The sequence below is a fragment of the Tautonia marina genome, from assembly GCF_009177065.1.
Classification (GTDB): Bacteria; Planctomycetota; Planctomycetia; order Isosphaerales; family Isosphaeraceae; genus Tautonia; species Tautonia marina.
Genome location: NZ_WEZF01000008.1, coordinates 172,874 through 230,544, shown reverse-complemented (window position 1 = coordinate 230,544; position 57,671 = coordinate 172,874). Strand labels below are relative to the sequence as shown.

At 64.7% G+C, this 57,671-nt stretch carries 38 protein-coding genes and 2 pseudogenes (2 of these 40 running past the window's edge); 20 read left to right on the top strand and 20 right to left on the bottom strand.

Going from position 1 to position 57,671, the window contains the following annotated elements; genetic code table 11:
* The 8 genes from GA615_RS12030 to GA615_RS11995 form a co-directional block, all read left to right on the top strand.
* A protein-coding gene (locus tag GA615_RS12030; RefSeq protein ID WP_152051539.1) for an amidohydrolase family protein crosses the window boundary here: on the top strand, positions 1-1,843 show its 3' portion. Its footprint begins 842 nt before the window's first position; the window shows 1,843 of its 2,685 coding nt (coding positions 843-2,685); its start codon lies off the left edge, out of view; its stop codon occupies positions 1,841-1,843.
* Positions 1,844-1,953: 110 nt separating this feature from the next.
* Positions 1,954-3,192: an amidohydrolase family protein gene (locus tag GA615_RS12025; RefSeq protein WP_161602300.1), complete on the top strand. Its 1,239-nt coding sequence runs from the start codon at positions 1,954-1,956 to the stop codon at positions 3,190-3,192.
* Positions 3,193-3,199: 7 nt separating this feature from the next.
* Positions 3,200-4,600: an amidohydrolase family protein gene (locus tag GA615_RS12020; protein WP_152051537.1), complete on the top strand. Its 1,401-nt coding sequence runs from the start codon at positions 3,200-3,202 to the stop codon at positions 4,598-4,600.
* A gap of 107 nt (positions 4,601-4,707) precedes the next feature.
* Entirely contained in the window at positions 4,708-7,446 is a 2,739-nt protein-coding gene (locus GA615_RS12015; protein WP_152051536.1) for an amidohydrolase family protein, read from the top strand.
* Complete coding sequence (locus GA615_RS12010; protein WP_161602299.1) at positions 7,446-8,690, top strand: amidohydrolase family protein; 1,245 nt, start codon at positions 7,446-7,448, stop codon at positions 8,688-8,690. Before GA615_RS12015 ends, GA615_RS12010 begins: the two co-directional genes overlap by 1 nt.
* Positions 8,691-8,749: 59 nt before the next feature.
* Entirely contained in the window at positions 8,750-10,006 is a 1,257-nt protein-coding gene (locus GA615_RS12005; RefSeq protein ID WP_152051534.1) for an amidohydrolase family protein, read from the top strand.
* On the top strand, positions 9,993-11,642 hold the full coding sequence (locus tag GA615_RS12000; RefSeq protein ID WP_152051533.1) for an amidohydrolase family protein: 1,650 nt from the start codon (positions 9,993-9,995) through the stop codon (positions 11,640-11,642). The genes GA615_RS12005 and GA615_RS12000 overlap by 14 nt, the downstream gene beginning before the upstream one ends.
* A gap of 102 nt (positions 11,643-11,744) precedes the next feature.
* Positions 11,745-13,586, top strand: coding sequence for an exo-alpha-sialidase (locus tag GA615_RS11995; protein ID WP_235905367.1), 1,842 nt, complete (start codon positions 11,745-11,747; stop codon positions 13,584-13,586).
* A gap of 115 nt (positions 13,587-13,701) precedes the next feature.
* Here the strand turns inward: GA615_RS11995 and GA615_RS11990 are convergent, their stop codons facing one another.
* The 3 genes from GA615_RS11990 to GA615_RS11980 form a co-directional block, all read right to left on the bottom strand.
* Positions 13,702-15,000, bottom strand: coding sequence for a hypothetical protein (locus tag GA615_RS11990; RefSeq protein WP_235905365.1), 1,299 nt, complete (start codon positions 14,998-15,000; stop codon positions 13,702-13,704).
* Between the two features lie 145 nt (positions 15,001-15,145).
* Complete coding sequence (gene sppA, locus GA615_RS11985; protein WP_152051531.1) at positions 15,146-16,144, bottom strand: signal peptide peptidase SppA; 999 nt, start codon at positions 16,142-16,144, stop codon at positions 15,146-15,148.
* 122 nt (positions 16,145-16,266) lie between these two features.
* On the bottom strand, positions 16,267-18,801 hold the full coding sequence (locus GA615_RS11980) for a LemA family protein (protein WP_152051530.1): 2,535 nt from the start codon (positions 18,799-18,801) through the stop codon (positions 16,267-16,269).
* Positions 18,802-19,030: 229 nt separating this feature from the next.
* Between GA615_RS11980 and ispD the strand changes: the two genes are divergently transcribed.
* Entirely contained in the window at positions 19,031-19,738 is a 708-nt protein-coding gene (gene ispD, locus GA615_RS27430) for a 2-C-methyl-D-erythritol 4-phosphate cytidylyltransferase (protein WP_161602301.1), read from the top strand.
* Positions 19,739-19,798: 60 nt separating this feature from the next.
* On the opposite strand, the pseudogene GA615_RS28155 reads toward ispD, so the two are convergent.
* Together GA615_RS28155 and GA615_RS11970 are read right to left on the bottom strand one after the other, a co-directional pair.
* Positions 19,799-20,365 (bottom strand): annotated as a pseudogene (locus GA615_RS28155) (GDSL-type esterase/lipase family protein); the annotation flags it as partial.
* A 223-nt stretch (positions 20,366-20,588) separates the two neighbouring features.
* Entirely contained in the window at positions 20,589-21,269 is a 681-nt protein-coding gene (locus GA615_RS11970) for a nitroreductase family protein (RefSeq protein WP_152051528.1), read from the bottom strand.
* Between the two features lie 203 nt (positions 21,270-21,472).
* Here GA615_RS11970 and GA615_RS11965 point away from each other — a divergent pair, with 203 nt between their 5' ends.
* Both GA615_RS11965 and GA615_RS11960 read left to right on the top strand, forming a co-directional pair.
* Positions 21,473-22,108, top strand: a complete 636-nt coding sequence (locus GA615_RS11965) for a 3-keto-disaccharide hydrolase (protein WP_152051527.1) — start codon at positions 21,473-21,475, stop codon at positions 22,106-22,108.
* A gap of 220 nt (positions 22,109-22,328) precedes the next feature.
* Entirely contained in the window at positions 22,329-24,080 is a 1,752-nt protein-coding gene (locus GA615_RS11960; RefSeq protein WP_152051526.1) for an alanine/glycine:cation symporter family protein, read from the top strand.
* A 94-nt stretch (positions 24,081-24,174) separates the two neighbouring features.
* Here the strand turns inward: GA615_RS11960 and GA615_RS11955 are convergent, their stop codons facing one another.
* Together GA615_RS11955 and GA615_RS11950 are read right to left on the bottom strand one after the other, a co-directional pair.
* A complete protein-coding gene (locus GA615_RS11955; protein ID WP_152051525.1) occupies positions 24,175-24,354 on the bottom strand; it encodes a hypothetical protein in 180 nt (59 codons plus the stop codon).
* Positions 24,351-26,021: a sodium-dependent transporter gene (locus GA615_RS11950; protein ID WP_152051524.1), complete on the bottom strand. Its 1,671-nt coding sequence runs from the start codon at positions 26,019-26,021 to the stop codon at positions 24,351-24,353. Before GA615_RS11950 ends, GA615_RS11955 begins: the two co-directional genes overlap by 4 nt.
* A 273-nt stretch (positions 26,022-26,294) precedes the next feature.
* On the opposite strand from GA615_RS11950, the gene GA615_RS11945 reads away from it, so the two are divergent.
* Positions 26,295-27,095 carry an ion transporter gene (locus GA615_RS11945; protein ID WP_152051523.1) on the top strand — a complete coding sequence of 267 codons (801 nt, stop codon included), beginning with the start codon at positions 26,295-26,297 and terminating at the stop codon, positions 27,093-27,095.
* Positions 27,096-27,250: 155 nt separating this feature from the next.
* On the opposite strand, the gene GA615_RS11940 is transcribed toward GA615_RS11945, so the two are convergent.
* The gene (locus GA615_RS11940; protein ID WP_152051522.1) at positions 27,251-29,272 is read right to left on the bottom strand and encodes a carbon starvation CstA family protein; all 2,022 of its coding nucleotides are present in this window, start codon (positions 29,270-29,272) and stop codon (positions 27,251-27,253) included.
* A 243-nt stretch (positions 29,273-29,515) separates the two neighbouring features.
* Between GA615_RS11940 and GA615_RS11935 the strand changes: the two genes are divergently transcribed.
* From GA615_RS11935 to GA615_RS11920, 4 genes are all read left to right on the top strand, one after another.
* Positions 29,516-30,631 carry a Gfo/Idh/MocA family protein gene (locus GA615_RS11935; protein ID WP_152051521.1) on the top strand — a complete coding sequence of 372 codons (1,116 nt, stop codon included), beginning with the start codon at positions 29,516-29,518 and terminating at the stop codon, positions 30,629-30,631.
* Between the two features lie 288 nt (positions 30,632-30,919).
* Positions 30,920-31,921, top strand: a complete 1,002-nt coding sequence (locus tag GA615_RS11930) for a LysR family transcriptional regulator (protein WP_152051520.1) — start codon at positions 30,920-30,922, stop codon at positions 31,919-31,921.
* A gap of 128 nt (positions 31,922-32,049) precedes the next feature.
* Positions 32,050-36,903: a glutamate synthase large subunit gene (gene gltB, locus GA615_RS11925; RefSeq protein ID WP_152051519.1), complete on the top strand. Its 4,854-nt coding sequence runs from the start codon at positions 32,050-32,052 to the stop codon at positions 36,901-36,903.
* On the top strand, positions 36,896-38,374 hold the full coding sequence (locus tag GA615_RS11920; RefSeq protein WP_152051518.1) for a glutamate synthase subunit beta: 1,479 nt from the start codon (positions 36,896-36,898) through the stop codon (positions 38,372-38,374). Before gltB ends, GA615_RS11920 begins: the two co-directional genes overlap by 8 nt.
* A gap of 122 nt (positions 38,375-38,496) precedes the next feature.
* Here GA615_RS11920 and GA615_RS11915 read toward each other — a convergent pair whose 3' ends face one another.
* The gene (locus tag GA615_RS11915) at positions 38,497-39,546 is read right to left on the bottom strand and encodes a 3'-5' exoribonuclease YhaM family protein (RefSeq protein WP_152051517.1); all 1,050 of its coding nucleotides are present in this window, start codon (positions 39,544-39,546) and stop codon (positions 38,497-38,499) included.
* Positions 39,547-40,019: 473 nt separating this feature from the next.
* On the opposite strand from GA615_RS11915, the gene GA615_RS11910 reads away from it, so the two are divergent.
* Positions 40,020-41,525, top strand: coding sequence for a cellulase family glycosylhydrolase (locus tag GA615_RS11910; protein WP_152051516.1), 1,506 nt, complete (start codon positions 40,020-40,022; stop codon positions 41,523-41,525).
* Positions 41,526-41,615: 90 nt separating this feature from the next.
* On the opposite strand, the gene GA615_RS11905 is transcribed toward GA615_RS11910, so the two are convergent.
* The 4 genes and pseudogenes from GA615_RS11905 to csrA form a co-directional block, all read right to left on the bottom strand.
* Positions 41,616-42,548 (bottom strand): UDP-glucuronic acid decarboxylase family protein, encoded by a 933-nt coding sequence (locus tag GA615_RS11905; protein ID WP_152051515.1) that lies wholly within the window; start codon positions 42,546-42,548, stop codon positions 41,616-41,618.
* Between the two features lie 105 nt (positions 42,549-42,653).
* On the bottom strand, positions 42,654-43,463 hold the full coding sequence (gene dapB / locus GA615_RS11900) for a 4-hydroxy-tetrahydrodipicolinate reductase (RefSeq protein WP_152051514.1): 810 nt from the start codon (positions 43,461-43,463) through the stop codon (positions 42,654-42,656).
* A gap of 36 nt (positions 43,464-43,499) precedes the next feature.
* The gene (thrC, locus tag GA615_RS11895; RefSeq protein ID WP_152051513.1) at positions 43,500-44,948 is read right to left on the bottom strand and encodes a threonine synthase; all 1,449 of its coding nucleotides are present in this window, start codon (positions 44,946-44,948) and stop codon (positions 43,500-43,502) included.
* Between the two features lie 225 nt (positions 44,949-45,173).
* A pseudogene (csrA, locus tag GA615_RS11890) lies at positions 45,174-45,377 on the bottom strand (carbon storage regulator CsrA); the annotation flags it as partial.
* A 391-nt stretch (positions 45,378-45,768) separates the two neighbouring features.
* Between csrA and GA615_RS11885 the strand changes: the two are divergent.
* Positions 45,769-46,152 carry an ArsR/SmtB family transcription factor gene (locus GA615_RS11885; RefSeq protein ID WP_152051511.1) on the top strand — a complete coding sequence of 128 codons (384 nt, stop codon included), beginning with the start codon at positions 45,769-45,771 and terminating at the stop codon, positions 46,150-46,152.
* Between the two features lie 251 nt (positions 46,153-46,403).
* Here the strand turns inward: GA615_RS11885 and GA615_RS11880 are convergent, their stop codons facing one another.
* The 7 genes from GA615_RS11880 to GA615_RS11850 form a co-directional block, all read right to left on the bottom strand.
* A complete protein-coding gene (locus tag GA615_RS11880) occupies positions 46,404-46,886 on the bottom strand; it encodes a BON domain-containing protein (RefSeq protein WP_152051510.1) in 483 nt (160 codons plus the stop codon).
* A gap of 237 nt (positions 46,887-47,123) precedes the next feature.
* Complete coding sequence (locus GA615_RS11875; RefSeq protein WP_235905363.1) at positions 47,124-47,978, bottom strand: sugar phosphate isomerase/epimerase family protein; 855 nt, start codon at positions 47,976-47,978, stop codon at positions 47,124-47,126.
* 686 nt (positions 47,979-48,664) lie between these two features.
* Positions 48,665-49,885, bottom strand: a complete 1,221-nt coding sequence (locus GA615_RS11870) for a hypothetical protein (protein ID WP_152051508.1) — start codon at positions 49,883-49,885, stop codon at positions 48,665-48,667.
* A 523-nt stretch (positions 49,886-50,408) separates the two neighbouring features.
* Positions 50,409-50,627, bottom strand: a complete 219-nt coding sequence (locus GA615_RS11865; RefSeq protein ID WP_152051507.1) for a hypothetical protein — start codon at positions 50,625-50,627, stop codon at positions 50,409-50,411.
* Entirely contained in the window at positions 50,612-51,082 is a 471-nt protein-coding gene (locus GA615_RS11860; RefSeq protein WP_152051506.1) for a hypothetical protein, read from the bottom strand. Before GA615_RS11860 ends, GA615_RS11865 begins: the two co-directional genes overlap by 16 nt.
* A 182-nt stretch (positions 51,083-51,264) precedes the next feature.
* Complete coding sequence (locus GA615_RS11855; protein WP_161602298.1) at positions 51,265-52,977, bottom strand: porin; 1,713 nt, start codon at positions 52,975-52,977, stop codon at positions 51,265-51,267.
* A gap of 146 nt (positions 52,978-53,123) precedes the next feature.
* Positions 53,124-53,768 carry a metallophosphoesterase family protein gene (locus GA615_RS11850; protein WP_152051504.1) on the bottom strand — a complete coding sequence of 215 codons (645 nt, stop codon included), beginning with the start codon at positions 53,766-53,768 and terminating at the stop codon, positions 53,124-53,126.
* Between the two features lie 146 nt (positions 53,769-53,914).
* Between GA615_RS11850 and GA615_RS11845 the strand changes: the two genes are divergently transcribed.
* On the top strand, positions 53,915-56,209 hold the full coding sequence (locus GA615_RS11845) for a [protein-PII] uridylyltransferase family protein (RefSeq protein WP_161602297.1): 2,295 nt from the start codon (positions 53,915-53,917) through the stop codon (positions 56,207-56,209).
* Between the two features lie 319 nt (positions 56,210-56,528).
* Positions 56,529-57,671: the 5' portion of a type I glutamate--ammonia ligase gene (gene glnA / locus GA615_RS11840; protein ID WP_152051579.1), read on the top strand. The gene runs 273 nt beyond the window's last position; the window shows 1,143 of its 1,416 coding nt (coding positions 1-1,143); its start codon is at positions 56,529-56,531; the stop codon falls past the right edge of the window.

Below are 57,671 nucleotides of genomic sequence, written 5' to 3'. Positions count from 1 at the left end.
GGAGGGGGACGACGACGGCAAGGAGGAGGGCGAGACACCTGCCGACTCGAAGGACACGTCTGAGAAAGACGATGATTCGGACACCAAGAAGGACGAGCCTCCGAAGGAACCGGAGCGGGATGAAACCAAGGAGTTTCTGGTCGGCCTGCTCAAGGGAGAGGTGCCGCTTCGGATCGAAGTGCATCGCGAAGACGACCTGATCAACGCGCTGGCGCTGGCGGAGGAGTTTGACCTGAAACTGATCGTCGAGGGGCTGAGTGATCCGCAATCAACGCGAGCGGAACTGGTTGCGAAGCGCACGCCGATGGTGCTCGGGCCGATTCTCGAATTGGGGAGCCCACCGCCGTATCGACGCAACCGAGATCGATCGTGGCCGTCCGGAATTCCGGCCGAGGATAGTCGATGGGCGATCGGCACCTACAGCGATCGGCCGAGCGATTCCGCCCTGCTCCGCGCCCATGCCGCCTCGGCCGTCGCCCGAGGCGTGCCGCGTGATCGGGTCTTGCGGGCCCTGACCGCTGGAGCGGCCGAGGTGCTCGGCCTGGCCGACGACCTGGGGACGATCGCCGAAGGGAAACGAGCGGATCTCGTCGCCTTCGCGGGGGATCCGATCGACCCGGCCACGGCCGTCGCTCTGGTCCTCTCCGGGGGGGACGTCGTTTATCGGAATGACCAGGTGGCGCCGACCGAGGACGACCTGGCCACGGTGGTTGATCTCGACCTGCCCGATCGCTTGCCGAGTCGGTTCGTGCTGCGGTCGAGACGGTTTGTGCATGATGACGGGACGACGAAGCCGGGGGCCTTGCTCGTCGTTGACGGGACCATCGCGGCCAGTGGCGAAACGGTCGAGGCCGAGGATGACGTGCCAGTCTTTGACGTGGGAGACGCGATCGTTTCTCCCGGATTGCTGACCGCGCACAGCACGCTTGGCCAGGGGCGGGCGGTCGCCGAATCGGCCGGGGCCGATGCCGGGTTCCTGCAAGCCGTCGATGCCTTCGATCCGAACGGCCGAACCGTTCGGGAGATGGTGCGGGGCGGGGTCTTGCGGGCCGGGTTTGCGCCGGCTTCGGCGAATGTGATCGGCGGGGCCGTGGGAGCGGTGCGTCTCGGATCGGATGAGCCGGTGGTGAATCCGGTGATCGGGATGAATCTGGTGCTCTCGTCCGCGTCGAGGAACCTGGATCGGTTCCCGGTGAGCTTGCCGGGCCAGGTGTCCTTGATCCGACAGTTCCTGGGCGAGCAGGGAGAAGCCGACCCCGATGTCCGACGCTCGCTCGACTATTACCTGAGCGGTCCGGCCATCGACCGCCTCGACGCCGTTCGACGCGAGCGCGCTGCCCTGCTTCGAGACGGCCAGTGCGGGGCGTTCATCGAGGTGGACGAGGAAACCGAAGTGGCCCTGGCGCTCGACTTGGCGGAGGAGTTGGGAAGCTGTGTGGCGCTGGTCGGCCCCGGAGCGATCGAAACCCAGCTTGATCGGATCGCCCGCCTTGCGAGTGAAGGGCCGGACCTTGTGCTGGTGGCGCGGCCAATGCCTTCCGGGCCGGAGCAGGTGCGACGGTGGGCGAGCATTCGCCAGGCGGTCGAGGCCGGCGCCGGGCTCGTGTTTGCGGCCGATGATCCGGAGGAGCTTCGCCTGCTGGCCGCTTCGGCCGTGGCCGCCGGCCTGCCGAGAGCAACGGCATTGCAAGCCCTCGCCGTCATGGATCCCATCGCGCTCGACGAACCCGGCTCGTGCTGGGAATCGGGCCGCCCGGCCGATTTCGTGATCTGGGACGACACGCCGATCGACCTGTCGAGCCGTCCGTTGACGGTGGTGGTCGATGGGCGTATCGTTCCCTGACGTCATGATGCAAATCTATGTGTGAGTATCTCCATCACTGTCGGGCAGACCAATGTCTGCCCCGTCGGCCGGCAGGCCGGAGCTTGCCCTACCCCGAGTCGAGCCGCACCATGAGCCGATCGCTTCGTGTGAGAATTCGAACCTGGGTTTTCGCGATCTTGCCGCTGATGCTGTTCCCGGTTGGCTCAGGGGCCGCGGTCGGGGCGGAAGGGGACATTCTCATCCGGGCCGGAACGGTGGAGACGGTTGAGGGTGACACCTTTGCTCCGGGGGCGGTCCTCGTTTCGGAGGGGAAGATTGCCGCGGTGGGGGCGTCGGTTGAGGCTCCCGAGGGAGCCGAAGTGATCGACCTGGGAGAGGGCTCGACCCTGCTTCCCGGCTTTGTGGATGTGGACTTGCCAGGGGGAGTGATCGGGCCTTCGGTCGAGATCACTCGGGAAATCACGCCGAGGTTCAACCCCTTGCCGGCGATTGACTGGTCGTCGCGGTCGTTCGTCGAGGCGCTGGCCGGCGGTACGACGGCGGGAGCCTTGATCCCCCTGAGCGAGAATGTCGTGCCCGGAATGGCCCCGGTGGTCAAGACGGCCGGATCAGGTCGGGTGGTGGAGGCCGAGGCGGCGCTGGTGGTGACGATCGCGTCTGATCCGGCCTCACGCAACCGATCGCGGACCCGGCCCGACTCGATCTACGTCCGCCAGCCGACGAACCGGATGGGAGTAGTTGCGATGCTCCGCGATGCCATGAACCGGGCCTCTCGTGGAGCCGATCCCGACCTGGACACGACCTTGCCGATCGAGGCCGACCCGTACGAACCGCTGCGCGACGTGATTCGCGGTCGGCGGTCGGTCTTGACCGTCAGTCGTACCGATTATGATATCTTGACGTCGCTTCGGCTAGCCGGTGAGTTCGGTTATGTGCCGACGATTCTGGGCGGGCACGAAGCCTACAAGGTGGCGGAGCCGCTGGCGGCCGTGGGCTCGGCGGTGGTCCTTGGCCCGTTACGAATCAATGGGGCGTATGGCCCCGAGCGGACCGAACTGGCCTGGAATACGGCTGGTGTCTTGCACGAGGCCGGTGTGGCGGTCGCCCTGTCCGGGGGTGATTTGCTGGAGCAGGCCCGGTTCGCGGCGCGGTTCGGCTTGCCGAAGGATGAGGCCCTGAAGGCGATCACGATTGAGCCGGCAAAGGTGCTCGGCGTGAACGATCGCCTCGGGTCGATTGCGGTAGGAAAAGCGGCCGATCTTGTCGCCCTGCAAGGCGATCCTCTGGAATTCACGACCCCCGTGCGCTGGGTGATGGTCGACGGCGTCGTCCAATTCCCCCGCCCCGAGCCCTCGCAGGAGGACTGAACCTGTCATGGCGACGACGCAACGATCCGGTGTGTGGAACAGTGGTCTGGCTCTGATTCTGACGTTCACGATCGCCGTGTTGCCGACGGTGGGAGCCGACGCTCAGGAGCAGCTGGCGATCAAGGGCGGACGCATCGTGCCGATCGTCGGCGAACCGATCGACGACGGCGTGATCCTGATTCGGGACGGGACGATTCAGGAGGTGGGCAAGGACCTGGAGATCCCGATTGAGGCCAGGGTGATCGACGCGACGGGTAAGACGGTGTTGCCCGGCTTTGTCGAGCCGCATAGCCCCGAACCGCTGGTACAGCCGAACGAGGTGAACCCGAACGTGCCGTTTGTGACGGTCGTCGACGCGGTGGATCCGAATGCGATCTACTTCGAAGAAGCACGCCGCAACGGCGTGACCGCCGTCCATGCGATTCCCGGCAACAGCACGATGTTCGGCGGCAAGTCGGCCGTGGTGAAGACTTCGGGCACCTTTGCCGAAGACATGGTGTTAAAACGAGACGCCGGCCTGAAGCTGTCGCTTCGCCCTGCGGGTAGCTCGAGCCGAATGAGTCACCTGGCCCGGCTGCGCCGCGAGCTGGACGAAACGAAGCGGTACATGGCCTCGCTCGAGGAGAAGGCGCAGGAATCGGAGGACGAGGCGAAGGACGACGACACGGCCGATGAGGAATCCTCCGACGATCCGAAGGCTCCGCAAGACGAGGACGAGGCGAAGGACGACGACGATTCGAACTCGGCATCAAACCCCGAGGATGCCGCTCCTGACGCTCAGCGCGAGGCGATGGTCCGCCTGCTCAAGGGGGAGCTGCCCGCGTTCCTCTACTGTGAGCTGGCGATGGACGTGCCCCACGCCCTGCGGCTCATCGACGATTACAAGATGAAGGCAACCCTGATCCTGGGCCGAGATTGCTACAAGGCCGTCGATCTGCTGGCAGGTCGAGACGAGCCGGTCATCCTCGACCCGGAACTGGTCTTCTGGGAAACCGACCCGAGGACCGATCGGGACGATCAGATTGTTCTGCCCCGGCTTTACCGCGAGGCGGGGGTGCCGATCACTTTTCAGACCTCTGGCTCGTCCTTGTTCTCGGCGACGACCCTGGGACCGAGCCTGCTCTGGTATCAGGCGGCCATGGCCGTGAAATACGGGATGCCCGAGGAGGAGGCGCTCGAAGCCCTCACCCTGCGCCCGGCCCGGTTGATCGGCGTCGATTCGTTTGTCGGTTCCATCGAACCAGGTAAGGATGCCGATTTGGTGATTCTGACCGGCGATCCCCTGAAGCTCGGCACCTGGGTCGATACCACCATCATCGACGGCAAGATCGTCTACCGTCGCGAGGACGATTCCCGGATGCGAGCGTTGCTCTTTCCCAACGCCGAGGAGTCACCCGATCAGGAGTAAGGGCCTGGTCCGATCATGATGGCCGGCCGTTCTGCCCGAACGCTTCTGATGGATTTCGGTTGATGTGCTCGAATCACGACCTGCCACCGCTTCCGAGCCACCGCATCATGCGCGCACGCCTCCTGTTTCTGGCCCCGTTGCTGCTTCTGCCCGGCTTTTCGGCCTCGGCCACGGCTTCGATCTCGACTTCGACTGCCGAGGTGGTCGCGTACCGGGCGGCGAAGCTCTGGACCGGGGATGGCCCACCGATCGACGACGCGGTGCTTCTGGTCGCCGACGGCCGAATCGTCGCGGTGGGTCAGGTCGCCGACGTGGAGGTGCCGGAGACGGCCCGGCAGGTGGATCTCGGGCCGTCGTCGGTGGTCATTCCGGGCCTGGTCGCGGCCGAGTCGGGCCTGGGGGTGGTGTCGGCCGACGACGAACGAGCTCTGACTCCCGGCGTGCGAGCGATCGACGGGTTTGATCCCTTCGATGATTTCACCGGTCCGCTCTCGGGAGGGGTGACGACCGTCCATCTCAGCCCCGGCCGCAATCGACTGATGCCCGGGCGAGGGGCGGTGGTCAAGCTGGCCGGGATGGACCCTGAGGACCGAACGCTGGAGGCCGAGGGGGATCTTCGGGTTCTGCTGACATCCGACGCATTGAATCCACCTCGCATTTATGAACCTCCTCCCCGACTGGTCGCGCGGGACCGGCCCATTGATCCAACGCAGCCGCAACTTGCTTCGAGCCTGGCCGGAGCGGTCGCGGGCTTGCGATCGTTGATTGAGGCTGCTCGGGCCGATCGCCCCGATCCGGGGACCGATCCCCTGCTCGACCCGCTGGTCGAGGCCCTGGACAGGACGGCTCGATTGCGGGTTTCCGCCCCCGGAGCGGCCGAAATCCGGGCGGCGCTTAGTCTGGCCGGGACGTTTGATCTGAAGCTCGTCCTCGTGGGGCCGACCGATCTGCGCCCCTGGCTCGACCGCCTCGACTCCTGGGCCGAGGTGGTTGATGGGGTCGTGCTCGACCCCCGCTCTCGGCCGGGTCGGATTGCAGACCTTCCCTTGCCCGACCCGGACCAGCCCGCCCCCCAAGACCCCTGGGACGACGCCGCGGCCTTGATCGAGGCCGGGGTGTCGGTCGCCGTGGTTCCGTCAACCGATGCCGACCTGAACGAGCTACTCTTTCTGGCCTCGCAGTTTGCCGCCGGGGGGTTCAGCGATGAACAGGTTTTGAGGATGATCACGGCCGCCCCAGCGGAACTCCTCGGCGTGGCCGACCGGGTCGGAACGCTTTCGTCGGGCAAGGACGCCGATTTCGCCGTTCTTTCCGCTGATCCGTTCGATCTCCATGCTCAGGTCCGTGAGGTGTACGTTTCCGGTCGCCGCGCCTGGTCGGTGGATGCCGAATCGAAGGCGATCGTCATTCGAGCCTCGTCGGTGCAGATCGGTGATGGATCGGAGCTAAGCAATGCGTCGATCGTGGTGCAGGACGGCACCATCCGGGGGGTCGGCCCCGATGTCTCCGCACCGATTGATGCCGAGATCATCACGTTTGATGAGGCGGTAGTCACTCCCGGCCTGATCGATCTGGCGACCGATTTGGGATTGGGAGGACCGCTGTCCTCGTCGTCCCGATCTTCATCGAGTGATTCAGGAAGCGATCAGGGGGGACCTTCCCGAACGAGTGTGGGCCTGGACACCAAGCTCGGCGATCGCCTGATCTCGGGCGATCCGGCCGTGGACGTGGCGCGTCGAGGAGGGATCACGACGGCCCTGACCGGCCCCCGCGATATCTCGCCGGCGCCGGTCGTGGCGTTCAAGCTGGGGGATGATCCGAAGGTCCTGCGCGATCCCGTCGCCCTCCGCTTCCGTCTCTCCGGCAACGCGACCGCCTCGGCAAACAGCCTGCGATCGGCCCTTCGACGGGCCAAGACGTATGCCGATTCCTGGGAGAAATACGCGGCTGACCTTGCCGAATACGAGTCGAAGAAGAAAGACTATGAGGAGGCCAAGGCTCGACTCGACGAAAAGAAACGTGCCGAGGAGGCCCGCAAAAAGGCCGAGGAGGCTCGTAAAAAGGAGAAGCAGGACGGGGACGAATCCAGCGACTCCAAGCAATCCGACGACGACTCAAAGAAGGAATCGGAAGACTCACCCGAGGGCAAGGACGACGACGAAGGAGAGGACGAGTCGAAGGAGAATCCCGACGCGAAGGACGAACCCGAGGCCAAGGACGACGAAAAACCCACCACCGACTCGGCCGAGGAGGAAATGCCCGAGGAGCCGAAAGCCCCCAAGAAACCGAATACCGTGGCCTCGCTCGAACCGTATCGCCCTCTGTTCGCCGGAGCGATTCCGGCCCTGGTCGAGGTGGGTTCGCTGGATACGATTCGAGCAGCGCTGAAACTGTTTCGCGAGGAGTATTCGCTCGACACCGTCTTGCTCGGGGCCGACGATGCATTCCGCGACGCAACCTTACTTGCCGACGCAGAAGTGCCCGCCGTGGTGGGGCCAGACCTGATCCGTCAGGTGGATCGTGCGACGGTGAACCTGGCCCAGGTGCTCGCAACCGAGGGGATTTCCTTCGGATTTCAGTCACAGGCCGGGAGCGGGTCGGCAACCCTGCCGAGAGCTGTTCGCTACGCGGTTCGGCTCGGCCTGGGCACGGGAGACGCGCTCGCGGGTCTTTCCTCGTCACCGGCGGCGTTTCTGGGCCTGGACGATCGGATCGGTACACTTGCCCCCGGACGAGATGCCGATCTGGTGGTCTGGAGCGGACCGCCGTTTGCTCCTGCCAGTCGAGTGCTTGCCGTGATGATCGACGGCTCATGGGTCTATCTTTCTCGGGAGGACGAACGTTGATGCTTCGCCTTGCGCCATTCGCCCCGATCATCGCCGCGGTGCTGATAGCGTCCGGTCCTGCCTTCGCCGAGGAATCGGAGGGCCGACCCCTGGCGCTCCATGCCGGGAAGATTATCACTTGCGCGGTTGATCCGATCGTCGATGGAACGGTACTGGTCCGCGACGGCACGATTGAAGCGGTTGGTCCTCGCAGCGAGATCGAGGTGCCCGAGGGCTACGAGGTGATCGACTGCGGGGACAAGTTTGTCATGCCCGGCCTGGTCGAGGTTCACTGCCACATTGGCGGTTCGGGCGACCTGAACGAGATGGTCTATCAAACGAACCCCGACCTTCGGACGCTCGATCAGATCATTCCGCACAACGATTCGCTGAAAGTCGGGATTGCGGGTGGCGTGACCACGGTCTGCTACATTCCCGGCAGCGGCACGAACATGGGAGGCTTCGGCGCGATCCTCAAAACTGGGCCAGGATCGCTTGACGATGTGCTGGTTCGCTTTCCCGGCGTTTTGAAGATCGCTCAGTGGGGCAATCCGGAGCGTCGAGACGGAACCCTCGGCTCGGGCCGCATGGGCATGAACTGGATCATCCGCGACCAGCTTGAAGAAGGCCGCCGATACGTTCAGGCCTGGGACGAGTACGACGCCGGCCGGCGCGCCGAACCGCCCGAGATCAACCTTCGGCTCGAAAACTTCAAGCCACTCTTTCGACGCGAAATTCCCGTGCTTGTTCATACGCAAGGGTATCAAGGTATCCAGGCCACCCTCGAAATGCTCCATGATGCGATGGAACTGAAGGTTGTGATCGGTCACGGGACGTTCGAGGGATACTTGATTTCCGAGGAGATTCAGAAGCGTGAGATTCCCGTGATGGCTGGACCTCGGGGCTTTCGGTTCGATCCGGATGACGGCCAGATCCACGGTATCGTTGCCGAGTACAGCGAGCGCGGGATCGGCTTTCTGGGCGTGAATACCGATTCTCCGGTGATTCCTCAGGAGGACCTCGCCTATCAGGCCGCGATGGCTGTGCGCTACGGCTGGAACGAGGAGGACGCCATTCGGGGAATCACCATCGAACCGGCTCGGGCCCTGATGATTGACGACCGTGTCGGCTCCATCGAACCGGGCAAGGATGCCGATCTTGTGATCTGCACCGGATCGATTCTTGACCCGCGCAATTATGTGACCCAGGTGATGATCGAGGGTCGAGTGATCTACGATATCACCAAGGACCGCCGCCGCTACTGATCGCACTCGGCGATCGCGGCGTGACGTGTTTGAGTTCAACGCAATCGGAGCCCCGAGCCGTGAGATTCAACCGCCTTGCCCCGCTGCTCGGGGCGGCTCTTGTGCTGGTCGCCCTTCCCCTGCCGACCCAGGGCCAGGACCGTCCGCTGGCGCTGAAAGGTGCGACCATCGAGACGGTTGGTGAAGCCGGTCGAATCGAATCGGGGGTGATCGTCCTGCACAAGGGGACGATCGAGGCGGTCGGGCCGCTGGACGAGATCACGATTCCCGAAGCGGCACAGGTGATCGACGCATCCGGCCGCACGATCATGCCTGGTCTTGTCGAGCCGGCCCTCTCGGCGCGAGGGTCGCTAAGTGGAAGTTCGGGTACGGTGGTGATTGGAAATCAAGTTGTGATCATGAGTGGTTCCAGTTCGAGCCGGACCCCCTCGTTCTTGCGAGCAGCCGACCTGTTCGACCCCTACCGGACAAACTTTGATCCCTTGCTCCGATCGGGCCTGACGTATCTCGACCTGCTTCCGCCGGACTACGGCCAGACCGCCGTGGTTCGAAACGTGCCGGACGATCCCACCGCTGCCATCCTGGAGCGGGAGGGACGCTTGATGCTTTCCCTCTCCAACAGTACCCCCACGCTGGAACTCCTTCGTAAGAGTCTTCAGGAGGCGAGTCGGTCGGAATCGTCGGAGCGAGGAGGCTCGGGACGTGGCGGTTCCGACTCAGGCGATGCTGGTTCGCAAGGTTCGGGGGCCTCGAACTCATCCCGAGACCTCTGGCGATCCGTGGTCGAAGGGAAGGCACCGCTCATCGTCGATGCCGGGAACGCGGCCTCCATCCTGTATCTTTTGGACGCGGTCAAGCCGCATGAGAAGGTGCAGATCGCGTTGATCGCTTCGGGTCGAGACGTCATGTTGACACTCGATCAGCTGGCGGACCGACCGTCGATCACCCTTGTCTTGCGCCCGACCGTGGACACGATGCCGCAGAATCGTGATCGAATCAATGTGCCTCGAATCGTGAATGAACGGGGCATCAAGTTTGCCTTCACCCAGGGATTCAGCCGGGCTGCACTGCAATCGGGCCAGGATACGCCATTGTTCGATATTGGCTACCTGATCGCCACCGGACTTCCCCGAGATGAAGCCCTCAAAGCACTCACCAGCCGCCCGGCCGAATTGATTGGCATGGGAGACTCGCTCGGTCGGATCGAGGAGGGCAAGTCCGCGTCGCTCCTGATGTTCGACGGCGATCCGTTCGACCCGTACAGCCGCCTTCGTACCGTCATTCTCGAAGGGAAGACCGTCTATGAAACCGATTGAATGGCTTCGCAACCTGATCCCCCTTGTCCTGGTCCTGCTGTCCACGGGGTTCGTGTTTGCCCAGTCCGAGTCGGCGACCGAGTCGGACGACGCAGGCGAGTCCCAAACGTCCGGTCCGGTGCTGGCGATCGTGGGGGGCGACATCGAGACGGTGACACAAGGGACGATTCGGCGTGGGACCATCCTGATCCAGGACGGAAAAATCCAGGAGGTCGGCCAGGAAATTGAGGTGCCTGACAACGCCGAGGTGATCGACGCGGCGGGCAAAGTCATCACGCCCGGATTTATTGCGCTGGAAATGAGTGGCGTGGGGTTGGGGCCGGCGGTGCGCACGAGGTCCATCGGCAGTAGCAACAAGGTGGCCGATGCGCTGGATCCGTTCGATCGAACCATGAAGTTCTGTCTCGGCTCAGGGATCACGGCCGGGGCTGTTCAGGTGGGAAGCTCGTCGGGATTTCGCTTCCGCTTCGAGAGTGGTCCCGGTTCCGAACATCCCGGTCTGGTTGAGCTGACCCTTGAAGATTTGATTGCACTCGTCCGAGAGGGGCAGATCGGTCAAGACGTGCTCGATCATCTGGTCGCTCATGCGTCTGAGCATGGGGATGGTCAGGACGAGTCGCACGACGAATCGCTGGGTCTGTTCGCGGGAGGAGATGGTCCCGGAATGGTTTCACCGTTCGATGATCGATTTTTCAGTGAAATCGACCGATCCGGCGCATGTGCCCATTGCTCGGCCACGGTCATCGAAACGCTTCCTGAACCACTCGCTCCGCCTTCGCCGGTTCGTCCGCGACCGAACAACCACGCCGTTATCAAGCTGGCCTACGGCGAGCTTTCCGGAATGCTCCTGGCCGAAGACCCGTTCTACAGTTTGCCGGCGTCATCGCTGGTCGGCCCGTTTAATCTGTATAGCTGGCGTGAAAACGTCAAGAAAGCTCGCTCGTATCTTGAAGACCTTGCGCAATACGAGGCCGATAAAGAGGCCGGAAAGAAAGACATCAAGGAGCCTCGGAAGCCGGTGGATGACGGTCTGATTCGGCTCGTCAAGAAGGAAATTCCGTTGAGAATCTCTGCGGATTCCGCCGATGGCATCCGAAGCATGGTGGCGCTTGCCCGCGAGTTGGACTATCGCCTCGTCATCGATGGGGGTGCCGAATCGTGGGTGGTTGCCGAGGATCTGGGGAAGGCCGGCGTGCCGGTCGTTCTGACCCCTCGATCACGACGGAGTCCGCAACCGGGGCGGGAGGATTCGACCGGCACGTCCATCGAGACACCAGGCATTCTCCAGAGCGCATCGGTTTCCTTCGCCATCACGCCCCTGTCGAGCGGGGTCAGCCTGAACGGCCTGGCTGGTCGAGACCTGACCAGCCTTCCTTTGGAAGCGGCCTTTGCCGTTCGAGGCGGGGCTTCCGAATCGACCGCCCTGGCCGCGCTAACCATCGTTCCGGCCCGCATCCTGGGGCTTGACGATCGGATCGGCAGCATCGAAACAGGCAAGGATGCGGATCTGCTCGTCCTTGACGGGGCTCCGCTCGATTATCGCACGTATGTCGAAACAGCGATCGTCAATGGCAAGGTTCGGTACAAGCGGGCCGAAGATCGCGTTTATCCGGTCTTCGATCGGAACAGCCGTTGAGTGATGACGACCAGGGTCGCGGAGTCTGTTGCTTGCGACCCTGGTCGAGGTTGGATACCCTCGGAATCGATGTGGCCTTCCACCGATGTTCGAGGTCTTGCCATGCTGTTCCGAGTGCTTGTTTCGTGCTGTGTTGGTCTGCCGGCGTTGCTGGTGGTGCCAGATCCCGCTTCTGCGCAGGAGGATCCGAGGCGGATTCGCAACGGCTGGACCATCCCCGACGAGGGCTATTGCGATCAGCCTTACGTGGTCGTGACCGATCAGGGGCACTGGCTCTGTACGATGACCACCGGTGAGGGTAAGGAGGGGGCGGTCGGTCAGCACATCGTCGCCACCATCAGCCACGACCGAGGCCGGACGTGGTCGGACCTGATTCCGATTGAACCGAGCGACGGGCCGGAAGCCTCGTGGGTCATGCCCTTGAAGGTGCCCAGCGGACGAATCTACGCATTTTACACCTATAACTCGAAGAACCTTCGAGAGGTGCCCTCGAATAGCCCGAACGTGGGACGTCGCGTCGATACCCTGGGGGCCTACGCCTTCAAGTGGAGCGACGATGGCGGCCTGACCTGGTCGGACGATCGCCTGGAGATCCCGATGCGATCCATGCGGATCGATCGAGGGAACACCACCGGTGGCGAGACCCTGTTTTTCTGGGGCGTTGGGAAGCCGATCACCACCGGCGACGCGGCCTATTTCGGGTTCGCCAAGGTGGGCAAGTGGGGTGTTCCCGGAGGTATGGTCGAATCGCAAGGCGTGTTCATGCGAAGCGACAACATCTTGACCGAGCCCGACCCGACCCGCATCCGCTGGGAGCTGCTCCCGGAGGGAGATGAAGGATTGCGGGCTCCGAAAGGTCCCGTGTCCGATGAGGCCAACCTGGTCGCGCTCTCCGACGGTTCGCTGTTCGCCACGTATCGGACCATCGACGGCTACCCATGCCATGCGTATAGCAGAGACGGGGGGCGAACCTGGACCCCGTCCGCCTACATGACGTATGGTCCCGAGGGTCGCCGGGTGAAGCATCCCCGAGCCGCCAATTTTGTGAAGAAGTTTTCGAACGGAAAATATCTCTACTGGTTTCACAATCACGGCGGTGAGCAGGTTCACCGAGACGACTGGAACCCCTATCAGGGGCGGAACCCGGCATGGGTCCTTGGCGGGATCGAGCGTGATGGGTTCATTCACTGGTCCGAGCCTGAAATCTTGCTCTACGACGATGATCCGAATGTTCGCATCAGCTATCCAGATTTCATCGAAGATGGCGGTGACCTTTATGTGACCGAGACGCAAAAAGAAATTGCCCGCGTTCACCGGGTCGATCCGAGTTTGCTCGATGACCTTTGGGGTCAGTTGGACCGCCGCGAGGTCGAGCGCTCGGGTCTAGTTCTCGGCCTGGCCGCCGATCCGATCGCGCCTGGAACCGAGGTGGCCATGCCTCTCCTGCCCGACCTTGGCGATCGAGGCGGGTTCTCCATTGGCCTCTGGGTCCGATTCCGAGAACTGACCGAGGGGCAATCGCTGCTCTACACGCGAGATGATTCCGGCCGCGGGTTGCACCTGTTTACCACTGGGCGATCGACGCTTGGCATCACCCTGAGCGACGGTGAGCACGAGGCCGCCTGGGATAGCGACCCCGGCACCGCGTTCGGCACCTTGAAGGTCGGCGACTGGCAGCACATCGTGGTCACGGTCGATGCCGGACCCCGCATCATCAGCGTGGTTGTGGATGGGATTTTGAATGACGGAGGCGCGATCCGTCAGTACGGCTGGGGACGCTTCCCGCCCGAGCTGGGCAATCTCAACGCTCTCGATCGGGCCACGCTAGCGTCGCGACTCTACGGCGAACTCCGATCGGTCCGGGTCTACGATCGTCCCTTGCGGACCTCCGAGGCCGTCGGGAACTTCCGCGCTGGCGTGCCCGAACCGGCCAATGCCGAGTGATTCTCGGGCGTTCGTATCGGAATCGCCTTGGGGTCGAACCTTGACCGGTCTGATGCCGGGCCGCCTTCGGGAAGGGCTCGCCCGGTATCAGACCGGTGTGAGGGTTGATCGAGGGTCAGGACTTGCGAATCAGTTCCTCGATCTTGGACTTGTACATCGGTTCGCTCATGGTACTGACCCAGGAGACGGAGGGTTCGTATCCTCCTTCGGCGTAGGAGCGTTCGAGCGGGATGTACCAGGGGCCGCCGTCGCCATAGGCGGCCACGGCGAGGGGGACGCCGCCGGCGAGGGATTTCGCGTAGAGCTGGTACTCGACGAACGTCTCGGCGGGCAGATGCAAGACGCTGTTGGCGTTCGTGTCGAGCCGGCCGAGGAGGATCGGCCGCTTCGTTGCCAGACGCATCAGCCAACCGCAGGTCATGGCGTTGCGGTTGCGGTCGACGGTCGAGGCGTTCGGGTCGGCAACGATGGCCTTCAGGCGGTCGAGGTCCAGGTCCTCTCGCGGATTGAACTCGATGGGAACGGTGGTCCAGGAGAGGTGGTCGAGCGGGTGATCCTCGGCCGCGGCGTCGGCGCTCGCCATCGCCTGATAGATGCGTGACGCAAGGATCGGGCGATTCTCAGGTGAACCGTCGTTGTATTTTCCGGCCGTGACGTTTCCGGCCGCGCCGGTGAAGTAGAGGTGAAGCGTTCCTTCCTCATCAGCCGATCGGTTGGCCCGAGCGATCCCGACGAAGTCCGCCGAGACACGACCATCGCCGTAGTAGCTCATCGGGTGGGTCGTGTAATAGTAGAGGCGGGCGACCGGGAACCCCTCGCGATAGAACGAGAGGGATTGCAGCATGGGGTCGATGGTGCCATCGGGGGCGGCGCGGGCGGCAGGATCGCGGGTGGAACTGGTCCGGGTGTAGAGAATTTTCCCGTCGGGGCCAATGACCCGCCGATTGCAGGCGACCTGAGTGACCTCGGCAGAGCCGACCCCGATCCGGTCGACCGGCACGGCCGAGCGCACGGCCTCGGCGACGGCTTCCGCCGATTGCGCCATCAAGTCCGCGACGAACGGTTCATCAAAGAGGAGGCGGTCGGCCCCAGCCTCCCGGAGCAGGCGGTTCCCCTCGTGGTCGATAAAGGGGGCATTGTGCTGATGGACACAGTGCAAGGCGACGCGGTCGGGGGTGGTGCCGGCCGCCTCGGCCAGTTGCTCGGTCCAGAGACGGTGCGACTCGTTCATCACGCCGGTCCAGTCGAGCGAGGCGATGACAATCGGGTCGTCCGCGCCGAGGATGACGATCCCTCGGAGGCGAAGCGGGTCGTCCTGGCCCACGACCGGGGTGATCCACCCTCCGCAGAGGGAGTGGTTCATCGGGGGAGAGGCGTCGATGTCGAAGGTGCCGAGGCGAAGATCGGTTTGCACGGGGGGGCTCCCGGGGCTGAGGATTTCATCGGACGATGGCAAATGGTGGATTCGGAATTGCCAGGCGTCCAGAGGTTCGTGACGATCGCCATTTCGTGATCCGCCCCGCCCGCCTGAGAGGGGACGATCCCGATGCCGATGGTTGCTATCGCAAAATCATCATCATGCGAGGCGTTCGCCATTCCATGATGGTTTGCTCGTCGAACAACGGGTTCGATCGGGCTGAGGCGGAAAGACCGAACAGGCTTCCCAGGCTGATCGGTTTGCTGTATCGAATGACCCGAGGCGCGTCGAGCTTGGCGCGGGAGGTCGCCTCGGTGATGGCGTCTTCCTGGTAGCCGAGGCGGTCAATCAGGCCGATCGCCAGGGCCTCGTCGGCCGAGTAAATTTTGCCGTCGGCCACCGCTCGGGCTTCGTCCATCGAGAGGTCTCGGCCCTGAGCAACGATGCGCAGGAAGCGGGTGTAGGTGTCGTCCACCAGTTCTTGAAAGCGGGCGAGGTCACGTTCTTCGAGCGGTTGAAAGGGTGAACCCATGTTCTTCCACTCGCCCGCGGTGATCGACTGGAACTGCACGCCCACCTTGTCGAGCAGGTCGGAGGCGTTCGGCAGCTCGATCAGCACGCCGATCGAGCCGGTGGTGGTAGTCGGTTCGGCGATGATCTCGTCGGCCGCCGCCGAGACGTAATAGCCTCCCGAGGCCGCCAGCCCTCCCATCGAGACGATCACTGGCTTGCCCGTCTTCTTGAGCAAGGCCACCTCACGCCAGATCTGGTCGGAGCCGGTCACGGTTCCCCCGGGGGAATCGACCCGAAGGACGACGGCCTTCACGCGCTGGTCGTTGCGGGCCTGGCGGACCTGTTCGACCGCAAAATCGACGGTATTGAGCGCAATCGGCCCTTCCACCCGCACGACGGCAATCTTGTCGGCGGTCGGACTGAGCGACCCGCCGACGTACTGTTCCTCCAGTGGATCGGGCCGAAGCCCCGCCGTGCGTTGCGACAGGAGCGTGAAGTTGATCAGGACCGAGATGATCAGGACCGGCCAGAACAGGCGACGGAACCAGCCGTTGCGCTCGCGACGTTCCAGGACGATCGTCTGGCCAGGAGGGGGAGGAGGAGGGGCATTGGACGAATGATAGCTCATCTCGTGATTCTCGAATGGGATGAGAACGGGCTTCCTGGAGATCTCCTGTCGGAAGAACCCCAGTGTACCCCGATCCCCTGGCGAGTCGGAAGGGATCGGGGCATGGCGGGTAGTCGAGCGGTTCAGGCAGAGCCGGGGCTAAAATCGAGTTGAGGGGCATCGTGAACATCAACCGGTGCATGGAAGTACGATGCCTCGGTGAACCGGAACAGCGAGGCGAGCAGAACTTCCGGAATGTGGGCGATCCGCGTGTTATAGCGTTCCACGGCGTCGTTGTACCCCTGGCGCATCAGGGCGATCTCGTTTTCGAGCAGGGTCAAGCGGCGCATCAGGTCGCCGGTAAGCTGATCCCCTTTGAGGTTCGGAGCGGCCTCTCGGAGGCCGATGATCCGGTCGAGCAGCGATCGCTCGGCGGTGAGCATCTCGGTCGCGTGGGTCAGGTCGAGCATGGCCCCGCCGCCGTAGGCTTGCCGCATCAGGGCGAGGTCTTCCTGGGCTCCACGTTCATGAGACAGATAGCCCTGAACGACCTGTTGAAGGTTCGGCACCAGATCGGCCCGCTTCTTGAGCGAAACCTCGATGTTGTGCCAGGCGCGGCGGACTCGGTTGCGGAGAAACACCAGATCGTTGAACAGCAAGATCGTCACGGCAAGCACAAAGTAGCCAATCGCGACGAGCGTGGCCGCGAGGAAGTCGGTTGCCTGAAACGAGCCGAGCAGGCCAAACAGCAGGAGGGTCGGCAAGATCAAGGCATCAACGGCCGCCGTGATCCAGAACTGCCCGACCCTGGCCTTGCGGTGCATCAAGGTCGACTCGGAATAGTTACTCAGCACGTAAGGCAGCGAGCGGTCGTCGCCGCGTTCGAGGCGCAAGGAAGCCATTTCCTCGGGCTCAATCGTCGCCGTGCCCAGGGCGTAAAGCGGGTCGCCAATTTCGAGCCGTGTTTCGCTGTAGCGCAGCTTGCCCGATCGGCGGGAATCATGGTGACGGGTCAGAATCTCGGCCCCTTCCGGAAGAACGAGCAGGCAGCCGTGGTCATCCTGGCAGAGAAAAGCTATCTGTTCCTTCCGTTCCTCGATCGTCACCCATTTGGCATTTTTCCCGCTGCCGCGACGCTCCTGAACCGTGTAATGAAACTGGGCGCACGGACGCTCTGAGAGCGGCCCTGAAAGCGTCTTGCCTTCTTCGGTTGGGACGATGGTGCCCATGATTTCGGTGAAGCCGACGGCCACCCCGGAGGTCGGGCAGGTCGGAACGTTTTCAATGTATCGCTTTTCTTTGATTTTTTTCAGGCCGAACCAGGAGCCGACCAGAGCGATCACCAGGGCGACCGGCCCGGCGATCCCGGCCAGGCCGGGGCTGAGGCGGGCGACCTCGAACTCGCGGTCCAGCTGTGCGAGAGTCGCCTGATCGGGTTCCGGCAGGGGGATGAGCGGCTCGCGGTGAACTCCCCAGAAGGGAGCGAGCACGCGTTCCGGGAAGCGTTCGCGGATGGCATTGGTTCGCAAGACGGTGCGGGCCAGGTCGATCCGGAGCCGGGTCAGGCGTCGTCGTTCGCGATCATCGAGCGAGGCGAACGCCGACGAATCATCGAAGCGGCCCAGGCTCGACCAGTCACCATCCCAGGGAATTCTGTGGCGCTGGAGCAGATCGCCCACCGCCTCCCGAGCCGAGGTGCGGACCCGATGCAGCCGGTTTCGTGCCCCGCTCAGGTCGTCGTGCATCATCCGAAGGCCGCAGTAGGTCAGGCCGCAGATCATGAGCATGGCGATCAGGGCCAGGTAAATCGGCGTTTGGTGAAGCCGGACCAACCAGCACGCGAAGAAGACCGAGAAGGACAGTGACGACAGGGCCATCCAGGACAGGAAGACCGCGCCGACGGCCATCGAGCGGCGTTCGGCCACCTCGTCGCTCTCGGAGATCATCGGCGTGTAGTGTCCCGGCTCGGTAAAGCCGACCGAGCCGCGACCTTCGGCATCGACCTGGGCGAATCCGAACAGAAACACGCGCTGGCCGGGCTCGATTCGCCATTCCCGGTAGCGGAGGTCGCCCACGGTTTCCGTAAAATCGCGGTTGCTGGTGTGGAAGTGGTCGGCCTCAGCCGGTCGAATGGTCATTGACCCCGAATCGTCCACGAGTTGAAAGGTGGGGGCCCATTCGTCTCGGGTTTCGATGGTGCTCCACTTGGTGTTTCCGTCGGAATCCTTGGTTTTCTTCTCGACGGTGTAGTGGAAGTAAAGGCAAGGCGTATTGGTTCGCGGGGCGATGACCACTCCCGCGGCCGGGTCCACTTCCGCCCGGCCGACCAGATTGATCTCGCCTGTCAGGGCCGCGGTGACTTCGGTGCGGGGAACGCGCTCCAGGTCGCGTTGACGACGGATCTGGTCGATCCCGAACGAACTGAAGATGCCGGCCCCGATCGTCAGGCCGATCACCGCGGCGCCGAGCAAGAGCCGGCTCAGCCAGCTCCCGTCTGAATCGCTTCCGGATTTGGGTTCGGCATTCGAGCCGAGCAATCTGCCGCCGAATCGCCAGATCAAGACCCCGACCATCACACTCACCACGAGGATCGGCAGCAGCCTTTCGAGCATCGTATCCATGATTGGTTCCGGCTCCGGAAGGAAGATCCCCTGGAATCGAGGGAAACCGTTCGGCATGACGCGGCATCGCGGACCACGCCCTTCGTCTCAGGGCATTCGATTCGAGGGATCAAACATTGGTTCGTTCCTTTTCGTTGTGCGTCGTCCGCTGAGAGAACCCTCCCAATCCGAGGGGAACGCCGGATCGGGATGAGGGTTGCGGAGCGTTGACGAGGCCCGGTCGTCGATCGCAAGATGAACGCCCCTGGCCGTCGAACTGCCTCGATTCCTCGAAGGAGGGCCGCGCATGGGTCCGTTCGCCGTTCTTTTTCCGGCCGCTGGGCAGTCCCGGCGCTTCGGAGATGCGACCCGGAAAAAAGTGGACCACGAGATCGACGGCCGGCCTGTCTGGCGCTGGGCGGTCGAGCCGTTCGCTCGTCGCGACGACGTGGCACAGCGTATCCTGGCCGTCGCTCCCGAGGACCGCGAGCGGTTCGAAAACCGCTACCGGGCCGACCTGGCGGAACTGGGCATCACCCTGGTCGAAGGCGGGGCCGAGCGGTTTGATACGGTGGCGCTGTGTCTGGATCGGATCGACCCTGCCTGCGAATTCGTCGCCGTGCATGACGCGGCCCGACCGTTCCCGACCCGAGCGGTCATCGACCGTGTCTTCGAGGCGGCCCGAACGTACGGCGCGGCCTTGCCCGGTCTTCCGGTTTCCGACACCTTGAAGCGGGCCGGAGACGACGGGGTGATCACGGAAACCGTCTCCCGAGACGGCCTTTTTGCCGTGCAAACGCCGCAGGCCTTCCGGCTCGACCTGCTCCGCCAGGCCCACGCCAACCGAACCAACCTTTCGGTGCCCGTGACCGACGACGCCCAGCTTGTCGAGGCGATCGGCCATGCGTGCCGGATCGTCCCCGGATCGCCCTGGAATCTCAAGATCACCAGGAGAGAGGATCTGCCGTTGGCCGAGGCCATTTTCCGAGGGTTGCTCCGGGACTCCGAGGGGTGAGCCTTCTGCTTCGGAAACCGCCCCCAGCACGATCTGGAGGAACGGCTCGATCGCCTCGGCCCAGGCCAGATAGGCCGATCGGCTGAGGTGCAGGTAATCCGGAAACTGGGCGCTGGGCACCAGGCCGTTCTCGCCGAGCAGGGCCGACCCGAAGTCGATGAACCCGACTCGGGGCAACCGGGCGAGTGGCGCGATCAGGCGGTTGACCTCGGCCACGTCCGGATGGGCTCGGTCGTGCGTCGGCGGCGAGGAAAGCGTCGGCGAGAGCCCTCGGGGCGTCAGCGCCATCAGCAGAATCACCGATCGGGGCAGGCGGCGGCGGATTTCCGAGACGACCGTGGCGATGCCGTCGGCGATCACCTCCGGAGGGTCGAGTCCGATGTTGTTCGTGCCGATCATCAGGACGACGACGCTCGGATCGAGCTGGCCTGAAAGCTCGCCGTGCCGGATGCGCCAGAGCAGGTGCTCAATCCGATCGCTGCCGATACCGAAGTTGGCCGCGCGTCGGGGGGCGAATCGTGCTTGCCAGAGATCCAGCCCGTCTCCTTCGAACGGGTTTCGGCCCTGGCCGAGCCACCCTCGGGTGATCGAGTCTCCCAGAAAAAGCAGGTCGATTTGCCCTCTCATCGCCTGATCGACCATCAGCGAGTGCTGGTCGAGCCATCCCGGTAGCTCGGGCCGAGGGATGGGCCGCGTCGGAGATCGCCGCGCCGGTTCCCGACCGGCCAGAGCGGCGAAGTGAGCGACGAGCATTCCGGCAATGACGCTCGGAACCGCGAGAAGGATCAAGAGGCGTCGGATGGCTCGAAAACGGGTCATCGCGTGATCGTAGAACGAGATCGGGAAGGCGTCAATCGGACGAAGACCGCCCCTCGGGAGGAGCGGGATCGTCTCCTTCCCCCAGCGTCCAGGGCTGGCCGAAGTGCTCCTGAAAGCAAAGCTCGGCCAGCGGAAGGCACGGCGGCGTGGGAGGATCGTCGATCGGATAGCCCAGGGCGATGACGGCGCAGAGGGTGTGATCGTTGGGAATCCCGAACGTTTGGCCGATCAACGTAGCGTCGAAGCGGTCGATCGGCGCGGTGGCGAGGCCGAGTTCCGGCGCGGCGATCATCAGGGTGGTCGCGGCGGCCTGGGCGTGCCGACAGGCCCAGACGCCGAGATCGGGCTCGGCGGCGAGGTCGCGGCGGACCTCAGCGTTCATCCGGCCAAGATCCTCGGCGGAGAGCGGCGCAGCCGCGGCCAACTGCTCTCGGATTGCCTCCCAGTGGCTTTGGTGCGGGTGGTGGTAGCCGAGGACGAGAATCGCCACCGGAGCCTCAAACAACCGGGGATGATGAAACGCGGCGCGGTGGAGCCGATTGCGGTTGTTCCGATCGCGGAGGACGAGGAACCGCCAGGGCTGGAGATGGTGCGGTGAGTGGGCCCGGCTTGCCAGGTGGAGCAAGCGTGCCAGCACCGTGTCGGGCACGAGGCGATCGGGGTCGAACCGGACGAAGGATTGGCGGCGTTGGATGGCCTCGGCAGCGGTCATGAGCGGTGGTCCTCAGCGGCGAGGGGGAGCGGGTCGATCTCAGGGGGCTCTGCACGGCGGGCGGTGCTGGCGTCGGGCCTTCGGGTGACGTAAGATCCGGCATTCTTGCCGGAGTGGTCCTCAGCCGGATCGAATCGGATCGGACCAAGGCCGGCCAAGGCTCGTGTTCTCTCCCCTCTTTGGACGCTGACAATCGAGGTACGATGACCATGCTTCGCACCTGCTGCGCGGCGGCAACGCTCGCCCTGCTTGTTCCCCTGGTGGCCTGCGCGGCCGAGCCGAAGGCCGAGGAGTGGACCTCGCTGTTCGATGGAGAAACCCTCAGCGGTTGGGAGATGATCAAGCTTCGTCCCGACGGCGATTGCAGCTGGACGGTCGAGGATGGCCTTCTCGTCGGCCGGGGCGATCCGTCGATGCTCTTTAGCCCCAAGGGGGATTACACCAACTTCCGCTTCCGCGCCGAGATCAAGATTAACGACGGCGGCAACTCGGGCATGTACTTCCGATCGGAAAAAGGCCCGACCTTCTCCGGCGGCTACGAAGCCCAGATTAACAGCACCCACGGCGACCCGATCAAGACCGGATCGATCTACACTCGTGTTCACGTCTACGAGGAACTCGTGCCGCCCGACACCTGGTTCACCCAGGAAGTCGAGGTGGTCGACAAGGAATACCGCGGCAAGGTCGTGACGTCGATCACCGTGAAGGTCAACGATAAGGTCCTGTACGAACTGCTCGACTACGACCGTCAGTACACACAAGGGCACTTCGCCTTCCAGGGGCACGACCCCGGCAGCGTCGTCTCGCTGCGCAAGATTGAGGTCATGGAACTGCCCTGATTCCACCTGGCGACGATTGCCAGAACCCCGGCGCGCTGCTCCCAATCCATAAGGGTGGAGCATCGCGCCGGGATCGTCCTTCCCATCCTCAAGACGTTGCTGCCCCTCTCCCGGCATTCTCCTTTCCTTCCTGTCCTCGGGCCGGATTGCCCCGGTCTGATCACTCGCACGTCGAACGCCCGCATCTTCGACCGGGCCACTCCGAGAGGTGGAATTCACGATGGAACCCCTGCTGGACACGTTGAATGCCCTGAATGATGTTATTTGGCATGAATACGTCCTGTTCTTTTTGCTCGCGGTGGGAGTGCTGTTTACGATCTGGAGCGGAGTGTCGCAGGTCCGCGCGTTGACGCACGGCACCCCGGTGATTCTTGGTAAGTACGACGACAAGGGTGATCCCGGGGCAATTAATCACTTTCAGGCACTTTCGGCCGCGCTTTCGGCGACGGTCGGTCTGGGGAACATTGCCGGGGTCGCCCTGGCCATCGCGCTCGGGGGGCCGGGGGCGGTCTTCTGGATGTGGATGGTCGGCCTGGTTGGCATGGCCCTGAAGACGACCGAAGTGACCCTGTCGATGCTCTACCGCAATACCGACGACCCCGAGAACCCGCATGGCGGGCCGATGTGGGTGGTCAAGCAGGGGTTCTCGGCGATGGGTCCGAAGCTGGCCCCGGTCGGATCGGTCATCGGTGGGATTTTCTGCATCACCTTGCTCATCTCGACCATCACCGGCGGCAACATGTTCCAGGCCTGGAATGTCGGCATCGTGACCGAGAAGGATTTCGGCGTCCCGCAAATTCTCAGCGGAATCGTCATGGCCCTGATCGTCGGCGTGGTCATTATCGGCGGCATCAAGCGGATTGGCGCGGTCGCCGGCCGATTGGTCCCCTTCATGTGCGGTATCTATCTGCTGGCGGCCTTTTATGTGATCGCGGTGAACATCACCGAGGTCCCCGCAATGCTCGCCCTGATCGTCCGCACGGCCTTCAACCCCCTGGAGGCGCAGGGGGCGTTTGTGGGAGGGACGTTCGGCTATGCCCTGGTCTGGGGGATGAAGCGGGCCTTGTTCTCTAGCGAGGCCGGCCAGGGGTCCTCTCCCATCGCCCACTCGGCCGCCAAGACCGACGAGCCGGTCCGCGAAGGGGTGGTCGCGGGGCTCGAACCGTTTATCGACACGATTGTCGTCTGCACCCTCACCGCCCTGGTCCTTCTGCTCACCGGCGCCTGGAATCGTGAGCCGAACGCGACCTTTGACGAGGCCCCCCGCATCGTCCAGGGCGAGCAACTGGATCAGTGGCGCGTCGAGACCGGGCCGTTGCCCGAATCAAGCCGAGACGGCTGGCAGACCGGCACCGACATGGTCTTCCTCGTCGTCCAGGCCGACGAGAACCGCCTGACCGGCGGTACCTCGCGCCGGGTGATGGGGAACGTCACGTTCGATGCCGAGCAGAACCGCCACGTCGTCTCCTGGTCCGACATCGTCAGCCTGGTCGAACCCCGGATTGAACCGCTGTCCGAAGGGGGCTTTGGCGTCTACCGCGACTACCCCGGCGCGGCTCTGACGAGCCACGCCTTTAACCGGGTCCAACCGGGGCTGGGCAAGTGGCTGGTGACGATCGCTTCGTGGCTCTTCGCCATCTCGACGATGATCTCGTGGAGCTACTACGGCGAGCAAGGAATGATCTACCTGCTTGGCTCCCGCAGCGTCCTGCCGTACAAGTTTGTCTACTGCCTGTTGATCGTCGCCGCCTGCGTGCCCGGCTTCATCACAACCGACGTGGCCCTCGACACCATTTCCAGCTTCGGCACCGGCGTGATGCTCTGGGCGAACATCCCGATCATGCTCATCTTCGGCCGCCAGGCCATGAACGCCTATCACGACTACTTCCGCCGCTTCAAGGCCGGCGAGATGGACCCTCCCCACGCCGCGCCCTCGATCACCGACGTGGTCGAAGGCCGAGACGTGCAGTAAGCTCGTCGTTCTTCAACGAACACGGCCCCGATCACCGATTCGCCGGTGATCGGGGCCGATTGCGTTTGATTCCCTGCGATCCGATCCCTCCGGATCAGCCGTCGTTCTCCTCCTCGGGCTTGAACGTCGGCGTGTGGTCGGGGTCGTGGTCGGGCTCGGTGAACTGCTTCGAGGTCAACAGCTTGGCGAAGCAGTAGGCGGTCATGCCCAGGACGACCGTCCAGACGATCCCCATGAAGATCCAGGCCGATGGGGTCATGCCGGTGGTGTTCATGACGGGGTTCCCCCTTTGCCCTTGCGACGCCAGGCGATCGCCACCAGGATCGAGAATAAGGCGAAGATGGCCAGCAGGCCGATCCGGTCGTACGTGCGAACCGTCCGCAGGTTCTCGTAGTAGGTGACGACCTCGGGCGAGGCGTCCTCGGGAGTGACCAGATCCTTGTGCAGGATCTTGCCGATCACACTGTCACCGGCCCATTCCCAGGTCGGCACCCCCTGGCCCGAGCCGATCGACCCGAAGAAGCCGTCCCAGCCGACGCTCGGCTTGAAGATCGCCGCCAGCAGGATGACGATGATGAACGTCGGCGTCACATATTTCATGATGTAGAAGAAGGCCCGCGGCACCTTCAGCTCGGCCCCTCGGGTCAGCTCCTCCCACCCTTTGTCGATGCCGAAGGCCCAGGCGAAGAGGATCACCTCCATCAGGGCGAAGACGACCAGGGCGAACGTGCCGACCCAGAAGTCGAAGTCGCTGAAGACCCCCTGCTCGTGGATCATCGCCACCGGCACGGCCAGGAAGAGCAGCATCCCCATCAAGGCCCACGACGCCTTGACCCGGCTCAGCTTGAACTCGTCTTCCAGGAAGGCCATCACCGGCTGTCCCATCGCCAGCGAACTGGTAATCGCCGCCAGGAACAGCAGCCCGAACCAGAGGAACCCGGCCAGCGGCGCGAATTGCGGTCCCCAGTTGTTGAACAAGGTCGGCAAGGTGAAGAAGGCCAGGCCGAAGCCCGAGCCCCCGGCCACGCTATCCTTGACCCCCTGCAGACCGAGGTAGCTGACGGCGATCGGCAGGAGCAAAGCGCTTCCGATCACCACCTCGCACATCTGGTTTGTCCAGGCGGTTGTTGCGCCGGTCAGGGCCACGTCGTCCTTCTTGCGCAGGTACGACGCATAGCAATGGATCGATCCCATGCCGATCGACAGGGTGAAGAAGATCTGCCCCGCCGCCGCCAGCCAGACCGCCGGGTTGGCGATCTGCGTGAAGTCGGGCACGCTCCAGATGTAGTTCAGGCCGACCCAGGGGCTCTCCTTTACGGCCTCGTCGGCCAGCGGGTCGCTCATCAACCCTCGTACGGCCAGCACGACGCCAAACAGGAGCAAGAGGGGCATCGCCACCTTGGCCACCACCTCGATCCCGCCCGACACCCCTCGCGAGAGGATGAAGATATTGATGCCGATGCAAATGGCGAACATCACCAGGCCAGGGATGCTGAACGCAAAAAGCTGGTTGTCGCTCTGCCCGGTGATCCGGCCGAAGAAGCTCGCCGGCTCATCGGCCCCGAAGCCTCCCAGCAACGAGTAGATCGCGTACGAGAGGCACCACGACTCGATATACAGGTAATACGACGCGATCCCGAGGCACGTCAGCAGGCCGAGCACCCCCAGGTACTTCCAGGCCCGGCTCTTGCCCATCGACTGAAAGATGCCCGGCGTCGAGTGGTGGCCGAGGCTCCCGCCGTACCGGCCCATCGTCCACTCAATCCACATCAACGGAATCCCCATGACGAGCAGGGCCACGAGGTACGGAATCATGAACGCCCCGCCGCCGTTCTGGGCGGCCTGGGCCGGAAATCGCAAGAAGTTTCCGAGCCCCACGGCGTTGCCGGCCATCGCCAGCACCAGGCCGATCCGAGAGGCCCAACGCTCATGTTTTCCCATGCATCCCCCTTCGGCCAACCCGTGCCTGCTCCATGCAATCCCTGACCAGATCGGACTCTATAGCAGATCCCTCCCCAACCTGCCAGGGGCTGACGAGCCCGCCCGCCTTCCCTCCCGATCGCCTTCGGACGATGCCGATTCGCAACCGTCGAGAATCTCCGGCCTCGATCCGGTTACAATGGCCCTTCCCGCAATCCGCCGAGACGCAACGCCGCGCCCCGGTTTCGCTTTGGTTCCCCCTCGTCATCCCCGGCGATTCGTCCTCTTGATCTGATGAGTCACCCCATTCGAGATCGTCTCTGGGCCATCCTTGACGTCGCCAGGCCGGGCGATCGCCTCAGTCGTGGCTTCGACATTGGTTTGCTGGCCCTGATCGTCCTGAACATCCTGGCCGTGATCGTGGATTCGGTCGCCTCCATCAATCGCCGGATCGGGCCCGCCCTCAACGCCTTCGAGTGGTTCTCGGTGGCGGTTTTCTCGGCCGAGTACCTGCTGCGCGTCTGGTCGGCCCCGGCCGACCCGCGCTTCGCCCGGCCGATCTGGGGCCGACTGCGGTTCATGGTCACGCCGATGGCCCTGATCGACCTGATGGCCGTGCTGCCGGCATATCTGCCCATGCTGGGCTTCGACCTGCGATTCGTCCGGGCCTTGCGACTCTTGCGGATCTTCCGCGCCGCCAAGCTCGCCCGCTACATCTCCGCCCTTCGGCTTTTTGGCGACGTGATTCGGGCGAAGCGCGAGGAGCTGGTTCTCACGACCTGTGTGTTCGCCTTGATGCTCCTGATCACCTCCTGCCTCATGTATTTTGCCGAACACGAGGCCCAGCCCGAGGCCTTCTCCAGCATCCCGGCCGCGATGTGGTGGTCTGTCGTCACCCTGACGACCGTCGGCTACGGAGACGTCCATCCGGTGACCTCGCTCGGTCGCCTGCTCGCCTCCTTGTCCGCGATCCTTGGCATCGGCTTCTTCGCCCTGCCGACCGCCATCCTCGGTTCCGGCTTCATCGAGGAAGTCGAAAAACGCAAGGAACTCCGCGGCCGCACATGCCCGCACTGCGGACGCGAACTCTCCTGATCCGGCCTGAGCGGTCCGCAGGGAGATCTGAGCCACGGATGAAACACAGATCAAGACAGAAGACAGAGGACAGAAAGCAGATCAGGAGAGGTCCCGCCGTCACGCGGACGTGAACCATCTCCCTGATCCGTGTTTCATCCGTGGCTCATTCTCCCTCACGATCCCACGGCCGATCCCATCCGCGCAGCCGCGTTCGACCGCGACAGGGAGATCGGCTCGGGCGCGATCAGTTGCTCCATCACCCCTCGAATCCGGGGCCAGAGCAGGGCCGCCTCGACCACGAGCCACCCTTCCAGCACGATCGTCACCAGCCCGATTCCGAGCAAGATCCACTGGCGATCCGCCAGCCAGCTCCCTCCGGGGCCGGGGGCATCGATGAAGATCTGCCAAAGCATCGCCCAGGCCGGCAAGATCAGCATGAAGACGAGCGGGGCGATCAGGAACCAGTTCGGCAAGCCTCGCCGCCGCAGGTAGAAGGCGATCACCAGGAACGACAATCCCCCGAGCAACTGGTTCGTCGCCCCGAACAGGGGCCAGAGGATCAAACCCCCCTGCCCGGCCGATTGCCAGCTCCAGGCGTCTCCCGACTTCGGAAACGCCGCCAACGCCCCGGCCAGCACCACGGCAAAGATCGTCGCGCCGTGCTTGTTCGCCAGCCAGGTCAACGGATTGCCCGAAAGCCCGATCGGCTTCCGCTGGAACAGACCGTCCCCCGCCCTGGCTTCCTCATCGTCTCGCCGCCCGAGGCTCAACAAGGCCGCGGCCAGCTCTTGCACCACATATCGCTGAAGGCGGCAGGCTGTATCGAGCGTCGTCCCCGCGAACGAGGCGACCAGCACTCCCATCAAGGCCACCGACACCCCGGTCGGCAATCCCATCGCCCTCAGGAAGTTGGCCGAACCATCGACAAACGCCGCGACGGTCGAGGCCAACCCTTGCGACGCATTCCAAGACCCGTACCGCGCCTGGAAGGCCTCTCGGCCGAGCAAGGTCGCCCCTCCTTCACCCGCCACCCCCAGCCCAAGCCCGGCCACGCAGGCCAGAATCACGAGGGTGGCCAGAAATCCTTCGGTCAGCATCCCGCCGTAGCCGACGAACCTCGCGTCGGGCTCGCGGTTGATCTGCTTGCTCGATGTCCCGCTACTGACCAGGCAGTGAAACCCGCTGATCGCGCCGCAGGCGATCGTCACGAACAGAAACGGGATCATCAACGGCGCATCGGTCGGGTTGAAGTCGATCGCAGGAGCGGCAATGGCCAACTCGGGTCGTCCCAGATCGCCGACCGGTGCTCCGCCCGCCACCGCGGCGACGGCCAGGCCGACGACGATCAACCCCAACGCGCTAATCAGTTGCAAGGAATTGATGTAATCCCTCGGCTGCAACAGGATCCAGACCGGCAAGACCGACGCCACATACGAGTAAATCAGCAACACTGCCACCCAGACGATGATTGGCCAGGCCGCCAGCGAGGTGTTGAAACGGTGCAGGGTCTCCTCGATCCAGCCAATTCCCCCTGCCAGCCACTCGGGCAACCCGGCCATTGCCGCGACCGGCGTGTTCTGGTCGCCGAAGATCACCGCCAGGTACATCAATCCCAGCGCCACCAGCGACGGCACCGCCAGCTTTGCCCCCCTGCGGTGCAGCCAGACGCCGATTCCCACGGCAATTGGAATCTGCACGAGGCATGGGAAGATCGAGGCCGGGAACTGCCGGAAGACCGCGGCGATCACCAGGCCGAAGATCGCCAGCACGATCGTCAAGGCCATGAACAGGATGAGCAAGAACAGGATCCGGGCCCGGCGGTTGATCAGGCGGCCGGCAATGTCTCCCACCGTCTGCCCATTGTTCCGGATCGAGACGACCAGCGCCCCGAAGTCGTGCACCGCCCCGATGAAGATCGAGCCGAGCAAGACCCAGATCAAGGCCGGCACCCACCCCCACATCACCGCGATTGCCGGGCCGACGATCGGCCCCGTGCCGGCGATCGACGTGAAGTGGTGGCCGAAAACCACCGGCTTCGAGGTCGGCACGTAGTCGGCGTCGTCTCTCAAACGGTGCGACGGGCAGACGTAATCGGCCGAGAGCCTGAAGATCTTGCTGCCAAGCCAGCGGCCATAGGTGAAATACGCCACCAGAAAGGCCACGCCCGCACCCAGGGCGATCAAGAGCGTCTGCATGCGTTGGTTCCATTCAAGAGCACAGTCGACCCCGGATCGCCCTCCCGGCGGTGAGCCTTCCGGCGATGATCGTTCAAGTCTACGGTGTCGTCTTGGCCTCATCAACCCGCGTCAAATTCACGGAAGCACTCCCGAACCCTGGGACTGCGAGCGGCTTGCGTCGGATCGACCCTCGGGTCATGCTGACAGGCGTCGTGCGGACCGAATCCCTCCACCCGTTGAACACCTGATCGAGCCATCGCCATGTTCCAGGCCCCGTATCGCGCCGCCGTCATCGGTCGAACCGGCCGAGGGAATTACGGCCATAACCTCGACCTCGCCTTCGCCGCTGAACCGAAGCTTCAGCTCCTCGCCGTGGCCGACGAGGACGAAGGCGGCCGCGCCCAGGCCACCGCCCGGCTTGGGGTCGAGCGTTCCTACGCCGACTACCGCGAGATGCTCGACCGCGAGCGCCCCGAGTTCGTCGCCGTCTGCCCTCGATGGCTCGACGGTCACCGCGACATGGTCATCGCCTGTGCCGAGGCCGGCGTGCGCGGCATCTTCCTCGAAAAACCGATGGCCCCCTCCCCGGCCGATTGCGACGCCATGCTCAATGCCTGCGATGCTGCGCACACCAAGATTGCCATTGCCTTTCAAACGCGTGTCAGTCCGATTTTCGCACAAATTCAGACATTGATCGCCGACGGCGCGATCGGCCCGATCCTCGAACTCCGGGGCCGCGGCAAGGAAGACCGTCGCGGCGGAGGCGAAGATCTCATGGTCCTCGGTTCTCACACGATGGACCTCTTTCGCGCCCTGCTTGGCGATGCCTCCTGGTGCTTCGCCCGCGTCCTTGATTCCGGCCAGCCGATCGGCCCCGAACAGGTTCGCGACGGCGCCGAAGGAATCGGCCCCCTCGCGGGCGACCGCATTGATGCCATGTATGGCTTCGAAAACACGCCTGTCGTGGCTCACTTTGCCACCAGTCGCCCCGAAAAGCCGGGCGATCGCTTCGATCTCCGAATTTTTGGCGAATCGGGAGCGATTTTCATGGGATTTGGTTGGCTTCCCGAGGCTTACCTTGTCCGCGATCCCCGCTGGTCCGCGGTCCCCGATCGTTCCTCCTGGGAGCGAATTACCAGCGCTGGTGTCGGCCAACCCGAACCGCTCAAAGACGGCGGGTTAAACGCCGGCAATCGCCAGATCGTCGCCGACCTGATCGCCGCGGTCGAAGCCGATCGTCCTCCGCTCGTCTCCGGCGCCGATGGCCGCGCATCCATCGAAATGATTCTCGCGACCTATGCGTCTCAACGGGCCGGCGCCCCGGTTTCCCTCCCGTTGGCCACTCGGACCCACCCACTCGACGGGTTCGGGTCCTAGCACGCACTCACGTGCTCCATTCTCGAAAAAATCCTCCCGCGGCGCGTTAGGCTATTGACGAAGCCGCTGATGTCCGAGTGTAGTATTGGAATCTCGAATACCGTGTCCCCCCGATGGCGTGCGAGGCGATTGGGGTGAGATGGCCTCAACTCTGGGGGCCGGACGCGGGCATTCGCAGACAGCGGTGGCAGCCTCGGTTGGGCTGCCCCGACGGTTTGAACAGCTGGCCGCGGTCCTGTCTGCCTGGCATCGACAGGGCCGCCACTCGATCGAGGTTCCCCCACGGCGATGCAGTTCGAGGCGCTCAAAATCTTCTGTGATGTCGTGCGCCGGGCGAGTTTCTCGCGCGGTGCCGCCGAGAACGGCATCTCGCAGTCGACGGCGAGCCAGGCCGTGCATAACCTTGAAGAGCGCCTTGGTGTCAAGTTGATTGACCGTTCCAAGCGCCCCTTGATCCCGACGCCCTACGGCCAGATGTATTATGAAGGGTGTCGCGAGCTGGTGGAACGCTATCAGGATGTTGAGCGTCGCGTTCGGGCGTTGGGCCGTGCCGATCAGATTGAAGGCATGGTCCGGATCGTGGCGATCTACTCGGTCGGCCTCGGTCAGCTCACCCGCCACATCACCGAATTCCGAAACCGGCACCCCCTGGCCGACTGCCGCCTGGAGTGCATGCACCCCAGCGAGGTCGTCGATCGGGTTCGCACCGGTCGTGCCGACCTCGGCATTGTCTCATTCCCGAAAAAATGGCCGGGGATCGACGTCGTCGCCTGGCGAGACGAGGACATGGTCGTGGCCGTTCCTCCGGGGCACCCCCTGGCCGATTCCGAGGGGATCAGCCTGGAACGCCTCGACGGCGCCCGCTTCGTCCACTACGATTCCGAACTGCCGATTCGCCGCGCGATTGATCGTCACCTGAAGCGTCGCGGCGTTCAGGTTGAGCCAAGCCTGGCCTTTGACAGCATCGAGAATATCAAGCGAGCTGTCGAGGTGGGCGCCGGGGTGGCGATACTGCCCCGGACGACGCTGGAGCGCGAGGTCGCTTCAGGCAGTCTCGTCGCGGTCCCGATTACCGATCATCCCCTGAGCCGGCCCCTGGCGATCGTCCACCGGGGCGAAGCCACCCTGGGCCTGGCCGGGAGTCGGTTCCTCGAAACCTTGCGAGACGGCTCCACGGCCGAGGAAGGGGCGACCACGGCGTCGTCCTCCGCCCCCTCGGCCTCCGAGCCGAAACCGAACGGCCGGGGCGCCTCCCGAAGTGGCCGGACCCCTGCCGTCAAGAAAACTTGATTGAGATGCTGGTGCATCGGCCCGAGGTTCGGGGCCGGGCACCGGCCCCCGGAGTCCGCACGTCGCGGACCGATCGGCGGGCCGGCGCTTCCCGAACCGGAGCCGTCTGTCTGGAGGGAGCAAACCTGATGAGCACGAGTTTCCCGCCCCCCGTGGGCCTGTACGACCCGGCTAATGAGCACGACGCTTGCGGTGTCGGTTTCGTCGTGGATCTCCAGGGCCGACGGTCGCACAAACTCGTGCGCGACGGATTGCGCGCCCTGTGCAACCTCGACCACCGAGGCGCCCGAGGGGCCGAGCCCAACACCGGAGACGGCGCCGGCATCCTCATCCAGATCCCTCACGAATTCCTCGCCGAACGCTGCAAACCCCTTGGCATCACCCTGCCCGAGCCCGGCCAGTACGGCGTCGGCGCCATGTTCGCCTCGCCGGTCAAGGAACGCCGCGAAGCCGGACAGGCCATCTTTGAACAGATTCTCAAGGATGAACGGCTCCCCCTCCTCGGCTGGCGAGAACTCAAGACCGACAACTCCACCCTCGGCGCCACCGCCCAGGCCGTTGAGCCGAGCGTCTGGCACGCCTTCGTCGGTTCCCGCTTCGGCGAGGATACCGACGCCTTCGAACGCAAGCTGTTCGTCGTCCGAAAGCGGTTCGAGCAGGCCGTCGAGGCCGCCGGGCTCGACGACGGGGCCTTCTTCTACTTCTCCAGCCTTTCCTGTCGAACGATCGTCTATAAAGGCATGCTCACCCCCGAGCAGGTCATCGACTATTACGCCGACGACCTGGGCGACGATCGCCTCGTCTCGGCCCTCTGCATGTTCCACTCGCGGTTCAGCACCAACACCTTCCCGAGCTGGGAGCTGGCCCACCCCTACCGGATGATCGCCCACAACGGCGAGATCAACACCCTTCGCGGCAACATCAACTGGATGCGAGCCCGAGAGGCCCTCTTTGCCTCGAACCTGTTCGAGCCGGGCGACCTCGACCACCTGCGCCCGGTCATCCGCGAGGGGCTTTCCGATACCGCCGCGCTCGACGCCGCCATCGAGCTGCTCGTCAAGGCCGGCTACAGCCTCCCGCACGCCATGATGATGCTCGTGCCCGAGGCCTGGGAAAACCATGAAACCATGTCGCAGGAGAAGAAGGATTTCTACGCCTATCACTCCTGCCTGATGGAGCCCTGGGACGGCCCCGCCTCGATCGCCTGCACCGACGGCCGCGTCATCGGCGCGACCCTCGACCGCAACGGTCTCCGCCCCAGCCGCTACACCGTCACCAAGGACGGCCTGGTCGTCATGGGCTCCGAGACCGGCATGCTCGACGAGATCGCCCCCGAGAATGTCCTGCACAAGGGGCGTCTCGAACCGGGCAAAATGTTCCTCGTCGACATGCAGGAAGGCCGGATCGTCGGCGATGAGGAACTGAAGCACGCCCTGGCCACCGCCAAGCCCTACGGCGAGTGGGTCAAGCAAGGTCTGCCGAAGCTCGACGAGGTTCCGCGGGCCCCCGAGGTTCCCGGCCCCGATCACGACACCCTCTTGCATCGCCAGCTTGCTTACGGCTACACACTTGAAGATCTCAAGTTCATTCTCTCCCCGATGGGTCAGCGCGGCGAGGAAGCCATCGGCTCGATGGGGACCGACACCCCCCTGGCCGTCCTCTCCGACCGCCCGCAGCCGCTCTTTAACTACTTCAAGCAGCTCTTTGCCCAGGTGACCAACCCGCCGCTCGACGCGATCCGGGAAGAACTCGTCACCTCGGTCCAGACCGGCCTCGGTGGTGAGGGGAACCTGCTCCAGCCCGGCCCCGAGAACGCTCGGCAAATCTTGCTCGAAACCCCGGTCCTCGACAACGACGAAACGGTCGCCATCAAACAGCTCGAAGGCTGGCGAGGCTTCAAGTCGGCCGTCATTTCCATGCTCTTCCCCGCCGCCGAAGGCGCCGCGGGCATGGAACGCCGCCTCGAAGAAATCTTCCAGGAGGCCAAGGCCGCCATCGAAGACGGCGCGACGATCATCGTCCTCTCGCACCGCTCGGTGACGAAGGAGATGGCCCCGATCCCCTCCCTGCTCGCCACCTCCGGCCTGCACCACTTCATGGTCCGCGAGGGGCTCCGCATGCGGGCCGGGTTCGTCGTCGAGTGCGGCGACGCGAGGGAGGTGCATCACTTCGCCCTCCTGCTCGGTTACGGGGCCGGGGCGATCAATCCCTATGTCGCCTTCGAGACGCTCGACGACATGATCGCCGCCCGGCAGCTCAACGGCCTGACCCACGCCGAGGCTGTCACCCTGTACCGCAAGGCGATCAAGAAGGGGGTCGTCAAGGTGATGTCCAAGATGGGCATCAGCACGATCCAGAGTTACCGAGGTGCTCAGATCTTCGAGGCCATCGGCCTGAACTCTGCCTTCGTCGCCAAGTACTTCGACAAGACCGCCAGCCGAATCGAAGGGGTCGGCCTCGCCGAGATCGCCGAGGAAACCCTCTTCCATCACCGCCGCGCCTTCGCCGAACGCGAGGTCGGCCCGGTCATGCTCGAAGAAGGCGGCCAGTACCAATGGCGCCGCGACGGCGAGTTCCACCTGTTCAACCCCGAGACCGTCTTCCGCCTCCAGCACGCCACGAAGTCCGGCCGGTTCGAAATCTTCAAGTCGTACACGAAGCGTGTGGATGAGCAGAACGAACGGCTCTGCACCCTCCGCGGCCTGTTCGAGTTCAAGATCGGCCAGCAACCGCCCGTGCCGATCGAGGAGGTCGAGTCGGTCGATTCGATCGTCAAGCGGTTCGCCACCGGCGCGATGAGCTACGGCTCAATCTCGGCCGAGGCCCACGAAACGCTTGCCATCGCCATGAACCGCCTCGGCGGCAAGTCGAACACCGGCGAAGGGGGCGAAGACCCTCAGCGGTTCATCCCCCTCGAAAACGGTGACAGCAAGCGGTCGTCGATCAAGCAGGTCGCCTCCGGCCGCTTCGGCGTGACGAGTGAATATCTCGTCAATGCCGATGAAATTCAGATCAAGATGGCTCAGGGGGCCAAGCCCGGCGAAGGGGGCCAGCTTCCCGGCAGCAAGGTCTGGCCGTGGATCGCCAAGGTCCGCTTCTCGACCCCCGGCGTCGGCCTCATCAGCCCGCCGCCGCACCACGATATCTACTCGATCGAAGACCTCGCCCAACTGATCCACGACCTGAAGAACGCCAATCCGAAGGCCCGGATCAGCGTCAAGCTCGTGGCCGAGGTCGGCGTGGGCACGGTCGCCGCGGGCGTCTCGAAGGCCCATAGCGATGTCGTCCTCATCAGCGGCTTCGACGGCGGCACCGGGGCCAGCCCGCTCACCTCGCTCAAGCACGCCGGCATTCCCTGGGAGCTGGGCCTGGCCGAGACGCAGCAAACCCTCGTCCTCAACAACCTCCGCGACCGCATCGTCGTCCAGACCGACGGCCAGATGAAGACCGGCCGCGACGTGGTCATCGCCGCCCTGCTCGGGGCCGAGGAATACGGTTTCTCCACCGCGCCGCTCGTCGTGATGGGCTGCATCATGATGCGGGTCTGCCACCTCGACACCTGCCCGGTCGGCATCGCCACCCAGAACCCGAAGCTCCGGGCCAAGTTCGCCGGCAAGGCCGAACATGTGGTCAACTTCTTCCACTTCATCGCCGAGGAAATCCGCGAGCTGATGGCCCAGCTCGGTTTCCGCACGATGGACGAGATGATCGGCCGCAGCGACCTGCTCGACGTTCGCAAGGCCATCGACCACTACAAGGCCAAGGGGCTCGACTTCTCGAAGATCCTCGCCCGGCCCGACGTGGCTCCCGAGATCGGCGTCCGACAGCTTCACGCCCAGGACCACGGCCTCGACCGATCGCTCGACGTCACCACCCTGGTCCCCCGCTGCGAGCCTGCCCTCGAACGGGGCGAGCCGGTCACCTTTGCGGTGCCGATCCGCAACATCAACCGCACCGTCGGCACCATCCTCGGCTCCGAGGTCACCCGCCGCTACGGCGGCGCGGGCCTCCCCGACGACACCATCCGGATCAAGTTCACCGGCTCGGCCGGTCAGAGCTTCGGCGCCTTCGTTCCCCGAGGGATCACCCTCGAACTCGAAGGCGACGCCAACGACTACACCGGTAAGGGACTCTCCGGCGGCAAGGTCATCGTCGCCCCGCCTCACTCGGCCACCTTCAAGGCCGAGGAGAACATCATCGTCGGCAACGTCGTCCTCTACGGGGCCACTGCCGGCCGCGCCTTCTTCCGGGGCCGCGCAGGCGAACGGTTCTGCGTGCGGAACTCGGGGGCCCTGGCCGTCGTGGAAGGAATCGGCGATCACGGCTGTGAATATATGACCGGCGGCGTCGCCGTCGTCCTCGGCCCAACCGGCCGCAACTTCGCCGCCGGCATGAGCGGTGGTATGGCGTTCGTCCTCGACCGCGACGGCGATTTCCGATCCCGCTGCAATCCCGACATGGTCGAGATCGAACCCTTCACCGAACTGGAAGATCAGGAACTCGTCCGCGATCTTCTCATCCAGCACGCCGGTTACACCGGCAGCGACGTTGCCAAGCAGTTGCTCAACGACTGGAACGCCGCCCTCGGCACCTTCGTCAAGGTCATGCCGCGCGACTACCGCCGCGTCCTCGACCACCAGAAGCAGGTCATGGCCTGCCTTTTTGAAGAAGCCACCGACCTCCGCCGTCGTCAGGGCGACTTCGAGCTTGACGACCTCCGCCACAAGGCCGAGCCGAACGACTTCGCCTTTGTCGAAGATATGCTCACGCGGTACGCTCAGCCCGAAACGCTTGACGAGGTCGAAGGTGTCCTCGTCCCCCGCAATGGCCACGACTGGGACTGGCCGTTCACCAACTTTGTCAAGGTGCTGCCCGAGGGGAACCGCCGCCTCCTGTTGCAGCGCAAGCGGGCCGAAGCCGGGGCCGATGCCCCGCTCCGTCCGAGCGACTCAAGCCTGACGCTGGAGGTCAATCATGGGTAAGCCCACCGGATTCATGGAACTCCCTCGACGTGCCGCCGGTTATCGGCCCGTCGAGGAACGCCGCAAGGACTATAAAGAAGTCTTCACCAGCCTCCCCGTCGTGGAACTCCAGAACCAGGGAGCCCGCTGCATGGACTGCGGCATCCCCTTCTGCCACCAGGGGTGCCCGCTCGGCAACCTCATCCCCGACTGGAACGACCTGGTCTACCGCGACCAGTGGCGCGAGGCCCTCGACCGCCTGCACCTGACCAACAACTTCCCCGAGTTCACCGGCACCCTCTGCCCCGCCCCGTGCGAGGCCAGTTGCGTGCTCGGCATCAACGACGACCCGGTCACGATCAAGCAGATCGAGCTGGCCATCGTCGATCGGGGCTGGGCCGAGGGCTGGATTGCCCCCATGCCCCCGAAGGTCAAGACCGGCAAGAAGGTCGCCGTTATCGGCTCCGGCCCCGCCGGCCTCGCCGCCGCCCAGCAGCTCGCGCGGGCTGGTCACGACGTCACCGTCTTCGAACGTGACGAACGAATCGGCGGCCTCCTACGCTACGGCATCCCCGACTTCAAGATGGAAAAGTGGCGGATTGACCTGCGCCTCCAGCAAATGGAGGCCGAGGGGGTCACCTTCCGTCCTGGAGTGAACATCGGCGTCGATGTTGATCCTCAGCAAATCCTTGCCGAGTACGACGCCGTCTGCCTCTGCTGCGGAGCCACTCAGGCCCGTGACCTGCCCATCGAGGGCCGCGACCTCAAGGGCATTCACTTCGCCATGGACTTCCTCCCGGCGCAGAACAAGCGCGTGGCCGGCGACCCCGTCTCCGACGACCCGACCCTGAACGCCAAGGGGAAGAACGTCATCATCATCGGCGGCGGCGACACCGGGGCCGACTGCCTCGGTACCGTCCATCGTCACGGATGTGCCAGCGTCCACCAGTTCGAGATCGTCCCGCGTCCCCCCGCCTCGCGCGATCCGAACAACCCGTGGCCGCAGTGGTGGAACACCTTCAAGACCTCCAGCGCCCACGAGGAAGGCGGCGACCGCGAGTACTCCATCAGCACCGTCCGCTTCCGGGGTGAAAACGGTCACGTCACCGCGCTGGAAACCGTCCAGGTCGAGCTCAAGCGCGACGGCAACCGCATGATCTTCGACCCCGTCCCCGGCACCGAGAAGGTCTACCCGGCCGATCTCGTTTTGCTGGCGATGGGCTTCGTCGGCCCCGAACGCAACAAGCTCATCGAAGGTTTCGGCGTCGAGCTGGACGAGCGCGGCAACGTCAAGGCCGACCCCGAAACCAAACGCACCAGCGTTCCCAAGGTCTACACCGCCGGCGACATGACCCGCGGCCAGAGCCTCATCGTCTGGGCCATCGCCGAGGGGCGACACGCCGCCCAGGCCATCGACCTGGAACTGATGGGTTCCTCCGACCTGCCTCGCCCGCTGGAGCACGAAAACTATCTGCGGCCCTTCGCCGTCTGACCTCACGATCGGACCGCCTGGCCCAGCCGGCGGTCCCTCTGATCCTCACACGACAAACGGCCCCGGACGCGCGATTGCTCGTCCGGGGCTGTTCGTTTGAAATCATCTCAAGAGTGATTCGATCAAAAGGGCGGTTGATCCTGATCTGGCGGAGGCAACGGCGTGCCTCGGTAAAACCGCTGGTTCTCGGCCGCCCAGACCTTTTTGGTAAACAGGTCGTCGCCGTTTTCGGCCCGAAGCGCCTTGGCCACGGCGTTGAACTTCGCGTCCAGCTCGTCGGCGTAGTGCAGGATCATCGCTTCCAGCGTTGCCGGGGGCTTCGGCGATCCGAACTCGGTCTTGCCGTGATGCGCCAGGATCGCGTGTTCCAGCAGCAAGAGCGTCTCGACCGGAAACTCGCCGATCTCTCGGGCCGTGTCTCTCACCAGGTCACGACCCATGAGGATATGGCCAATCAAGTTTCCTTCGGTCGTGTACTTCGCCTCGATCGGGTGATATTCCAGCTCGCGCAGCTTGCCGATGTCGTGCAGGATGGCCGCGGCCACAATCACATCGCGGTTCAAGGGCGGGTTCAATTCGTCATAATACCGCCCGTAATGCTCGGCCAGCATGATGCTGACCCGCGTCACGCTCCAGAGGTGCTCGACCAGCCCTCCGGTCACGTTGTGGTGCATGTGAGAGGCGGCCGGCATCATCTCGAGTTGCGTCGCGTGCCCTTCGAGAATGCGCCGGACCAGTTCCGAAAGCTTCTCGTCCTCGATGTATCGCCCCACGAATTCGAGGATCTTGCCCAGCCGGTCGCCACTCGGAAACTTGGAGCGTTCGACCAGGTCTCCGTAATCAAAACCGTCTGCCTCATCGTCCGGGCCACCGGCGGGCCGCAGGTCGATGAGCTTCAGTTGCAAGCCGTACCGGGCGTTGAACTCCCCCCGAGCCCGAATCCGATACGCGAGCCCGTCGGTCCAGCCGTCCGATTGCTTCAGCAAGCGGTGATCCGACCACAAGGGGGCCTCGACCGTCAGATGCCGGTCGCGGAAGTAGCATTTCACGAACGGCTCGTTCTTTTTCGTCGTCCCCTTGTCTCGGTTCACGAGCACGGCGAAGCACTCGGCCTCCTGGCCGTCCTGAAAGTCGCCGAGCCGGATCACCGAGCTTTCAATGCCGCTGGCCATGATGGAAGTCGCTCCCCCTCGGGGCTGAAGGTGCCGGGTGCGAGGGTCGATCGCGCTCAGGAAGCAAGCACACCACACGCTCGATTGCCATCTCTCCTTCATCGGTTCCGAGACGGCTCATTCTGAAGCGTATCATCTGTCGAGTATGATGCAAATTGATACAGGTGATTGCAACCTGGTCAAAAGGCCACCATGTCGCCGGCGGGCATCATCCTGCCTTGATCGTCGCGATGCGCACTGCCGTTGTCTTCGGAGCGAGGCGGGGCCATCGACCTCCGATCGGGACACGGTTTCCGATCTCCCGGGCCGATGATCGATTCCAAAGGGCAATCAGAATCGATCCGCCCTGGTTCAAGGGGCACGCGTGACGCGCCGCCTTCGGAACCTCGGCCCGGCGAGGACGTGATCTCACGACGGGATCCGATCGGGCCACGGAACGCGATCGCATCGCAACGACGACACGGAGGTCTTGAATGGCTTGCTCGGGACTCCGGGGCCGTCGAGGGTTTGGGCCGCTCGCCGCGGTGATGCTCGGTTTCGTGCTGGGTCTTGGGGGTCTGCCGCCCTTGGCCCTGGCCGCTGGGGGTGATCCCGTTCGGGCGACTCCTCAGTTCGAGATCCTTCCCGGACCCGCGCCGCTTCAGGTTTCCGGCCGGTCGTTCGTCGATCCGAGCGGTCGCGTGATTCTTCTGCGCGGGATCAACCTGGCCGGCGATTCGAAGGTGCCGCCGTTTGCTCCCCGGATCGGCCCGGCCGATCTCGACCGCGTGGCCGAGTTGGGCTTCAACGTCATCCGCCTGCTGATCGTCTGGGAAGCCTACGAGCCGAGCCCCGGTGTTTACGACGAAGCCTATCTTACCTCGGTCATGACCGTTGCGGCCGAGGCTGCCCGCCGCGGTCTGTATACGATCGTCGATTTCCACCAGGACGGCTTCTCACGTCACGCCTCATACGGCACCGGCGACGGCTTCCCCCGCTGGGCCGTCTCTCCTCGAGGCCGCCCCTCGACCCCCAACAACGGGCCGCTCAGTTCCGACTGGCCCCTGATGATGGCTCTCGACCCGACCACCCACCTCTCCTTTGCCGACTTCTACGCCGATACGCATGGGGTTCGATCACGCTATCTGATCATGATTTCACGAGTTGCGTCGGCCTTTGCGACGATTCCCGGCGTCATCGGCTACGACCTGATCAACGAGCCCTGGGGAGACGAGCGCCGTGAGCTTGCCCCGCTCTATCGAGACGCCAACGCGGTGATTCGATCCGTGCATCCTTCGGCGATTCTGTTTCTCGAAGGGCACGTCAAGACGAACACCGGCATCCAGACCCGCCTGCCCCGTCCCGAATTTGGTCCGGTCGCCTACGCGCCGCACTACTACAACCCGTCCACCATCGTCCTGCGCCACTGGCACGGCCTCACCGCGACGATGGATCTGGCCTTCCACCACATGACCTCAACCGCCGAAGCCTGGAATTGCCCGCTTTTTGTGGGAGAGTTCGGTATGGACGCCCGCGTGACCGGGAGCGGGGCCTATGTTGAGGAGGTGTACGACCGCCTCGACGCCGCCTTTGCCTCCGGGGCGCACTGGAACCTGACGCCCGGCTGGACCGATCACCTCAAGGACGGCTGGAACGGCGAGGACTTCAGCATCCTCGACCCCTCCGGCCGTATCCGTCCCAACTACCGCCCCCGACCCTACCCCCGAGCCACCGCCGGCGTGCCCACGCGCTTCGCCTTCGATCGTGGCTCGTCACGGTTCAGCGAAAGCACAGTTGGTTATGACTGGATTCACGATCCCGAGCGCGGACTGACCGAGGTCTTCGTCCCTCGGTCGGTGTTCCCCCCCGGATTTCCGGTCGAGGTCCGCGCGGCCGACCCGGCGGCGGTCGTCTCGGTCTGGTACGACGCCTCGTCTCAGCGCCTTCAAATCCAGACCGACCGCCCGACGGCCGTTTCCCTCCGGGCTAGCTCCCGATGATCGGAGCACGAGACGTGGGGCCAGCCAGGGCCCCAGCCTTCCCTCGGAGATGCCTGGGAGGAGAAGGCTCGGCCCCTCAACGTCCGTTGCTCAAACGACCGAACGGAAGAACTCCAGCGTTCTCTTCAGGCCGTCGGCCCGATCGACCTTCGGCTCCCAGCCCAGAATCTCTCGGGCTCGGGTGATGTCGGGCCGTCGTCGCTTGGGATCGTCTTGTGGCAAGGGTCGGTAGTCGATGGTGCTCTTGGTGTTGGGCACCATCGCAATGATCTCCTTGGCCAGTTCCAGAACGGTGATTTCCGAAGGATTGCCGATATTGACCGGCATTGATTCGTCGGAAAGCAGTAGCCGGTAAATGCCATCGACCAGGTCATCGACATAACAGAAACTGCGTGTCTGTTGTCCTTCGCCGAAGACGGTCAACGGCTCGCCCCGCAGCACCTGGCTCATGAAGGCCGGCAAGACTCGGCCGTCATTCAGGCGCATTCGGGGACCGTAGGTGTTGAAGATTCGGACGATCCGCGTATCGACCCCGTGGTAGCGGTGGTAGGCCATCGTGATCGCCTCGGCGAACCGTTTGGCCTCGTCGTAACAGCCTCGGGGACCGATCGGGTTGACGTGCCCCCAGTAATCCTCGCGTTGAGGGTGAACCTCGGGATCGCCGTAGACTTCCGACGTGCTCGCCAGCAGGAACCGGGCGTCCTTGGCCTTGGCCAGGCCGAGCGCGTTGTGGGTGCCGAGCGAGCCGACCTTCAAGGTCGGAATCGGGTGGGCCAGATAATCGGCCGGGCTGGCCGGGCTGGCGAAATGCAGGACATGATCGACCGGACCGTCGATCGTCACCGGCTCCGAGATATTATGCAGCACGAAGCTGAAGCGAGGCTCCTGCCGCAGGTGGGCGATATTCCGTTCCAGGCCGGTCAAGAGGTTGTCGACACAGACGACCTCGTGCCCTTCGGCCAGAAACCGCTCGCACAGATGGGAGCCGACAAAACCCGCCCCGCCGGTGATCACCGTCCTCACGTCCGAACCCTCCTGGATGCGTTGGCTCCGCCCGACCTTCGGGCGCAGACACGATAGCGAGGCAAGGGGCCGGTCGACAAGGCGAACCGCGCCGATCGCATGGAATCATCCTCCTCCGAGCTGGAGCAGGTCTTCCATCGCGTACCGTCCCGGGGGCTTGCCGGCCAGATACCGGGCGGCGTCGAGGGCCCCTCGGGAGAAGCCGTCGCGGTTCAGGGCGCGGTGCGACAGTTCCAGGCATTCTCCCATCAAGCCAAAGACAACCGTATGCTCGCCCGGGTTGTCTCCGGTTCGCAGGGCGTGCAGACCGATCTCGCCGGTCGGCCGCTCACCGATCAGCCCATGTCTCCCATGGACGAATCGGTATGTGTTGATCCCTTCGGCCGCCACTTCGGCCAGGCGAAGGGCCGTGCCGCTCGGGGCGTCTTTCTTGAAGCGGTGGTGACGTTCAACGATCTCGATATCGGCCGATTGCCCGAGCGAGCGGGCCGCCACGCCGACGAGGTGAAACAGCAGGTTGACGGCCTTGCTGAAGTTGGCTGCGATGAGGATGGGGATGCGGTCGGCCAGTTGCTCCAGCTCGGTCCGCTGGGCGGGCTCGAAGCCGGTCGTGCCAACGACCAGGGGAACGCCATGCTCACCGCACCAGCGGCCGATGTTCAGCGAGGCCTCGGGGACCGAGAAGTCGATGACCACATCGACCGGCGTGCCGGGGTCGATCACGCTCGAAAGGGAGACCCCCAGCGGGCCGAGGCCGATGATCGGACCCACGTCGCCGCCGATTCGGGGGTGATCGGCTCGCTCGATGGCCGCGGCCAGGGTCAGGTCGTCCGCCTCGTCGATCAGCGAGAGGATGCGGGCGCCCATGCGGCCGGTCGCGCCGTGCATGGCAAGATTCAAGGGTCCGAGGCTCACGATCGGGCGTCTCCCAGAGGATGATGGAGCGATGGCTCAGGCCGTTGGCGGGGCGTCGGAGTAGAGGCCGATGGTCCGGATGATCGCGTCCAGCTCGTTCGGGACGACGACCGGACGGTTGGCGAAGCCGGCCCGCTTGACCCCTCGCGAGCCGAGCACGCGGTCAAACTCCTCGCGGTCGGCCGAGTGGTAGGCGACCGTCGCGTTCGGGTCCTTGAGCTGGTGGCCGGTGAGGATGCAGACGACGCGATCGGAGGGGGCGATGATCCCTTCCTCTCGCAACCGTTTGGCCCCGGCGACACTGGCGGCCGATGCCGGTTCGCATCCCAGGCCGCCGGCCCCGACGCGGGCCTTGGCGTCCATGATCTCCTGGTCGGAGACCTGCCGGACGACGCCGTCGCAGACGTCGAGGGCCCGGAGGCACTTCTTCAGGTTCACTGGGCGATTGATCTCGATGGCCGAGGCGATGGTCGAGGCCCGGATGTGCTCGTGGTCGAGGTGGTCGTAATAGGCCTTCGGGATCGACTCGTCAGGCAGGCCGCTGTTCCAGCTCAGGCCGTGAGAGCGGACGAGCTGGTCGAGGGTCTGGGCGCCGGCGGCGTTGATGACCGCCAGGCGAGGGATGCGGTCGATCAGGCCGAGATAATGCAGTTCCTGGAACGCCTTGCCGAAGGCCGACGAGTTGCCGAGGTTGCCGCCGGGCACGACGATCCAGTCGGGGACCTCCCAGCCGAGGGCTTCGAGGACCCGGAGCATCACCGCCTTCTGCCCTTCGAGGCGGAAGGGGTTGACCGAGTTCATCAGGTAGATGCCGAGGCGGTCGGCCACCTCGCGGACCCGGGCCAGGGCGTCGTCGAAGTCGCCGACGATCTGGATCGTGAGGGCGCCGTGGTCGAGAGCCTGGGCGAGCTTGCCGTAGGCGATCTTGCCCGAGCCGATGAAGATGATGGCCTTGAAGCCGAAATCGGTCGCCGAGCAGAAGACGGCCAGGGAGGCCGAGGTGTTGCCCGTGCTGGCACAGGCGACGCGGCGGGCGCCGACCATGTTGGCGTGGCTGAAGGCCGCGGTCATGCCGTTGTCTTTGAAGCTGCCCGAGGGGTTCATCCCCTCGTACTGGAGCAGGAGGTTCCCCTCCTGGACGCCGACGTACTGGGCGGCCTTGGTCGAGGGGCGGAGCAAGGTCTGCCCCTCACCGATGGTGACCACCTTCTCCGGAGGGACGAAGGGCATCAGGTCGTGGAAGCGCCAAACGCCGGAGAAGCAGAGCGGGTCGAGCCGCCGAGACCATTTGGCCTCGAAGTCGCTCAGACGGGCCGGGACCGGCAGGCGGTCCCAGTCGTAGATGACGTCGAGCAGGTCGCCGCAGTCGGGACAGGAAAAGACGGCGCGATCGACCGGCAGGGTGACACCGCAACGGGGGTTGATGCAGCGCTGATAGGCCAGGTCGGTGTCGGTTCGAGGCAGGGTCGAGGTCGAGACGGTCATCGCGGCGTTCCTCGCGGCGTTCCGAGCGGATTGGCGGCGTGGCACGATGGTCGAGTGACCGAGGACCGCGCGACCCTCCCTCCCCCGATCCGGTGGACCAGGTCGGCCCGAGAAGGAACGCGGTCGAGCGGGCCGTTTGCCAGGTCGCCAATCCCTCTTACTTTACCGACGCGAGGGGGCACTCGACAAGGAGGCGTCGGTCCTCGACTCGGTGTCGGAACCGGCGGACGCCGAGTCGTCATCGGCCGGCGACGCCGGGGAGGAGCCGTCGCGCTGCAAGCGCTGATAGACCTCCTCGCGGTGAATGGTCACGGTGTCGGGCGCTTCGATGCCCAGACGAACCTTGTCGCCGTGGACGCGGACCACGGTCAAGGTCACGGTGTCTCCGATCCGAATCCGTTCCCCGATCTTGCGGCTCAAGACCAACATGGTGCGGGACCTCCTGCGTCCTCGGGGGCCAAAGGGGACAAGACCTCAGGGCCGAGCGGATTGTATGCTGGACAGGCGTTTCAATGCAAGCCTGTTCCCTATCGCTGTCGGGGCTCTGGGGATCAACGCGATCGGCCCGGCGTCGGGCAGTCGGCAATCGTTGCCGCGGGGCTCAAGCGATCGCGATCTGAGAATGCATACGAGGGTGCATTTCTCGTGTGACGGTTGCTCATGACGAACATCTTTTGCAAATGAGCTTGACTGGCCGGAGAGTTACGTATAATTACGGCGGAATGCTCATGCATGCGCGTTCCATCGCGCTGAGCGTGGCTCGCGACGAATTGGGGTCGTGGGCCGTTTCCCCTTGTTGAACGAGTCTTGAGTTCCGCACATGCCTTCAAAGTCGACCACCGCGACAAAGTCTGCCGGCGCGTCGAAGTCTTCGGCCTCCGCGACCGCGACCGCCCCGGCTCGCCGCTCCGCTCCCAAGCGGGGGAAAGGGCCGTCGGCCAACGTTCGTCAGGCCGCCGAGTTGCTCAAACAGGTGTCGGACCCGACACGGCTGCAAGTCTTGATGTTGCTGACCGAAAAGGAACGCAATGTCTCTGAGCTTTGCACCGACCTCGGATCGACCAGTCAGCCGGCCGTCAGCCATCACCTGGCCCTGCTTCGTCATGGCCGGTTGATCGAGCCCCGTCGGACGGGCAAGCATAACTATTACTACTTGACCGATGCCGGTCGAGAACTGGCGCAGGTGGTCGACGCCATCGTCTGATCACCTTATTCGCATCGGTTCAGTCATTCATCGCTGCGATCGCCGACGTTCTTCCCCCCCTCTTTCTTTCCCTCCGCGGTTGCTCTTGTCGTTGGTGATGCCGGTGTGCCCGGATGGTTGAAGGCCGTGTTGCTGATGGTTCGCTTCGGCATCACGGCTTGTTCTTGGGTTCGACGGGACCGGCCGGCCTCAGCTCAGCTCTCTGGGTGTTGAGCGAGCCGAGGCCAGGCGGTGACGCGTCGAATTCGAGCTTAGCGAGGCGCGGCGGCCGGGGCCGGATCGTCGGTCGGGGCCGCGCCGATCGTCAGGTTATCCTGGACCCGTTCGACCCCAATGGTTTCGACGGCCAGACGAACGGCCTTGCGGCGCAACTCGGCGTCGGGCACGGTGCCGTGCAGGATGACCACGCCCCCTTCCTTGGACTCGATGGCAATCTCGGCCTCGCTCAGAGCCTTGTCCCATCGAATGCGACTGTAGACGCGGGCCTCGACGCCGAGGTCCTCGACCCGTTGTTGCACCTCGGCGGCGCGTCGGCGAACGTCTTCGGAAAGGTCGCGGAAGTTCCGTTGCAAGCGGTTGAGGAACCGGTCGACCTGGGCCCCGGCCCGTTCAGCAACCCCCTGGTCCTGGGGATTGGGGTCCTGTGCGAACGCGGGGGCCGGTATCGTGGTGAGCAGCAGGCCGAGGCCAAGCATCAAGGCCGGAACGATTGAGTTTTGGTAACGCGATTGCATGGTCTGAACGCTCCTGAAATTCGATCCAGTCAGGTGCCCCGCCCTGACGGGCGAGCGGTCGAGACGGGACCGGACGGATGGGATTTGAGGTACAGAATCCAGCAAGCCTCATGCCAACGGGGTCTGTGGCTCCGGAGTGGGGCAGGACGATTGCAATGGATTTCTCTGAAGCAAACCGGCGAGCTTCAGGGCATTGCAATCGTCCGGCGGTGCGGGAGACGCGGGCCGACGGGGGAATTACGAGGATTTGGCCAGGTGCTCGCGGACGACCTCAAGGCCGAGGCCGATGTCTCGGATGCGGGCGGCCTGGTCGCCGACCTCGCGCTCGATCATCAGGGGGCCGGTGTAGCCGACGGCCTTGAGGGTGTCGAGGAAGCGGGGGATGTTGACTTCGCCCTGGCCGAGCGGGACCTCCTCGCCCCAGTGCCCGGGAGTGGTCGGGCGTCGGGCGTCCTTGAGGTGGACGCTGACGATGTCGGGGCCGAGGATCTCGACGGCCCGGATCGGGTCGCCCATGTCGTAGAGGAGCATGTTGGCCGGGTCGAAGTTGACCTTCAAGGTGGGTGAGGCCAGCTCGTCGAGGGTCTGGCGGAGCAGGTCGGCCGGTTCCTGGCCGGTCTCGAAGGCGAGGGTCACGCCTTGCTCGGCGGCGAGGCGGCCGGCCTCGCGCAGGGTATCGAGAAAGGCGGAGCGGCCGGGATCGCCGGGGTGGGGGATGAAGCCGGCGTGGAGCATGAGGTGGGTCAGGCCCAGCGCCTTGGTGCGGCTCAGGGCCCACTTGAGGCGCTCGATCCGTTCGGCGCGGAGGGATTCGGGGCCGAATCCGCCGGTCTCCTTGATGGTTTGCGGGGTGGTGTAGTCCTCGCCGGGGAAGCCGAGCATGGCGCCGGTCATGACGAAATCGGCGGCCAGGGCGGCCTGGGGCATGGCGTCCCCTTCGTCCCAGGCGGCGTGATGCGGGTCGCCGCAGGCGATCTGGGTGGCCTTGACCCCCAGCTCGGCGAGCAGGCGGTTCAGCTCGGGGATGCTGGTGACCTGAAGGCTCCAGCTACAGACGCCCAGGGTCAAGGGCTCGAACGAATGACTCGACACGGCGGCACCTCGTCGGGAATCGAGATGAGGGATGGATGGGCAGGACGCCTTGGCCTGCCACCGGGGAACAGGCAGGCCGAGGCCCGCCCTCACGATGACTGTCATACCATTGCCTCGCCTCGTCGGCCACGCCCCGGAGGGGGAACGCCTGGCTTGGATCGCCCGTAGTACCGCTTCCACTCACCAAAGGTGGGTTTATTCCTGGGTGGCCCCGGTGGCTCGTCCACCGGGGTTTCGGAGCGACGAGCGGTCTCGGAGCGACCTCCCGTCGCCTCTTGCGGCTGCGCCGCCCCGGTTGGCGAGCAACCGGGGCCACCCAGGACAACGGGGCGACGCATCATTTGAGAGTGGATACACCCGACGAGAACGCGACGGCATCCGACGAGAAGGGTCGGAAGGACGAGAAGGAACCGTCGAGGCTGCGATCGGGCGGGCCGATTGGGTTCGATTCGCGCGGGGAGGATTGGAGGGCCAAGGAGGCGGATGCGGAGCGGGATCGAGGGCATGGCCGGGCTCGTCGGATGGAGTGGCGGGGGGCGGAGCGGTGGCACGGGACGGACGGAGAGCGGCGATCGGGCGGATCAAGGAGGGGCTCGGGACCGATCGGGGGTTCGTGGGTTCGGCGTTGGGGACAGTCGGGGGGCAGATCCGAAGCGGAACAGAGGATCGCCGAGGAGTGACGCCGCTCAGGAACGTCGGGCCGAGGCGGCTCGGGCGCGTCGGGCGCGGCGGTTGAGCGAAAGAGCGCGGGCGTCGAGGCGATCGCGGACCGTCGAGGCGAGCGAGCCGCCAGGGAGCCGGGTGGAAGGAGCCGTCGGCGCGGCCGAGGGGGCCGAGTTTGAGGCCGGGGCAGGGGTCGGAGCGGGGTTCACGGGGGCGTCGAGGTGGTCGGACCCCCTCACCCGGCCTTCGGCCACCCTCTCCCCCGCAATCGGGGGCGAGGGTTGGGAAGGCATGGGCAACCGGCCGGCGGCTGCGGGTGGGGGCGAGGGCTGGGAGCGGTCAAACGCGGCAGGAGTCGGGGAGGGCTCGGGCGGGAGGGCGGATCGGACGGGTCGGGGGGAGGGAGGACCGGCGGGGGGAGAGGCGGAGGTTAACGCGGGGGCTTCGGATTGGAGGCGTCGCAAGCCGTTGAGGAAGAAGGAGAAGCGGCGTCGGGCGTCGGCGGCGTAGCGTTCCAGAAGACGGAGGGCGGGCGGGTCGTCGGCATCGAGGCCGAGGCAGGCGTCGGTGCGGGCGCGGTCGTCTCGGGCGTTGAGGAAGGTGTCGAGGCGGTCGCGGAGGGCGGCGGTGGACTGGGCGACGAGGTCGAGGCCGGGGGCGGCGCTGGAGTCGTCGGGGTGGAGGTCCCACGGGCCGGAGGCGTCTCGGGCCGAGGTGGGGACGCCGAGCAGGTCGAGGGCGAGGTTCCAGGTTTCGGGGGTCCAGCCGTCGAGGCGTTGGAGGGATTCAAGGATCTCGTCCCAGCGCTCCAGGAGCCAGAGGACGCCGTGCTTGGTTTGCAGGAGCACGGGCTGGATGATCTCGGGGCGCTGGGAGAGGGTCGCCGCACGCTGGGCGATGGCGGCGGCCTGGTCGTCGTCCCAGGATTCGGAGGCTCGGGTGGCGCGTTCGGCTCGGGAGGCACAGATGCGGGCCTCGCAGAGGTCGAGGCGGACGGATTCGGCCACGAGGCGGTCGAAGTGCCATTCCTGCGCGGAGCCGGTCGGGTGGTAGTCGGTTCGCCAGAGCGATTGACGTTCGGCGATGGCCTCGGCCATTGCGGCCGGGGGGTGAAGGCCGACGCGGGAGAGTCCGTGCGTCTGGGCGTTGCGGCTCGATCGGGTTTTGCCCTCGGTCGATTTTGGGCCGGTCGAGCGGAGGGCGTTGAGGCGGTTGGCGAGGGTCTGTTTCAAGGAGGCGGCCATGAGGGTGCGTGTTCCAAAGGATGCGATGGGGGCGGACCAGGAACGGGAGGAGCGAGCTTGCTCCTGTCTGAAACAATCTGGAAAAAGAGGAGGCTTTATTGCGTTTTTTTCGGGGAAGTGAAATCGGAACAGGGAGGTTGAGAGCCACGGATGGAACACGGATGGGATGGGAGGTGGGGGGCGAGGTGTCGCGGGAAACGAGTCGTGGGCGGTTGGCGGAGGAGAGGCGACGGGGAGAGGTTGAGGTCGGTCGAGGGGGATCAGGGAGGGCTGCGCAGCGGGGCCGACGGGGCTGTGCGCTTGTGCCGCTTCCCATCAAAACGGGTGAGTTTGTCTGGGGTGGCCCTGGTTGTTCGCGGTTCGTCCACCGGGGTCGCGGAGCGACGAACGATCTCGGGGCGGCCTCCTGTCGCCTCTTGCGGCTGCGCCGCCCCGGTTGGCGAGCAACCGGGGCCATCCAAGGCCGAGCACCGGGGTCACCCAAGGCCAAGGGGCAACGCATCCGTTGAGGGTGGAAGGGGGACTAGGCTCGGGCAAATTCTCCCCAGGCCCAGGTGACCGTGAGGAACCAAATCAGAGCGAGCAAGATACAGAGGATGCCCCAGGCGCGGGCCTCAAGCCCTCGGATGGGCGTGCTGTTTCGGACGCTCAGGGAGATACGGCCAACCACGAGGACAGAGGCGCCGTAACAGAGCAAGACAAGGCCGACCGCATGCGTAAGCAGGATCAGTTCGAGTCCCATTCGCTGACTCGTGGGGCGTTGGGTGCTGGGTGCCCTACCCCCGACGCGGTGGGCGTGCGCTGGGCCCACGGCTCGAACTCATTCGCCTGGAACGTCTCTCTCAGCAACAGGCGATCCTCGAGCCGCTCGCGCTCGGGCCATGTCTCCATCTGAAATGCGTGGAACGTCTGCCCCTGCGGCAAGCGATCCCCGAGCCGCTCGATGACCTCATGGGCAGGGCGCAATCGAGTCGGCGTCCAGCCCATGAAATTGGCCAGGATCAGGTAAAAGACCGAGCAGACCATTGAGCCAAACAGAAGCGTGAGCAACGTCACCGAAAGGCCCATGAACACTTTGTCCAGGAAGGTCGCTTTGCCGACCGCGATGGAGTGCGTCTCGGGAGTCGGATCTCGGTCGACGGTGACGCCATCGGCATTGGTCACAAACCGAGGGATTCTCGAAGGGTTGAACGCCATCGGTGCCGCGCCTCCTCTGTGATGAGTTCGAGAGGGTCTGGACCTGGAGGAATCGACGTCGGCGCAAAGTGATTTATTCTAAGGCTGAGTGTCAAGCGGGGAGGGAAGGCTGTCTGGCGGTGGTTCTGTGGTTTGTTGTAAGTTATTGATTGGTATGGGTTTTTGTTGTTTGGTTGGGCGGATCAGTAATAAAGCTGGAAGCGGAGCCAGAGCATGTTGTTATCGATCATCTTTTGATCGGGGAGGGCGTAGAGGACGGGGGAGCCGAAGGAGGCGTATTGCCAGGTGAGGAGGACCTTGGTGAAGCGGTTCGGGTACCAGTTGACGCCGAGGTTGGTGACGGCGGCGGAGTTGCTCCAGAGGTTCGGATCGGCCAGGCCGGCGGTGAAGATGTTCGAGGAGAAGTCGAGGGTGCTGTAGCGGCCGAACAGCTCGATGGCGCCGGGGCCGAACGAGCCTCGCTTGAGGCTGAAGGGACGGAGGGGTTCGACCAGGCTGCGGCGTTCGAGTTCCTCGCCGGTGAGGAAGTAGCCGGCGGCGATGGAGAAGCCGTGCGCGGGAAGGACGGCGGAATTCGGGGCGGTCCGGCTGGGAGCGTACCGCAGGATCGCGCCGTTGTAGTCGGCCAGGAGGGAGAGGGAGCGGTAGAAGTAGGCCATGTGGGCCGACCAGAAGGCTCGCTGGCCTCGTTCGATGACGCCGGGGTTGAAGATCAAAAAGGGAGGGGCGGCGCGGTCGGCGGTGTCGGCGTTCGAGGCGTTGGTGGCGACGCGGAAGGAGTCGGGGACCAGGGGGTTGTCCTGGGTGCCGTAGACGAACGATCCGCCGAGGTTGAGCAGCCGAAGCAAGGTGCCGCGGGGCTGGTCCTGGAAGGGGCGGAGGTTGAAATAGGTCATCAGGTCCTTGTCGTTGTTGTAATCCTCGTACGAGTTGCGCGGACCGTTGACGAGAGCGAGCGCGTAGTCGAGGCGCTCATCGAACAGTTCACCCCAGAACATGGCCCCGACCTGGCGGTTGAGGCCGAGGTTCGAGGTGAACAGGGAGCGTTCGGGGGCGATGAGCCAGAGGTTGGAAACGGCAAACTGCTCGTAGTTTTGGGGCGACTGGAAGCGGCCGACCTTGAACATCAGGCGGTCGTCGGCGTGGACGTTGATAAAGCTGTCGAGGAGGTTCAGGCCACTGAAGCCGCGGTTGATCGAGAAGAGGTATTCGACCGGCCGAGTGACCCGGCCGCCGAACAGGATCCGGTTTCGAGGTTGGTAGAACCCGTCGCGGGCCAGGCCGTCACCGCTGGGGTCGAAGGCGCGGTAATCGGTCTGGCTTTCGAGATTGATCTGGAGCAAGAACTCCTTGTTCTCGCTCTCGAACTGGAATCCCTGGCCGAAGCGGCCAAGGATGGGGACGCGCTCCTCGGCACGCCCCGGAGAGACGGCGGTAATGCCGGGGACGGGGGTGTTTGGCGGATTGCCGAGGGCGGTGCCGGAGCCTCGGGGGACCGAGGTTGAGGTTGAGGCTGGAGGTGGAGTGGATCCGAACGCTTCGGTCAGGGATCGGGAGCCCGCTCCGGGGGCTGGCGGGGCCGTTGGGTTGGGATCGGGAGGGGCCGGGGGCGGGATGGCGATGAGGCGTCGGAGTTCCTGGTTTTCCTCGGTGAGCTGGCGGTTCTGATCTTCGAGGGCGCGGAGGCGGGCCTCGATGGCTTCGAGGCGGTCAATCGGATCGGCGGGGGGAGCGGGGTCGGAAGGAGTGATTGAGGGGTCGAGGGGGGGCAGGGAAAGAGGCGAAGGGGAGGCCGGTTCCGGATCGGAGACCGAACCGTCGTCCTGAGCACCCGCAAGGGTCAGGCCGGGGAGTCCGAGCATGAGCAGACAGAGCAGAGCGGAGCGTTCCCACATCAGCGCGTCGATCTCATTCGGCCAATCCGAATCGTTTCGGCGAGGATTGCGAAGGCACCTCATCGATTGCGATCGGCCGATCGGCCTGTGAGCTTGAGGCGAATGGTGTGGATTGCGAGGGGTTGGCGGGTGGGGCGGCAAAAAGGTTAGACGGGGTCGCCGTTGAGGAAGACGGGGTCGCGGCGGATTTCGCGGCCGGTGCGGACCTCGAAGACGCGGACGGCAAGGGAGGGGACTTCGAGGACGGCGAAGCTGTAGGAGGTCTGGATGCCGGGAACTCCCATGATCGAGCCGGGGTTGACGAGGGTGCCGCCGTTGAAGTGGCGGTCGATCATGGGCAGGTGGGTATGGCCGAGCACGAGGACGGAGGCGTCGGAACGGTCCCAGAATTGCGTCACGGACTCAGGTAAAGGTCGGTAAGGGGTGACGAACTCGGTATCGCTGGCGGGGGAACCGTGGTGGACTTCGATGGTGATGCCCTTGACGGTCAGGGATCGCGAGGCCGGGAGTTGTTCGAGAAACTCCCAGGTGGTGTCGTGCAGGGACGCGGGACGCCAGCCCCGAGGGCCGATGAGCTGCCGGCGTTCGAGGGCCCAGCGATCGTGATTGCCCCGGACGCAGGGGATGCCCAGGCTCTGGACCCGGGCGACAGCGGCATCGGACTGGTAGCCGTAGCCGACGAGATCGCCGGTACAGAGCAGTTGATCGACGCGCAGCGTTTCCAGATGCCGCAGGGCCGACTCCAGGGCTCGGGTGTCTCCGTGAATGTCGCCGAGCAGACCGATTTTCATCGTGTTCCGTTCACTGACCACGACCTCCCCGATTCGGTCGGGGCGGATTGTTGGTACACTCCAGGGGACTCGTTGAACGCCGGCCCCCGATCGTGCGCGGGGAAAGGCCGACGATGAAGAACTTATTATCGTCCGGGACCTCAGTCATGGCCACGCCAATCCCGGCCGAGCTGCGCCGGACTCTGGTACGGGAGCATCCCGAAGCCTGGGTAGATCATCTGCTCGGGGCCTTCCCGCCGGAGTATTGCGAACGGTTCGATGCCGAGACCATTTCGAGACACCTGGGATTGATCCGGGGGCTGGAAGTCGATCGTCCGGTACGGTTGCGAGCCGAGCGGTTGCCGGAGGAGCCGGAGACCTGGCGAGTCGAGATTGCCGGTTACGACGCCTTTCAGTTGCTCTCGACCGTCTGCATGCTGCTGACGGTGGCTCGGCTGTCGATCGTCGAAGCGAGCATCTTCACGTCGGACCCTCCGGCCGAGGAACCGGGATCGGGGGCGGTGGCTGCGACGGTGCGTCCGAGGCCGACGACGCCGGGGGGAGCGGGGCGTTCGGGCTTCTGGAGGCCGGGGGGGGCTCGGCCGCAGCGATCGTCGCAGGCCCCCGATCGCAGGAGGAAAATCCTGGACGTCTTCACGGTCAGGCCGACGAGCGGGAGCGGCTCTCCGGACTGGAAGGCGTTTGAGGAGGAGCTGTCGGAGCTGGCGCAACTGTTGCGCCAGGGGCAGCATGACGAGGTGCATCATCGGCTCATCAGCCGGTTTGCCGCGGCGTTGGGGGATCGTCGGACGATCGGCGGGCCGCTCGATTCGATCTTGCTGGAGATCTCGGCCGAAGGGCCCGAGAAGCCGACGCGGATCGACGTGCGAGCGCGCGACAGCTTCGGGTTCCTGTCGCTGACGGCCTCGGCGTTGGCCCTAAGCGGGTTTCGGATCGTCCGGGCCGACATTTGCACGGTGGCCGATTACGGCTGGGCCGAGGATACGCTCTGGATCACCGACCGATCGGGGCGGCCGATTCTCGATCCTGATCGCCTGCTGGCCTTGAAATATGCCTTGATTCTGATCGAGCATTTCAGCACTCGGCTGCCGAGGGCGACCGATCCGGAATCGGCGTTGATTCACTTCAGCCGGTTCGCCAACGACCTGATGGCGAGGCCGGATCGGGCTCGGGAGTTTGCCGCGCTGGACCGCTCGGAGGTGCTCGACGCTTTGGTTCGGGTGCTGGGTGAGAGCCGGTTTTTATGGGAGGATTTCCTCCAGTCGCAGCCGGAAAACATCTTGCCCTTGATCGACGATCCGCAACGCTGGCGGCGCAGCCCCGACCGCGACGAACTGGCCCGCGATCTGGCCCAGCGCCTGGCCCGAGACGCCGAGCTGGACGACCGTATCCGGGCCCTCAGACGGTTCAAGGACCGCGAGATTTTCCGGGCCGACGTGCGGACGATTCTCGGCCTGAGCGACGGCCCGGAGGGCTTCGCCGACGAATTGACCGACGTGGCCGAGGTGGTGATCGCCTCGGCGCTCGACCTGAGCATCGAACGGCTCGGGCCGGAGCGGCCCAGGCGGGGGGATGGGAGTCCGGTGCCCGTTTCCATTTGCGCTCTGGGGAAGTTCGGCGGCCGAGAGCTGGGATTTGCGTCGGACCTGGAGCTGATGGTCGTCTGGGACGATCACGACCAGTCGGCCTCGGCGCAGGGGGCGTCGGCCTCGGAGTACTTCGATCGGATTGTGACGACGCTTCGCCAGGTGCTCGGCGTGCGGCACGGGGCGACCTTCGAGCCCGATTTCCGCCTGCGGCCGTATGGCAAAGGAGGACCGCCGGCCACGGCCCTGTCGTTGTTCGAATCGTATTACCGGGCCGGAGGAGCCGCCTGGGCCTATGAACGGCAAGCCCTGATCCGCCTGCGAGCGGTGGCCGGCGATCGGGAGCTGGGAGCGTTGCTCGAACAGCATCGAGACGCGTTTGTGTACGGTCCCGAACCGCTCGACCACGAGGCCCTGCGGAAGATGCGATCGATGCAGCTTCGGCAGCTCATCCGGCCGGGGACGATCAACGCGAAGCTCAGCCCGGGGGCCCTGGTCGATATCGAATATGCCGTGCAGGCGCTCCAAATTCACCACGGACGGGAGAATCCGGCCCTGCGATGCCCGAGCACGCTGGGGGCGATCGAGGCGCTTTGTGAGGCCGGGCACCTCGACCGGGAGACGGCGGCGACTCTGAGCGACGGCTGCCGGTTCTTCCGATCGTTGATCGGAGCGTTGCGGGTGGTGCGAGGCAACGCCGAGGATTTGACGGTTCCGCCCGCCACGTCGGACGACTTCGCCCAGCTGGCGAGACGGATGCGGATGGACTCGGCCGAGACGCTCCGGCAGCGGTTGCAGCATCAGCTCGAGGGGGTGAAACGGGCCGTGGACCGCGTGCTGGAGCCGCTTGGTTAGGACAAGGGATCAGTTCGATCAACGCCGCGAGGCAAGGCGAGCGGGGCGCGGTCGGATCGAGGGATGGTAAGGCGAGAGCCCCCTCAGACCTGGTTCGGAGGACGCCTGGCGTAAGGTTCGGGAATCTGGGCTCTTGCGTTGGGCGGGTCGGATCGGGTATTTCATTGCTCCAAGCCAGGATCGAATCCAAACGGCATGGTTGCGCGCTGTGCGTTGTCGACCGTGCAGGGAGAATGCCGCGCGTTTTTCTTGATCAATCCGCAGACCGACATCCCGCTCCTCTCCCCTCTCTCTCACGGAGTCCCTCCCAGCGATGGCTATGACCCCCGCCGACGTTCAGAAGATGGCCAAGGACGCCGGTATCCAGATTGTGGACCTGCGCTTCATCGACCTGCCCGGCATCTGGCAGCACTTTTCGATCCCGGTACGCAACCTCACCGACGACCTGTTCGAGGACGGGCTGGGATTCGACGGTTCGAGCATCCGGGGCTACCAGCAGATTCAGGAAAGCGACATGCTGCTGCGGCCGGATCCGAGCACCGCGAAGCTCGATCCGTTCATGGCCGCGCCGACCTTGAGCCTGATCTGCAATGTGTACGACCCGGTGACGCTTGAGCCGTACAACCGCGACCCGCGGTACATCGCCCTGAAGGCGGAGCAGTACCTCAAGTCGACCGGCATTGCCGACGTCAGCTACTGGGGTCCCGAGGCCGAGTTCTTCCTGTTCGACGACGTGCGCTACGAGCAGTCGTCGAGCACCGGGTTCTACAAGATCGACTCGAAGGAGGCGATCTGGAACTCGGCCAAGGACGAAGGGCCGAACCTCGGCTACAAGCTGCGGCACAAGGAAGGGTACTTCCCCGTTCCGCCGGCCGACACGCTGCAGGACATCCGATCTGAGATGATCCTGGTGATGGAAGAGCTGGGCATTCCGATCGACCTGCACCACCACGAGGTCGGCACCGCCGGCCAGTGCGAGATCGGCATGCGGTTCGACACCTTGCGGGAGATGGCCGACAAGGTCCTCTACTACAAGTACGTCATCAAGAACGTGGCGCGCAAGCACGGCAAGACCGCGACGTTCATGCCCAAGCCGATGTTCGGCGACAATGGCTCGGGAATGCACACGCACCAGAGCCTCTGGAAGGGGGACACGAACCTCTTCTTCGACGACACGAAGTACGCCGGACTGTCGGACACGGCCCGCCACTACATCGGCGGCCTGTTGAAGCACGCCGACAGCCTGCTGGCCCTGACGAACCCGACGACCAACTCGTACCGTCGGCTCGTCCCCGGTTACGAGGCCCCGGTGAACCTGGTGTATAGCCAGCGGAACCGCTCGGCCGCCATCCGGATTCCGCTCTACAGCAAGAGCGCCAAGGGCAAGCGGATTGAGTTCCGCTGCCCCGACCCGTCGTGCAACCCGTACCTGGCCTTCACGGCGCTCTTGATGGCCGGGCTC

Excerpts from the sequence above, each read along its gene's own strand:
- GA615_RS11950 (WP_152051524.1), bottom strand. The coding sequence starts at position 26,021 with ATGGGAAAACATGAGCGTTGGGCCTCTCGGATCGGCCTGGTGCTGGCG.
- GA615_RS12000 (WP_152051533.1), top strand. The coding sequence starts at position 9,993 with ATGAAACCGATTGAATGGCTTCGCAACCTGATCCCCCTTGTCCTGGTC.
- GA615_RS12010 (WP_161602299.1), top strand. The coding sequence starts at position 7,446 with ATGCTTCGCCTTGCGCCATTCGCCCCGATCATCGCCGCGGTGCTGATA.
- GA615_RS11965 (WP_152051527.1), top strand. The coding sequence starts at position 21,473 with ATGACCATGCTTCGCACCTGCTGCGCGGCGGCAACGCTCGCCCTGCTT.
- GA615_RS11960 (WP_152051526.1), top strand. The coding sequence starts at position 22,329 with ATGGAACCCCTGCTGGACACGTTGAATGCCCTGAATGATGTTATTTGG.
- GA615_RS11910 (WP_152051516.1), top strand. The coding sequence starts at position 40,020 with ATGGCTTGCTCGGGACTCCGGGGCCGTCGAGGGTTTGGGCCGCTCGCC.
- thrC (WP_152051513.1), bottom strand. The coding sequence starts at position 44,948 with ATGACCGTCTCGACCTCGACCCTGCCTCGAACCGACACCGACCTGGCC.
- GA615_RS11865 (WP_152051507.1), bottom strand. The coding sequence starts at position 50,627 with ATGGGACTCGAACTGATCCTGCTTACGCATGCGGTCGGCCTTGTCTTG.
- GA615_RS11920 (WP_152051518.1), top strand. The coding sequence starts at position 36,896 with ATGGGTAAGCCCACCGGATTCATGGAACTCCCTCGACGTGCCGCCGGT.
- GA615_RS11945 (WP_152051523.1), top strand. The coding sequence starts at position 26,295 with ATGAGTCACCCCATTCGAGATCGTCTCTGGGCCATCCTTGACGTCGCC.
- GA615_RS11980 (WP_152051530.1), bottom strand. The coding sequence starts at position 18,801 with ATGCCGAACGGTTTCCCTCGATTCCAGGGGATCTTCCTTCCGGAGCCG.
- GA615_RS12015 (WP_152051536.1), top strand. The coding sequence starts at position 4,708 with ATGCGCGCACGCCTCCTGTTTCTGGCCCCGTTGCTGCTTCTGCCCGGC.
- GA615_RS11915 (WP_152051517.1), bottom strand. The coding sequence starts at position 39,546 with ATGGCCAGCGGCATTGAAAGCTCGGTGATCCGGCTCGGCGACTTTCAG.
- GA615_RS12020 (WP_152051537.1), top strand. The coding sequence starts at position 3,200 with ATGGCGACGACGCAACGATCCGGTGTGTGGAACAGTGGTCTGGCTCTG.
- GA615_RS11970 (WP_152051528.1), bottom strand. The coding sequence starts at position 21,269 with ATGACCGCTGCCGAGGCCATCCAACGCCGCCAATCCTTCGTCCGGTTC.
- GA615_RS11870 (WP_152051508.1), bottom strand. The coding sequence starts at position 49,885 with ATGGCCGCCTCCTTGAAACAGACCCTCGCCAACCGCCTCAACGCCCTC.
- GA615_RS11935 (WP_152051521.1), top strand. The coding sequence starts at position 29,516 with ATGTTCCAGGCCCCGTATCGCGCCGCCGTCATCGGTCGAACCGGCCGA.
- GA615_RS11850 (WP_152051504.1), bottom strand. The coding sequence starts at position 53,768 with ATGAAAATCGGTCTGCTCGGCGACATTCACGGAGACACCCGAGCCCTG.
- GA615_RS11855 (WP_161602298.1), bottom strand. The coding sequence starts at position 52,977 with ATGTGGGAACGCTCCGCTCTGCTCTGTCTGCTCATGCTCGGACTCCCC.
- sppA (WP_152051531.1), bottom strand. The coding sequence starts at position 16,144 with ATGAGCTATCATTCGTCCAATGCCCCTCCTCCTCCCCCTCCTGGCCAG.
- GA615_RS11940 (WP_152051522.1), bottom strand. The coding sequence starts at position 29,272 with ATGCAGACGCTCTTGATCGCCCTGGGTGCGGGCGTGGCCTTTCTGGTG.
- GA615_RS11955 (WP_152051525.1), bottom strand. The coding sequence starts at position 24,354 with ATGAACACCACCGGCATGACCCCATCGGCCTGGATCTTCATGGGGATC.
- GA615_RS11860 (WP_152051506.1), bottom strand. The coding sequence starts at position 51,082 with ATGGCGTTCAACCCTTCGAGAATCCCTCGGTTTGTGACCAATGCCGAT.
- GA615_RS11995 (WP_235905367.1), top strand. The coding sequence starts at position 11,745 with ATGCTGTTCCGAGTGCTTGTTTCGTGCTGTGTTGGTCTGCCGGCGTTG.
- gltB (WP_152051519.1), top strand. The coding sequence starts at position 32,050 with ATGAGCACGAGTTTCCCGCCCCCCGTGGGCCTGTACGACCCGGCTAAT.
- ispD (WP_161602301.1), top strand. The coding sequence starts at position 19,031 with ATGGGTCCGTTCGCCGTTCTTTTTCCGGCCGCTGGGCAGTCCCGGCGC.
- GA615_RS12025 (WP_161602300.1), top strand. The coding sequence starts at position 1,954 with ATGAGCCGATCGCTTCGTGTGAGAATTCGAACCTGGGTTTTCGCGATC.
- GA615_RS11885 (WP_152051511.1), top strand. The coding sequence starts at position 45,769 with ATGCCTTCAAAGTCGACCACCGCGACAAAGTCTGCCGGCGCGTCGAAG.
- GA615_RS11845 (WP_161602297.1), top strand. The coding sequence starts at position 53,915 with ATGGCCACGCCAATCCCGGCCGAGCTGCGCCGGACTCTGGTACGGGAG.
- GA615_RS11880 (WP_152051510.1), bottom strand. The coding sequence starts at position 46,886 with ATGCAATCGCGTTACCAAAACTCAATCGTTCCGGCCTTGATGCTTGGC.
- GA615_RS11930 (WP_152051520.1), top strand. The coding sequence starts at position 30,920 with ATGCAGTTCGAGGCGCTCAAAATCTTCTGTGATGTCGTGCGCCGGGCG.